We start from the raw sequence: 57,671 nt of genomic DNA, 5'->3' as shown, positions 1-57,671 counted from the left end.
GATAACTGGACATTCCCAGTCGCCATTGGAGCGCCAGTACATGGTAGCCAATTCGGTAAATAATAAGTTATACGCCGGCGGCATAAAATCAGCAAACTGAATAAAGGCAACAGGGCGCCTGCCAGTTAATGCCATACCAATCGACACACCCATAATGGTTGCTTCAGCTAAAGGACTATTGACAACACGTCCTGGGAATTGGGTTGATAAGCCTTTAGTCACACCAAAGACATCACCTTTATCATCTTCGATATCTTCACCTAATAGGCACACTCTATCATCATTTAATAAACGTTGGCGAAATACCTCGCGCATGGCAGCGCCCATGCCAAGGCGTGTTTCTTGTGAGAAGTCACCACGATACTCAGCTGCCGTTGGTAATAAATGATGAGGTAAGGGTGCTTCAGCATCAAAAGAAGCTTTAGGTGTCGTGCCTTTCAAGGCAATCTCCATTGCTTCTTTTACAGCCTGTGATGTTTTTGCTTCAATGTCTTGTAGGAAGCTTTCTTTGACACCTGCATTTAATAAAAACTGACGGCTTAATAAAACAGGGTCATTATGTGCAATGTTGGTTAACTCATCACTACTGCGATAAATTCTATGATCATCTGCATTACTATGACTATTTAAGCGCTCCACTTTAAAGACAATAATATGTGGTGCACGATTTTGACGCATATCACTAATGATTTTGCCAACTTTTTCATGCGAAGCAAATGGATTGGTGCCATCAATATAAGTGATTGGAATATCATAAAACTCATTAGGTTGTGAGTGATCAGGTAATGAGAAAAAGGTGTTACCCTTGGTTTGTGTGGAAATCGCATAATCATTATCTTGCACAACAAATAGCACAGGTAACGTGCGGCGTTTCGCTTCAGCAAAGGCTTCTAATACTTCACCTTGTTGTGTCGTACCATCGCCCATGCCACAATATACAATTGGGTTATCTACATCATCTTTAACACTTTGTGCGATGCCAACAGCAGGTAAAGCTTGATTGCCGACAGGCGTAATAATGCTGACAATGTTGAGCTTGCGTTCACTGACACCAATCACCATTTGGCGACCATTGGAAGCGCCTTCTGCTTTACACAAAGAGCTATAGAAAAACATTTTTGCTTCCATTCCTCGGGCATGCATTAAAGGCTTGTCACGATAATGGCAATGTAACCAATCTTGAGGCTTTAAGTATTCCGCAAAAATAGCCGCTCCCTCATGCCCCTTGGATGAGGCTAGAAAGTTGGCAGTGCCACTATTAACCATTTCGGCTTCGGTATTATCAATTTGACGAATGCTATACATTTTTTGATAGCAGTTTATTAACATATCTAAGTTCGCAGCTGTTGCGTTCATTAAATTCGGTTCCTTAAAAAAAGTATCCACAATATTGATGATCTGGATTTTAGTGTGATAAATATTGGTAAAGTTCGCCCTTAATGTCAAACACAAATCACGCAAATCAAGCAAATATGAAAAAAGCAGCGAGAAATAGGGCTATGACCATAACCACTATAAACTATATTCTTTTAAAAGTGCTTGCATTACCTCTTTACAAACCTGACGCACCCAACGATTTTTTTTGTCATGCTTTAAGCGCTCAGGGTAAGATAGTTTAAACGGAAGCCCTGGTAAATCAAAAGGTAAAGGTAAATACTTTTTATTAAATATACGTGCCAATACCGTTGAAGCGGTCATGACATATTTATCTTGCAAGAGCTCAGTGGCTGCGCGCAAACTGCTGATTTGTAAACATAGATTGCGTGGGTCAGGGTGCCCTAAAATATCTAGTAGCAATTGATTGCTACTACCTTGAGAAAAAACGATATGAGGTAATTGCAGATATTCATCGTAAGAAATGGATTTTTTAGAATCATCAAAGAACGTATCAAACATCAAAACACCTGTCTCATAGCTATAAATTTCATCATTAAACCCTTCAATGTGTGTAGGGATACCAATAACTGCATCAGTGTTTTTTAATGTTTGATCATGTGCTTGAAGTGATATGTAAGATAATGTGGTAATACTAATTTTGTGTTGCTCATTATATTTTAAAAAAGCATCTATAAGTGCTTTGGTGCTTGTTTCAGAAACAGCTTCAGTAATCTGTAATTGGATATGTGTCGGTGTCGTGTAGGGGTCAAAATCGTGAGCTGGCATTAAACTTAGCATTTCATCGGTGATTCTAATGATTGGATTCACCATGTCTTCAGCTTTTGGTGTTAGTTTCATCTTGTTACCATCACGTATCAAAATATCATCTTTAAACATGCCTCTTAATTTGCCCAAACGCATCGTAATAGCCGGCTGCGAGACATTCATTAATTTAGCAGTTACACTGATATTCTTTTCAATAAGAAGGTGTCGCAAAATCATTAAATCACTGCTGTCCATAGATTATCACCTTAAATATGTTTGATATACACTTTATGATTCATAAATAAACAATAGCAAATATTCTCCATAAGTCCATTTTATAACCTGTTTATTAGTGTAATTAAAGAACACAAAATGTATCACGATACAGATATTAAAAAAAAAGGTGCTAGCATATACAAGAAAATTCAAAAGATATCAAAATTATATTGAGCATATAAACAATCTACTCTAAGCTTGAACCCCAAGGAATTGAGCACTAAAAAAGGTTGAAAGGTAAAAGATGTCTGAATATAAGCCAGCTAAATTTGCAATGTTGTTTGCACCAATTCTGAGTATGTGTATTTTAACCATCGGTAATACTTTTTATACGACCTATACCACGCTTGAGCTTGAGCGGATGGGGCAGAGTAATTTTATTGTCGGTTTAATTTCTGCAGCTTATTTCACAGGTATGGTGTTAGGGTCTTATTTTACTCAACGATTAATTTTGCGCATTGGTTATATTCGTGGGTATGCATTATTTGCAAGCTTAATGGCAGCAGGTGCGATGTCACAAGGGATTTTTTATGATGTTAGTGTTTGGGCAGTGGCGCGCCTTGTCTGTGGTTATGCATTAGCTGGGCTATTTATTGTTGTTGAAGCATGGTGTTTGGAAGGAGCAGGCAGTAAACACAAAGGCTTGGTGCTGTCAATTTATCTATTTGTCTATTATTTTGTACAAGCATCTGGACAGTTTTTGCTAAATATTCCTTTTGAAACAGTGCTCTTAGCGTTCTGTATCATTTCGATTTTGGCCACTTTATCGATTATTCCAGTTTGTCTGACACGATTTGAAGCACCAAGGCAAGAGCACGTTGAACTATTATCTCCTTTTGTTCTATTTAAAAAAGCGCCACTTGGTATCTGGACGGCAATGACTGCGGGTATGATTCTGGGGAGTATTTACACCATTTATCCATTGTTTCTGAAACAAACTAATGTACCTGTGCATATCATTTCCTATATGATGTTCGCTATTATTATCGGTGGCATGTTGCTACAACTACCCATTGGCAAAATATCAGATATTATTGATCGTCGTCTCGTTTTATTAATCATGTTAATAGCGTCAGTAGTGGTATCAATTGTGATTTGTATATTACATGACAGCTTTTGGCAATTAGCTATTTTGTCGTTTGTATTGGGTGGATTGACCTTTACCTTTTATCCATTATCTATCAGTCATTCCAGTGATTATTTGGATGCAGATCAATTGGTGGGGATTGTCGGTATTTTAGCACTATCTTATGGTGTTGGCTCAATGGTGGGGCCGTTGTTAACAACATGGCTTATGTCTATTTTTGGTCCTTATGGGTTCTTTACTTTTGTCGGATTTGTTTGCTTCTTATTAGCAGTCTATACGCTATGGCGCTTACGTGCGCGTGAGGCACCTAAAGAAGATGAAAAGGTTGCTTTCCAAACGGTCGCTGCCGAAGCATCCATTGCCACAGAAGCAGTGGTCGAACAACAGTTGATTGATGAAAAAGAGAGTAATGATCAGAAATAATGTGGTTAAGCTGCTATAAAAAAGCACGTATCTCTAGTTAGTTACAAATTGTCTGTTACAATGCTGAACTATCTATAATAAGCAATCGAGTTTACAATGAGTTATACAAAATCGTTGTCTTTGGTTAATGTCAATAAGATATACAAAGGTGGCTTTCATGCAGTAAAAGATGTCAGTTTTGACGTATATCCGGGGGATTTTTTTGCCTTATTAGGGCCTAATGGTGCAGGCAAGTCAACTACACTGGGGATGATCTCAGCACTTGTCAACAAAACCAGTGGCAGCATTGAAGTTTGTGGCTATGATACGCTGAAGTCACCCTTTATGGCGCGCAAGCATTTGGGGGTTATGCCACAAGAGGTGAATTTAAATATCTTTGAAACACCGATGCAAATTTTATTAACACAAGCAGGCTACTTTGGGCTTAATCGCAAGATAACCAAACCTTATGCCGAAAAACTCTTAAAAGATATGGCATTGTGGGATAAAAAGGATGAGCAAGTACGCTTCTTATCCGGTGGTATGAAACGCCGTTTGATGGTGGCGCGTGCACTTATTCATAAGCCTAAAGTATTGATCTTGGATGAGCCAACGGCAGGGGTTGATGTCGAGTTACGTCAATCGCTATGGGAGCAAATGCGTGCATTAAACAAAGAAGGATTAACGATTATCTTAACCACACATTATCTTGAAGAAGCCGAGAGCATGTGTAATCGCATTGCGTTGATTCATCAAGGTAAATTGCACACAAGCTCTGATATGAAAACACTGTTAAGATCAGTCGAAAAAGAGACATATATTTTTGATCTAAAAGAACCACTAACACAAGCTCAGATGCAATGCACCTATGGGCAATGTCAGTTAGTTGATTCAAATACTTTGGAAATTGAAGTGGATAAAAGTGTGACATTAAATCAATTATTTGCTGATTTAAGTCAACAGAATATTGATGTATTAAGTGTTAAGACAAAAACAAATAAACTGGAAAAGCTGTTTATTGATGTTGCAAGAAGTAGGGCATAGGTGGGGAAAATGACATTCAAAGAATACTGGGTTATTTATTACACAATACTAAGAAAAGAAGTGGTGCGTGTACTACGCATTTGGCCGCAAACCTTATTACCTTCGGCGATTACTATTAGTTTGTATTTTCTGATTTTTGGGAAAGTGGTTGGTGCACGCGTTGGCACGATGGATGGTTTTGGTTATATGCACTTTATCACACCTGGTCTTGTGATTATGGCAGTTATTAATAACTCTTACGCCAATGTCGTGGGCTCGTTTTATGGCGCGCGCTTTAATCACTCGATTCAAGAGCTTCTAGTATCTCCAGCAACCAATCATTTGATTATTCTGGGCTATGTCTCAGGTGGTGTTGCACGTGGCTTTTTTGTTGGGGTGATGGTGACAATTGTCGCGGGCTTGTTTGGCGGTATTTCAGTTGGATTTAATGGATTATTGTTAATTTTATTATCGTTTATTTTATGTGGCACTTTATTTTCGTTAGGTGGACTGTTAAATGGTATTTTCTCGCAAAGCTTTGATGATACGACGATTTTCCCGACCTTTGTACTAACTCCTTTAATTTATCTTGGTGGAGTTTTTTATGGGCTAAGCGCATTACCTCCTTTTTGGCAGCATATCGCGCAATATAATCCGTTATTCTATATTGTTGATTTTGTGCGTTACGCATTTATTGGCTACTCATCTGTCAATCCGGTTGTTGCTTTAGTTGCCATCGTGTTATTAATCGCTATTCTTTATAGCTTGGCATGGTATTTGCTATCACGCGGTATTCGCTTAAAGTCTTAAGGGAATAAAGGAAGTAAAAGGATATAAATGAAAATTTCAGTCGTTCAATTAAATTACACCATTGCTGATTTCACGCATAACTTTGAAAAAATCTCGCGCGCGATGCATGAGCATAAAGCAGCGGATTTAATCGTTTTCTCTGAGCTTTGTATTAGCGGTTATTATCCATATGATTTATTGACTTATGATGAAGTAATTAACAGACAAAATCAGATCATTGATGAGATTAAATCGCTTACAAAAACGCTTAATACAACGGTGATAATAGGTGCAGCAACGGCAATAGAAGGGCTTAAAAAATTTCATAACAGCGCACTTGTCATTGCCGAAGGTCAGATCATTCATTGTTATCACAAACAGCTTATTCCAAGCTATGGTGTCTTTGATGAGACAAGGCATTTTATTGCCGGACAAAATAAAAAGCTCGATTTCAATTTTAAAGGTCAACGCTTAGCAATTTTGATCTGTGAAGATATTTGGTATGACAATCATCAAGGGTATTTAACAAACCCTATTGATGACTTACCTCTAAACCTGGATGCTTTGATTGTATTAAATGCTTCTCCTTCGATGTGTGGTAAGTTTGGGCAGCGTTTACAGATTGCGAAAAATATCACCAGAAAAATCAAAGCGCCAGTGATCTATAGCTCACAAGTCGGTGGTTATGATGAGCTGATATATGATGGCGCGAGTTTTGCCTGCAATGCCAACTCAGCGCTAATTGCGTTAGCAGAGAGCTTTAAAGAGGGGAGTTTTAGCATTGATCTTAAGCACTTGCCACAAGCAATACTTAAAGCACCATATCAAGACAACCCGCAGGCATTTGTTTTACAACAATTAATATGTGGATTAAAGGATTATGTGCATAAATGTGGATTTAAGGGTGTGGTTGTTGGTTCATCTGGTGGCATTGATAGCGCATTGACTTTGGCTATTGCTACTTTGAGTTTAGGTAAAGATAATGTTAAAGCAATTACAATGCCTTCGGTGTATTCCACTCAAGGTTCGGTGAGCGATTCCGTTGAATTATGTCAAAACTTGAGCGTTGAACTTTTCACACGTGAAATCAAAGAGGAGTTTTTACTCACCTGCAGGAACTTTAGCAAAACGTTTGGAACTGAGCCTAAAAAATTGACCAAAGAGAATATGCAAGCACGTATTCGTGGGCGAATTGTCATGGAATACTCAAATGACACAGGACTTTTAATGCTGACAACGGGGAATAAAAGTGAGCTTGCCGTGGGTTATGCGACACTTTATGGTGACATGTGTGGTGCGCTTAACTGTATTGGTGATTTATATAAGAATGACGTTTATGCTTTATCAAATTATATTAATCAAACATATGGTCAGTTGATCCCGCAAAGCATTATGGATAAAGCGCCATCAGCTGAATTATCAGAAGGGCAGAAAGATTCTGATAGCTTGCCGGATTATTATCACCTTGATGCGATGCTTAAGCTTTATCTTGAGCGTGATTTATTGGCAAATGATGAAATAAAGCGCTTGGAGCAAATTGTTTCTGAAGTAAATTTAACAGAACAGAAAAGAATTTATCGATTAGTTGAATTGGCTGAGTTCAAACGCAAACAAGCGCCACAGATTTTATGTATTCAACGCCGTCCGTTTGGTATTGGTCGACGCATGCCAACAACAGCTAAGTTTAATAAGTGCAGCTAAATGTTACACAGGCATATCTTTCAGATATAGAAAATCGTAGAAAAATGATCAGCCCTAAAAAGGCAGCAGAAATAGCTGATATACTTGGTCAGTCTCAGAAACAGTTTGTTAGGCTTGCCATTCAAGATTTACTTGATAGAGATGGATTACACTATGATGTTGATCTTCATGATGTTGCGTAATAACTGATTTTTATAAAATTCTCTCAGCAGCGAAGTCTTCAGCTTTAGGCGTTATCTTTAGTAGGATGACTAACCATCCATGGCAGCTCCGCATTGGATCCTCAAGCCATCTTGTTTATCAGGGATGATTGATTTAACATCTGTGGCTTCTAGATATTAATTTAACATAATATATATTATGCGAATCAAAGTTTATGCTTGTGTTCATCTTGTTAATTAATGTAAAACAACTATCATCTTTCATTATGAAAACTGATATGACCATTTATTATCATGGATAAATCCAAAGCGCTTATTGCAATTTTACTTTGTACACCAATATTTGGAATTGGCATTGATCTTTACACACCTTCATTGCCGCATATGAATGCTTACTTTAATAGCACCGCAGCAGCAACTAAGTTAAGCATTAGTTTGTTTATGCTTGGTGCATTTATTGGTATGATTGTTTTTGGTACGATTGCTGATGCTTTGGGACGGCGCAAAATTGTCTTATGGAGTTTGGCGCTTAATATCGTATTTAATATCGCTATTGCATTATCACCTTCCATGTCATGGGTTATTTTTTTCCGTTTTATCACGGGTATTTGTGCAGGAAGTGTGTCATCGATGAATCGCGCGCAAGCCACAGATATCTTTAGCGCACAAGAGATGAAAAAAGTCTCCTCATCGATGACGATTGCTTGGGGGCTTGGACCGATTTTAGCTCCCTTTATCGGCGGCTTGCTACAAGAGTATATTTCATGGAAAGCAAGCTTTGTGTTTCTCGCTTTTTATTCCTTTATTCTCATGGCATTTGTTTATCGTTATGTGCCCGAAACCCACATACATAAACATAAATTAAGCTTATCCAAGGTGTTTGCTAATTATAGGTTAGTGCTAAGCTGCCAACAATTTCTAGGTGCTATTTTACAAAGTGGCGTGCTGTATATGTTGCTGCTTTATTTTGGGATTATTGGCAGCTTTTATATTCAAGAGATATTACATTACTCTGCCGCAAGTTTTGGTTATATTTCGTTATTTATCGGTATCGCTTATTTTGTCGGGACGATCGTCAGACGCGTATTGAGTTTTGTTGATGATAAAATTCTAATGAATATATCATTTGCCATTTTGCTTATGAGTAATTTTGTATTCCTTGTCATGAGTTTTGTCTTTAGCCAAAGTCTTAGCATATTACTTATTAATATCTTTATTGCCTGCTTTCTTACCGGTATTTTATATCCTATTTACTTGAGTAAAACATTAAGCCTATTTCCTCAATTAGGTGGAACAGCAGGTGCCATTACCGGTGCTTCAGTAATGCTTATAATTAGTGTAATGACATCCATTGCCAGTCTTTTTCGTATCCATACGTTAACAGAGTTTGTTGTGCTTTATCTTGTGACGGTTATCATTGTGATTATTATTCAAATGCTAACAACCACAAAAAAAGCTTAAAAATGCCGTTGGTGTCGTTTCAAAAAAACCATTGCCAACAATAATGTAAATAATTATTTAAGATATATCATATTTTGTGTTTTGATTTTAAATAGATGAGCTTTTGCGCAATTTTACTTTCAAGTCCCCTATCCGTTGGATAGTAATATTGGTGAGTTACACCTTCCGGTAGATAACGCTGATTAACATATCCATCTGGAAAATCATGTGGGTATTTATAGCTTTGCCCTGTTGTCTCTCCGGCAGGTTTTACATTGCGTAAATGCATTGGCACACTGACATCTGAATGATTTTTTAAATCACTAAAAACATTCTTATATGCCATGTATGAGGCATTACTTTTAGGCGCTGAAGCTAAATATATCGCTGCTTGAATTAATGGCAAACGCCCTTCTGGCAAACCCAGTCGCTCATACGATTGCCATGCATCTAATGCAATATTAAGCGCACGTGGATCGGCATTACCAATATCTTCTGAGGCAATACACAGCATTCGCCTTGCAATCACCAAAGGGTCAGCACCACTTTCAATCATATTGGCAAGCCAGAAAATTGCAGCATCTGGATCAGAGCCGCGCACTGACTTATGAAATGCCGATAACTGGTCGTAGAAATAATCACCTTGCTTATCGAGCTTATGCGCGTTTTCACCCAGTGCAATGTTTAGCAATTCATCATTTAATTCAATCGGTTTTTCTTGACTGGTATCTGCCATTAAAAAGAGCATTTCAAGAACATTAAGTGCTTGCCTACAATCTCCTTTGGCATAATGATATATTTTATCAATGACTGTATCGGGTAATGTTAGTTCGTGTGCTGATAGTGTTTCATCGTAGATAAGCACATATTGCAAAAGCTCACTGATATCTTCAAGAGACAATGGCTTTAAGCGCAGTACAGTCAAACGAGATAATAATGCATTATTAACTGAAAAAAATGGATTCTCCGTGGTCGCACCAATTAAAATTAAATCACCACTTTCAACATGAGGTAATAATGCATCTTGCTGCGATTTATTAAATCGATGAATCTCATCTAAAAATAAAATAGTTGCCTGTTTATGCTCAGCAAAATGCATTTTTGCGGATTCCACGGCAAGCTTAATATCTTTAACTCCTGCACTTACCGCCGATAATTCTATAAATTGATAGGAAAGCTCATGAGCTAAGACTTTGGCCAAAGTGGTTTTGCCAACGCCAGGATCACCATAGAAGATCATTGATACGATATGTGACTTATCAAGCATCCGTGTTAGTATCTTTTGCTCACTTAACAAATGTCGCTGCCCTACATAGTCCTTGATGTTTTTAGGGCGCATTCGATAGGCTAATGGTGCTTGAACATAAGACATAGCTAATCCTTATTGTTTTGATAATTATTGACGATTTCGTATAACATTCCTTCACGCAATGCGCCATCTGATTTCAACATGTTTTTAATCGATAAACGATTAAACAGCGCATAGAGCACGCAAAACCCACCCGCTAAGATGTTTTCGCGATCTGCCCTTAGACCATTGAAGTGAATATTAGCAACAACCTTCTTTTGTAATAACTCAGCAGCTAAATTTTCTAGCACTTCACGCGTAATACTGCCATCTGACCAGTTATTTGCTAATGCCAAATCTGCAATCGAGCGAATAGTACCAGAGGATCCCAACACAACTTCCCAACCCTTTTGAATATATTCTGTGGCAATTGGTTCAATCAACGTGTGTGCATAGGTAATCGCCTGCGTCATATTGGAGAGACTTAGTAAACCATCATTAAAAAATTGATTTTGCATGCTGACACAACCCATTTCAAGACTAACTAACGCCTTTAGATTCTGCCCTTTACCAATGACTAGTTCTGTTGAACCACCACCAATATCGATTATCAAAGCCTGCTTCTTTTTGGCTTGAGTGACAGATGAAGCGCCAACATAGACAAGACGCGCTTCCTCCTCACCTGAGATAACTTCAATTTTGGTTTTTAATATGTTCTCAGCTTCTGTTAAAAAGTCTTGAATATTATTTTTTGCCTTACGCAATGTATATGTGCCAACTACTTTTACCTCATCTACTTGATAATGGTCAATCGATAAGCCAAAGTTTTGCAGGCATTCCAAAGCACGTGCTTTGGCTTCATCAGTAAGCCCCATGTCATCGGTAAGTCCTGCCCTTAATTGCACTTTGCTTTTACCACGATATAGCTCTTTGATATCACCCTCAGTCGTCACCTCAGAGATAAGCATATGAAAACTATTAGAACCCAAATCGATTGTCGCCACTTTTTTACTCGACATAATGTATTATTTTTCCTAATTTTTTCTATCCATTGGCATCATAGCATAGGCTAAGCCAATGCCAAAGGCATTCATTTATTGACTCAACAACTCCCAAGCTTGTTCTTTGTATGAACAAGCTGCTGATCTAGGATTATTTGCTCCGTAGATCCCTCTGCCCACAATAATAATATCTGCTTTCTTCTGCATGATGACATGTTCTGGCGTATTATAGTTTTGTCCTAGATTATCTCCTTTAGATTCAAAGTTAACCCCTGGTGTCATCGTGATTAAATCATTATCTTGACTTAATTTTTCTTGCGCGATAAATCCCATCACAAAATCTTTATTTTGTTCTGCTTCAACAACCGTTTGTTGTGTGTATTCATCACTAAATAAATTACCTTTACTACTCATTTGTGCCAAAAGGAGCAAACCAATATCATGCCCTTTACACCCTTCTTTTAACCCATCAATAATGCCAACACCAGGCAAAAGGTGGGCATTGATAATATCTGCCCATTGGGCAATATGATAAATCCCATCACGCACTTGGTGACAAACAGTGTTACCAATATCGGCAAATTTACGATCTTCAAAGATAAGAAAACCTGCTTCATCTGCAATTTGGCGTAATTCTTTTGTTAATTGTGGTGTGAAGTCAGACACAATATCAATATGGGTTTTCAAAATAGCAATATGATCCGCTGTTTGCTCAACAAGCTTTAAAAGTGATTTACTATCAGTAACATCAGCTGAAAGTGCTAAATTAGTTTTTTTGTTTTGTACAATTTTGTGTAATTTTTGTGTGACCGGATGCGTTGATTGAGCATAAGGAACTAGCATATATTTCAAACCTAACTGGATAAGTGATTTGAGCGCAAACTATAACATAGGCACCCTTAAGCGTCTATGAATGACATTGAATATTTTAATGATTTTAATTATTTAATTGACTGCATCAAAAGGAGGCTAATAAGAGTGCTTCAATAAATCGGTCATAGTAATTTTAAAATAGACTTGTTTCATAAGTGGTATAGATTGATTGAAATGAAAATCAAGTATGCGCTAGAGTGTATTAGAAAAACTAAAGTTCCATTTAGTATATATTAATTGAATGTAATTATTTTACATGCAAATATATTCTTGAGCTCCGAGTTTAATTAAGGCAATTTAGACTAAGAGCTGGTTACACTTGATTATAAAGCAGGATCGTTTATGACTCCACGTAGTAATTAATACTTTAAAGGCAAAGAAAGGTTCAATATATAGTGCATTTACCTTGTATACACAGGGTATACCTTTGGAAAGTTTTATTAACAAATATCAACTATCGTGGCCTGATATTAGCAAATCAGAAGTTCTGGAGATTCTAAAATATATAACAAACAATCATTTTAAACAAACTACTCAAATAATAAATCAAGCATATGAATGCTCTGACGGTTGCCTAAGAAACGTTTTATTTTCAATCTTACAGCCGGAGACTGATATTAAAATGCATGTCAATTACAATCCACATATGTATAGAGCTTATCTTGGTCTTGACATTCCAGAGGGCGATATTGCAATGAAGATATGTGGTGATGTTTATAAGTGGCATAATGGAAAAATATTACTGTTAGATCACTCATTCCCGCATTGTCCTCATAACAGAACAGAGCAACCGAGAGTTGCTCTTGTTATTGATTTTTTGAAACCAGATAAAGATAGAAAAGAAATGTTAAGTTTAGAGAAAAACCTCATTGCTAAACGAATGAAAGATAACCCTCTTGGTTTAGGAATATTTACAACAGAAGATAAAGTAAGTGATGAAGTTTTTAAAAAATATGATTTAGAATATCAGCTTAATTGGCAAGGGGAAAATATGGTTTAAAGACTCATGAGACTCCAGCGTTATAAGCCGAAAAACGTAAAGAAAATTATTTGATCTAACTTATTTGGTCGACTTACTGTCCCAAATTGAGGGAGTACATCAAAAAATCAAATCATCAATAGCTAGTAATTCATAGGCTAATAGCACGTTGCACTAAAGCAAGCCCCATTAGACGACTCAGTATTTGTATTAGTTGTTTACAATACTACCTTATGAGTTGATGTATTATTCACTTTCAGCTGACAGATGTTTGTCAACACTATGGGTAACGGTGCATCCGGCAACTACTGCAGTAAAAGCTGTTGCTAACCAGAATATATAAAAGCTTTCAAATACATAGGACAACACCAAAGCGGCAATGCCTATAATCCATAAAATTAATTTCATTTTAAGAACTCCTTAGTCTTCTTAATATAACTCATGTGAGCGTTGTTCCACTTCTTGTGCGGTCATTTTGGCATCTCTGCCCCACATTTTCTTGTAAACAAAGGTCGTATAGATAAAAATGATTGGCAACATGATCACTGCCACAACCAATATGCCAATTAATGAAGTCAATGAACTACTTGAGTTCCAAAGCACCATACTTTGAGCTGGTGCAATGCTTGATGGCATGATGAATGGAAATAAACTAAATCCTAGTGTGAACACGGCACCAAAACATGCAATGACACTGCCTGAAAACGCAAGTAATGGCTTAGATTTTTTGGCAAAGCTTAACACCATAATTGCACCAACGAAGCCAAGAATAGGCGCGATTAGCATCCAAATATGATTGCCATAATTACTCCACCAGCCACCTTGTGTTACCGTTACAACGCCACCTGTTAATGGATGATTGATAGCCTGTGAATAGGTGTTTAAGTCACTCGCTAGCTGCCAGTGAAAGCCAGGAATAAAGATAAGCCAAATACCACCAATAGCAAATAGGATGATAAAAAGCCATGCAGTCACTTTCTGAATTTTGACAAAACGCTCTAATAACACGCCACTGGTACGCATTGCACAATAGGATGCGCCATGCATAATCGACATAATCACAGCAAAGATGCCAATTAATAATGCAAAGGGTCTTAATAAACCAATCAGTGAAATAAAGGCAGGTTCTTGCACGAGTGCCTTAGTTTCACCATAGTAAAAACGCAAAGAATGTGGGTCAAATTGAAATGGTAAGCCTAAGAATAAATTGCCAATAGCCACACCAATAATCAAGATGGGAATCAAGCTACCTAAGCATAGCATCCAATCCCAGAAACCTGCCCATTTAGTATTTTCAATTTTATGGCGATACTCAAAGGCAACAGGACGTAAAAACAAGCCCCAAAGCACAACCAAAACACCTAAATACATGCCTGAGAATGATCCGGCATAGACACGTGGCCAAATGGCAAATAACCCAGCACCTGCGGTGATTAACCAGACTTGGTTGCCATCCCATGTTGGTGCAACAATATTGATAATGGCACGTTTTTCATTGTCATTTTTACCAACAAAACGCGCAAGAATGCCCGCACCAAAGTCAAAGCACATCGTTGCGGCCGTCAAGAACATGATAAGACCAACCGCTAACCAGCTTAATAACTGAATAACACTATATAAATCCATCATTATTGTTTCTCCTTCGTGATTGCTGGTGCTTTATTAAGGACTTTGCTTGGCCCCAAACGTGCAAACTTAAACATCAAATACATTTCAACAGCAAACAATAAGGCATAGAACAAGCAGAATATTACTAGCGTAAACAAAATATCCCAGCCATTAATCATTGATGAGCTTACGGTTGTTGGCAATATATCATACACTGTCCATGGCTGGCGTCCGTGTTCGGTAACGATCCAGCCACATAAGCAAGCAATCCAAGGTAATGGAATCATATAGAGCATCGTTCGTAAAACCCAACGCTTCTCCCATAAAGTTTTTCTAAAGAGCAAGATCAAACCACCAACCATAACTAAGAACATAAAGACACCAATGCCAACCATAATTCTGAATGTCCAGAATATGGTTGAAACATTTGGGACTGTATCTAAGGCTGCAGCACGAATTTGTTGAGAAGTCGCTTGAGTTAATGGTTCACCGACTGGTAAATAACGTAACAGCAACATGCCATAACCCAGATCTTGGTGATACTCATTATAAGTAGCGTAGTCACTTTTTGCTGCCGAGCCATCGCGCATTTTCATCATTGCCTCATATGCTTTCGCGCCATTGGCAATGCGTGTGGTAACTGCTGGAATCTCTTTGCCGGTTATCACATCAGTGTAGCCATCAAACAATATGGTGTTGACGCCATAAATCTTCTGATCAAATGAATGCGTTGCTAATAGACCTAATAATTTAGGTACTTGAATTGAGAAATCATTCTTGCGTTCAGATTGGTTAGGGAATGCGATAACATTAAAATTCGCAGGAGGCGTTTGCGTGCCCCATTCTGCTTCAATCGCCGCCAGCTTCATAGGCTGATATTTATACGCCAAAATACCCTGCTCATCACCCATCACCATCACCATTAATGAAGCGATTAAACCAAAGCCTAGACCAACACCCATGGAGCGCTTAGCAAAGGCAATATCACTTTTACTTTTCTTGCGGAGCAAGTAAAAAGCGCTAATACCAATGACAAAAACAGACGATGTTATGTAACCAGCAATTACCGTATGAGCAAAGCCAATTTGAGCTATTGGATTAATAAACAAATCCCATAAATGCGTTGTTTCCATACGCATCGTTTGCCAAACAAACTCGCCACCGGCAGGGACTTGCATAAAGCCGTTAGCAACCAGAATTAAAAGCGCAGATAAGTTTGACCCAATTGCTAAACAGAACGTCACACATAGATGTTGTTTCTTAGAAAGTTTGTTCCAACCTAAGAAGAACATACCAACAAAGGTTGACTCAAGCATAAAGGCAACTAAGCCTTCGATTGCCAATGGCGTTCCGAAAATATCACCAACAAATTGTGAATAATATGCCCAGTTTAAACCGAATGAAAACTCCATCGTTAAACCTGACAAAACGCCTACAGCAAAGTTGATTCCAAGGAGTTTACCCCAGAACTTGGTCATGTCTTTATAGACTTGTTTGCCAGTAATGACATACATAAGCTCCATCGTGAAAATAATCCACGTAAGCCCTAGTGTCAATGGTACAAAAATAAAGTGAAAGCAGGCGACAAAGGCAAATTGCCAACGCGCAAGCTCCACCGATAATAGACTTGGTATCATTTATACTACCCTTCATTATGATTGAACGTTTTTATCGACACCATGCCTATAGCAAAGCATCTTAGTGCCATTGTAGTTTGAGTTATCACTGAGCTAAACTATCAAAGATAAATCAATGAAGTAAGCTTGCTGTTTATTGACATAAATCAAGTTTTTGGCACAATGATTGATATCTCTTCTTAGAATAAGAAACAAATTCATGGTGATACGCCCAATACATAAATCAACTGATCGCCCTAAAACTTGTCATTTTTGTGATTGCCGTGATTTATGTAGTGCTCTTAGTATCAACCCGTTTGATGATGACAAAACACTAACTAAGGTGAAGTCTATTGTGGTTAATGTCAAAAAAGGTGATGCACTATATACAATCAATCGTAATCTAACTGCCTTTTATAGTGTGCGCGCTGGTAGCTTTAAACTGGTGAATGCTCATGAACATATCGTTGATTTTTGTCTACAAGGTGATGCGTTTGGATTTGATGGTATTGAGGCGAGTACGCATCAATTAAATGCAATTGCCTTAGAGGATAGTACGGTATGTGGTTTTGATTACCCTAGTTTTGTACAAGCCATTTCAAATGATACGCTATCTAATTTAGATTTTTTGCAATTAATGAGTAAAAAATTTAATGCTGCCATCCATCTTGTTGATGCTACCTGTGAGGCGCATATTAAATTAGCACAGTTTATTTATCGATTAAGCGCCCATCAAAAACGCTGTGGTTACTCCAACACATTCTTTACTTTACCGATGAAGCACTTAGAAATTGCCAATCATCTCAACCTAAGTATTGAGACAATTTCGCGCGCCTTTAAAACACTTGCCAAAGATGGTATCGTTCAAGCTAAGCACAAGGATATTACGATATTAGATAAGGTAAAACTTAAAGCACTCGTATCATAAACTTTTCACACTTAATTCAAACTAGACGAATTGTCGCAACCAATACGCTATGCTACACTACGCGTCATTATGCATAGTTAGCTAGAGTGTTTATTTATGTCTAAAGATATTCAAACCGTTAAAGTGTTCAGTGGACAAAGAATCTGTTGCCCTATTCCTGAACACGCTTCTTGGAACCAACATCCACGCGTATATATAGACCTACATGACCAAAACAAAGGCGTCTGTCCCTACTGCAGTACGCGCTTTGTTGTCGTTGATAATGACCAAACTGTCTCTGATGCGTAAATATCTCATTATCGCACCCAGTTGGGTTGGTGATATGGTGATGTCGCAATCGCTTTATCGCTTTATCAAATCACAAGACCCCAATTGTATTATTGATATTGCAGCGCCCAAGCATTGTTGTGACCTAGCACAGTTTATGCCTGAAATTAATGAAGCCTTTGAGCTTGAATTTAAGCATGGTCAATTTAGCTTTAATGCGCGCAAACAAAAAGCCCTTGAATTTAAAGGCGAAGGTTATAGTGATGCCATTGTATTACCCAATTCATGGAAATCGGCACTCATTCCTTTTTTTGCCCACATTAAAAAACGCACAGGTTGGCATGGTGAAATGCGTTTTGTGCTGTTAAATGACCGCCGTAAACTCAATAAAACAAAATATCCCTTAATGATTGAGCGTTTTTGCGCATTAGGCATTGCTAAAAAAGAACACTTACCCACAAAGCTGCCCTACCCTAAGTTTAATGTTGATAGTAACCTCGTTGAAACGACACTGGCTAAGTATCGTTTAAGCAAAGATAAAGCGATTATCGCGCTGTGCCCGGGGGCTGAGTTTGGTCCTGCTAAAAAATGGCCAAGTGCTTATTATACTGAGCTTGCGCAATATCTTTTAGATCAGAATTATCAAGTGCTTTTATTAGGTGGGACTAAAGATCAGCAAACCACATCAGATATTAGCAAAGGCTGCAATCATCACGCCCATTTATTTAATTTAGCAGGAAAAACCACTCTATCAGAAGCCGTTTATCTGTTAGCAAGTTGCCAAAGGGTCATCAGTAATGATTCAGGGTTAATGCATATCGCTTGTGCGCTTAATATTCCAACCTTAGTTATTTATGGCTCAACGTCTGATAAGTTCACACCACCATTAAATACATTGGCGAAAAGTGTTTATCTTGAGGACCTTGACTGTCGTCCTTGTTTTAAACGTGAATGCCCATTAGAGCACATGGATTGTATGAATAAATTGCTCCCACAAAAGATTATTGCTGAGCTTGAGAAATTGCCACTAAGCTTGCCAACATCATATTCACATAATCCGGACTACTAGGTACCCCTTGAACTTTATTCATTGCTTGTTTAAATGCTTTTGAACTTATTGCTAATGAGCAGCGCTTAAGCGATGGCAATGCCTCTTTAATCGCAGGATAAAGTGATTTATCAACACTACTTATCGTCGCTCTTAATTTCGTTAGATCTAAATCTTTATGATCAAAGCTTTTAGGATAAGAGATCCATTTGTCTAGCCAATATTGTTCAATAAACTTTGACATATCCATTTGTAATTGACTAAACATTAAGGTTGGATAAAGTGGTAAACCCTCCTTCTTAGCAATTGCTTGAACGTTTTGTAACACCTTTATCTCACGCGCTGGTGCGTAAATATTTGTTTTAGCTGAGTATTTATCAGCAGCGACTAATTGCATCACTTCAGCCCGTTTTGCAATTAAATTAAATGCATTGGTGAGTTTGCTGCTATCACAATCAGAGGCATGCGCCACACTGGTTAATACTGCTGCCATAAAACATACCTTTGTTACTTTATTGATTATTTTTAACATTATTTCCTTCTCATGATAAAGCCGTAAAATCAATAATATTAAGCTATATCAAATCGTTAGTTTCAATGCTTTTATGCAAAAAACATTAATTTATCCAAGTCTTTGCCATTTCATGCGCCACTTCTCGCACCAATTTAGGAACAAGATAGCCTGAGGTTAATGATTTAAGCCTAGTATGTATTTCTTTGGCTGTTATCTCATCAACATCAAAGTGCGCTGCTCCTTTGACTTTATCCAACACATGTAAATAATATGGCATAACCCCAACGGCAAAAAGTGCTTCAGATAAATCCTTTAATGTATGCGCATTATCATTAACGCCTTTAAGTAACGTTGATTGATTGAGTAAAGTAAACTGTGACTGATTCTTAAGTGCTGCCAAAGCAACGGTGACATCATCATTAATCTCATTGGCATGATTGGCGTGAATGACTATAATTTTTTGTAATTGCGTTTCTTTAAACACATCAATCAACTCAGGGGTGATTCGCTCAGGCAATACTATAGGTATTCTTGTATGAATGCGCAAACGTTTGATATGTGGAATATCCTCTATTTGCGCCAAAAACCATTTCAATAACAGATCATTATGCATAAGTGGATCGCCGCCGGATAAAATGACTTCGTCAAGCTCTATGTTTTTGTGAATATACTCAAAAGCATCAAGCCACAATGCTTTTGATTGTGTTTGCGCTTGATAATCATACTCTCGACGAAAGCAATAACGACAATGGACGGCACACGCTGGATGAAGTATTAATAATGCGCGATTTTTATATTTATGCAAAACGCCTTTTGTCGGATTAAAATCCGCTTCTTGTAAGGGGTCATCAACATATTCATTAACCGACTCAAGCTCTTTTACTGAAGGTAAGACTTGCAATAATAATGGGTCATTGATGTTACCCTTTTGCATACGTGATGCGAAGCTTAATGGAATACGCATTGGAAATGATTGAAGTGCCGGAATATCATAAGACACCGGATCAATTTCCAAAAATTGCGCCAAAGCTTGCCAATGTGCAAAACCTGTTGCCAATGCATGCTTCCAATCTGCATTTTTGCTATGCGCTTTATTCTGTTGCTTAACGTGTTTTTCGTGTATCATGTTCGACGTTTTGAAATAAAGTAGCGCTAATATACTAAAGAGGAAAAAGATGGCAAGTTTTAGTACAAACGAATTCAAAAATGGTTTGAAGCTTTTACTCGATGGCAATCCAATGGTTATCGTTGAAAACGAGTTTGTGAAGCCAGGTAAAGGTCAAGCATTTAATCGTGTCAAGTTACGTAATCTAAAAAATGGGCGCGTGATTGAGAAGACATTTAAATCAGGTGAATCCGTTGATGCAGCAGATGTTCTAGAAGTAGCAGCAAGCTATTCATACTTTGATGGTGAGTTTTATGTTTTCATGCATGATGAAACATTTGAGCAATACAATGTTACTGAAATAGCATTAGCTGATAGTAAAAAATGGATCAAAGAGCAAGATCAATGTGCTATCACTTTGTTCAATGGCGAACCCATTAGTGTGACACCGCCAAATTTTGTGCAACTTAAAATTGTTGAAACAGACCCAGGATTAAAGGGAGATACCGCGGGCACAGGTGGTAAACCGGCAACACTTGAAACAGGTGCTGTGGTTAAAGTGCCTTTATTTGTTCAAATTGACGAGATCGTCAAAGTTGATACACGTACCGGTGAGTACGTTTCACGCGCTAAGGACTAAGGTTGTGAGCGACGTGGCACAAACAAAAAGCAACCTTATTTGGCTTGACCTTGAGATGACAGGTCTTGATATAGACACTTGTCATATTATTGAAATCGCTGCGATTATCACTGATCCAGATTTGAATATCTTGGCTGAATCGCCTGCTATTGCCATTCATCAAAATGAAAACGTGTTAAAAAATATGAATTCATGGTGTGTTAAAACGCATGGTCAATCAGGCTTAACGGAACGTGTCAGACAAAGTGACATTGGTTTAAACGAAGCAGAACAATTGATTTTGGATTTCATTAAGCCGTATGTCAAAAAAGGTCAATCCCCCTTATGTGGTAACTCTGTTTGGCAAGATCGCAAATTTTTAGCAAAATATATGCCCACTTTAGAGGACTATTTCCATTACCGCCTGTTTGATGTAAGTTCTTTTAAAATTGCAGCCTCCTTCTGGCGACCAGAGTTATTGCAGCAATTCAATAAAGAAAGCACCCATTTGGCTTTAGATGATATTAAAGAGTCCATAGATGAGATGAAGTTTTATCAGACAAACTTATTAAATCTAGATGCATAGCCAACTTATATTCACTTTGGGGGGTATTATAGTCTTGTAGAGTGGCTTACTTTCGATCAAAAATTTTGTAGACCTCATCATCGTTTCTTTTTCCAACCACAGTTATATAAAGTATTTCACTATCTGTTTTATAGATTATTCGGTACTCACCTATATCTTTACGAAAAAAGTCATCAGACCCTTTTAGTTTTATAATGTCTTGTTGTTCAGGGTTTTTAGCTAGTCTAAAAAGTTCTTTTACAATTTGTTTAAATTGTTTTGGTGGTAACTTATCAAGAAATTTATCAGATTGTTTACTTAGATTGATCAAGAGCATTTTTTAGCTTACCCATACTTTGCTCAACACCAATATACCCATCTTTTTCAGATTGTAATGCTTGATTAAGCCAATATAAATCTTCAATAGATTGCAATCTATCATATTCCTTTTTACTAATAAGGACGGCTTCATTTGATCGACGTTTTACAAAAACAGCTTTGTGCATTGCTTCTGTTAAATACTCACCTAAATGTGTTTTAAACTCTGTACTGGTTATCATGATTAAATAAACCCATTTGATTAATTTAATCAAATTATAGGATGAATCACTCGATAGATCAAGATGTAAAATTTTCCCCCATTTTTCTTTGCCATATAGCACCCTAATTGACCCAGCTAAATCATTAGCTAGCGATTGCTTACTAGATATTTCCTTTTTAAAACAACTTTTTCTTTAAGATATAAACTCAATTCAAAGACATCATTTAGTTTAACCTCACCAACACCTTCGGGTGTGCCTGTCATGACAATATCATGATCATTCAAGCTGAAATACGTCTGAATGTATTGAACTAAAGACTCTGGTTTATAAAGCATATGCTCATACAAGCCATGCTGTTTAACACCGCCATTGATCATTAATTTAAATGATAAATCAGCTAAATCCTTGATATTCTCTAAGGGAATAAATTCACTAAACACCGCCGCGCCATCAAATGATTTGGCTTTTTCCCATGGCAGTCCTTTTTGTTTAAGTTCGCTTTGCAAATTACGATCAGTTAAGTCAAGCCCCAAGCCAACCCCTGCTATTTTTTGTGATTCTATCAGTAGACATAACTCTGTTTCATAGTGCAGTATATGCTTTGGGTCAATAGCTAACGTGTTACTGATTGCTGAATTAGGCTTTATAAAAAGCACAGGCTCTTCGGGCATCTCATTATTAAGCTCTTTGATGTGATTTAAGTAATTACGTCCAACACATACGATTTTTGAAGGGAAAACAATTTTATTATTAAAAGCAATGCTATGCATATAAGCTCTATCACTCTAACTTAAGTAAAACAAGGCTAACAGTTTTTAAATTTGCTGTAATGACTAATATAAGCAAAATCATAAAATTAACCGATTGAGCGTTTGCGTGAATTACAAATTTTTCTTATGATAGCCGCCGCTCTTAACCGATTAATGGAAGTTATAACAAATATGTTTAATAAAAGTCTTATGACAAATCTCATCGCGTTTATCATTAGTATTTTAGGTGTATTATTTGCTAATGCTCAACTCAAGGCTGTTGGTTTCTATGCCCTTTCTGGAGCACTCACCAATTGGTTGGCGATTGTAATGCTTTTTGACAAAATCCCCTTTGTCTATGGCTCAGGCGTTATTCCACGCCAATTTGAAGGTTTTAAACGCGCGATTAAAAATATGCTGTTAAAGCAGTTTTTCAAAACTGAATATCTTGAGCGCTTTCTGCTAAGTACTTTTGCTGATGAGAAAAATAGCTTTAAAGATACCATTGCCAAAAAGGTTGATTATGACTTGCTATTTGACAGTTTTGTTGAAGCAATCATGGAGAGTCAGTTTGGTAGCATGATCGAGTCTTTTCTTGGCGGAAAAGATGCCATTGAGCCGATGCGCGACTCTTTCAAAGCCAAGATGGAAAAATCAATTATAACGATGCTAAGTAACGCTGATGGCAATGGCAGTTTTCAATTTGATCAGTTAAATGCACACCATATTGCTGAAAAGCTTGAATCTATGATTGATGCGCGCCTAGAAGAACTCACACCTAAAATGGTGAAAAACATCATTCAAGAGATGATTAGAAAGCACCTTGGCTGGCTCGTGGTTTGGGGTGGCGTTTTTGGCGCTATTATTGGACTTGTTGCCAGTTTTTTCTGAATTAACCATCTAATATTCTCGGACTTGCTCAGAGAATTAAAAGAATAACTATGTTTGTATGACTACTTAATATGCTCTTGGCATAACTGCTCAGCAATTCCGATATAATTAGCAGGTGTCATTGCTTTTAGACTTTCCTTAACGTCATGTGGTAAAGCTAATCCATCGATAAAGACGGATAAATCATTGAGTGAAATACGTTTGCCACGTGTTAACTCTTTGAGTTTCTCATATGGCTTTTCAATACCATAACGACGCATCACGGTTTGCACGGCCTCACCTAAAACTTCGACATTATTTTTTAAATCTTCTAAAATAGGCTCGCGATTAAGCTCAAGTTTTTTCATACCCTTTAGCATCGCCTGGTAAGCAATCAAGCTATAGGCTAAGCCAACACCGATATTACGTAACACCGTTGAATCCGTCAGATCGCGCTGCCAACGTGAAATAGGCAATTTAGCCGATAAGTGATTCATTAACGCATTGGCAAGACCCAAGTTACCTTCAGCATTTTCAAAATCAATTGGGTTGACTTTGTGTGGCATGGTTGAAGAACCAATCTCACCAGCAATCGTTTTTTGTTTGAAGTAATTTAAAGAAATATAACCCCAAATATCACGATTAAAGTCGATACAAATCGTATTAATACGACATAAACAATCAAAACATTCAGCCACATAGTCATGTGGTTCGATCTGTGTTGTTAATGGGTTATAGCTTAACCCTAAGCTGCCGACAAATGACTTAGCCAATTTCTGCCAATCAATATCAGGGTATGCTGCAATATGTGCATTAAAGTTACCCACCGCACCATTGATTTTACCCAAATACTCAATTTGTGCTAACTGCTTGGTTTGACGTGATAAACGATAAGCAACATTAATAAGCTCTTTGCCAAGCGTTGTCGGTGACGCAGGCTGACCATGAGTGCGCGATAACATCGGTTGATCAGCAAAATCATTTGCTAATTTTTGAATAAAGTCTTGAACGTGTTTAACCTCGGGTAATACGACTTTTTCAATTGCATTTTTCAACATCAAAGCATAAGAGAGATTATTGATATCCTCAGAGGTACAGGCAAAATGAATAAACTCACTGATATTAGCAAGCTCTGCATGCTCTGCAATTTTATTTTTAATGAAGTACTCAACAGCTTTGACATCGTGATTGGTTGTTTTTTCAATCTCTTTAACTGCTAGCGCATCTTTTTCACTAAAGTTATTGATAATGCCATCTAAGACATTTAAAGCATCATGAGATAACTTTGGCACTTCATTAATTTCAGGCGTATTAGCAAGATGCTTTAGCCATTTGATTTCAACTAGCGCGCGATAATAAATCAGACCATACTCACTTAAGAAGGGACGTAATTCAGATGCTTTATCAGCATAACGACCATCAACAGGTGATAAACACAATACGGAATCCATAAGACTAAGACTCAACATTCAAAAACAAAGGTAGCCCGATTGTAACAAAAACTATTTAGTAGCCTCAAACGCTATTTATAAGTTTTAATGAATTATTTGTTTTTACTGTCAACAAATATCTTTAGAGATCAATCACAAATGATAGTTATCAAGATCCATCAGATTTTGATGCTGTTTACTGAGATGATTAACTTCATATTCAAAAATGTTATTAAGCGTATCGTTATCATTTGCTTTGTCTACGCGATCTGTAATTATAGAGATAACTCCTTTAAGATTGCTCCTTTTTGGAAAGTTTTTGGCTAAATAGTCTCCTACATACGTTAGCTCTTGATCTGTATCTAATAATTCATTTAAGTATTTATCCTCCAATTTAGCTAGTTCAAGCATGTTTTCTATGGTCAAAGGACGTTCTTGTGCAAGTTTCATTTCTTCGGTTGGATTATCTACAATGCTGTTCATAATGGATGAACCCAATCCACATTTGTTAAAAGAATACTGCACAGCCTTTTGCATGTGTAAACACGTTAGGTCTTTTTTTTGCGTTTCAAACAATCCTAAACCTGGTGTTTCGATGTCTTTGAAAAGCATATTTCTGTAAGCATTGTAAGCAACATAGGCAACCATAACCTTTTTGGCTGTTTTCATTTATTAACTGAACTTTCCCTAATTTTGTAAGAATTTGCTATGATGAGCTGCAAACCAGAGTTTATCCCTATATCTTAGGGTTGCTAAAAAAACAGGAGCAACTCATCGATGGATACCTTACAACCTTTACTTAATCACTTGCAAGCACTTTTTAAAAGAAGCACTCAAAAAGGACAACTTTTTAGTGCGGTGATTTTGGCAATGATTGTGCCTATTGGTTCTGGCATTAGTAGTCAAATTTATCGTAAACTCGTTCAGATAATCGGTTACTCACTTAGCAAAACACGTTTTTATCGATTTATGGCGAGTAAATGCTTTCACTGGGATGCAATTTGGCAAGCTATATTTAAACTGATTCCATTACCATTGACTGATGGACGCCTTATCATAGCGTTAGATGATTCCACCACGCCTAAAAGCGGTAAGGAAATATTTGGTTGTGAGCATTTCTTTGATCATGCAGCCAAGCACAATCAAAGTAAATACCCTTGGTCACAGTGCTTTGTTCAACTTGGACTCTTAAAGTTCATTCATACCCGTTGGGCATTTTTGCCATTGTTGACGCGATTTTATCATTCTAGCAACAAAGCCGCAGCTGACTGTTTTAACAGTAAAATTGCACTGGCCTGTCAAATGATTTTTAAGCTTAGCACTTGGACGAAATCCCCCATTCTTGTTGTGACTGATTCATGGTTTGGTAATGGCAAATTATACAATCCACTGAAAGATGAATTGAGTAATCGAGTCCATATCCTCACTATGTTACGCAAAAACAGTGTTTTATACAGTTCTCCTGAGGTTGTTGAGGGTAAAAAACGTGGGCGTCCTGCAAAATATGGTGTCAAAGCAGGTTCTGTTAGAGAGTTAGCAAATGAATACAAAGCCAAAGCCCAGAAAGTCACAAGCTTTGTTTATGGCAAGAAGCGTGAAATGCTCGTCTATGAGAAAACCTTTATGTCTAAAGCCTTTAAATGCTCGATAAAAGTTGTCTTTGCCTATTACAAAAATCATGTCGTTGCTTTAGCAACAACAGACTTGAGTTTAACCGTAACACAAATATTGGAATACTACAGCGCGCGATGGAAAATTGAGGCTGGCTTCAAAGAGCTTAAACATGACATTGGTAGCCAGAGAGCCCAGGTAAGATTGGAGCATTCTGTCACAAATCACTTGAATATGTGTATGCTTGCTATTACGATTGTTTGGATTGCTGTGATGAGTCTTTCGTGTGATGCAATCAATGAGCTAACGCATAATGGCAACAAGCCGCAATATCCTTTCTCTGCAGCACGAAAGTTATTGATAATGCGTCAGAATAAGCTTAGGGTTTGTCAAAATGATGAATTTGAGCTAAAAAATCATAAAAATTCATGGATTCAAATGATTATCGGGCTCGCGGCTTAACAAAACTTGGGAAAGTTCAGATTTATTAACCTTTCCTGTTTTATTGGTTTGTAACACTACCAATCATTTTGTACTTAAATGTAGTTGAGAATGAATGGCATAATTAGACTATCACTATAGTCAGTGTTTATATTCAGGGATTCAATAGCATATTTAAACTCTATTAAAATCTATTTTGATATATTTTTTGTTCATAATTGGATTTAACTATTCTCAATGTTGATTATTGATATTGTAATTAAAGAGAATTAATTACATTTTAAGGAATGCTTTACTTTGGGCATTAAATCCGCTATTTTCCTTAGCATTGTGACTAGGCTTTTATGTTGATTTTATGGCGTATTATATTTATGAAGAGTTTGAAATGATTCGCGTATTTGGCGCGGACTGCGTGAAGTTCTTACAAGGACAACTTACCAACGATATGACATTGCTTAATGCTAAGAACCCGATACAGCTAAATGCGCTATGCAATCAAAAGGGACGTATTATCGCCCTATTCTTTATGCGTTTTGTTGCTGAGAATGATTTGTTGTTAGCGTTACCTAGAAACTTGGCTGACCAAGTATTGCAAGCCCTTAGAAAATATGCGGTATTCTCTAAGATTAGCTTTGAGGCTTGTGATCAATATCAGCTGATTTATAGTCAAACAGAGAATGAAGAAGGCTTTTTGCTGCAACATGGCATTGTTGATGTTTCTCAACAGCTTGTTAGCTCATTAAATTTTGACGAAGTACAAAAAGAGAATATTTGCCAACAGTTACCGATGATTGATATTCATAATAGCGAATCCTTTTTACCGGCAGAGCTTAACCTTGATCGCCTAGATGTCGTTAGCTATCAAAAAGGCTGCTTTATGGGGCAAGAGATCATTGCACGCATGAAATATCGCGGTAATTTAAAGAAATCCTTGTTAAGCATTGAAACCGATAAGGCATTGCCGTTTGCCGAGAAACTGCAAAACGTTGAAGGAAAAAATATCGCTGACATTGTCAATCAAGTGAATATAAATGATAAAAGCTTTGTGCTTGCCGTGTTTAATCACGCCATTGAAAACGCACCGATTATCTTACAAGGCGATATTGATGCCAAAATTATTGCTTAAACTAAAATGCGTCAATTAAATCCAGAGCAACAACAAGCGGTTGAATATATCAGTGGTCCACTATTAGTACTTGCGGGTGCCGGAAGTGGTAAAACCAGTGTCATTACTGAGAAAATTGCCTATCTCATTCAAAAGTGTCATTACAAAGCGCATAGTATCTTAGCGGTTACTTTTACCAATAAAGCCGCCAAAGAGATGAAGTCACGTGTGCAATCTCGTCTTGAAGGCGAGAACACTAGAGGCTTGCGTATCTCAACTTTTCACAATCTTGGTTTAACCTTATTACGTAAGCATCATACTTTGCTTGGCTATAAAGCTAATTTCACTCTATTTGATGAGCAAGATGCCATTACCCTAATTCACGAGATTGCTTATAGTGCTTTTCAATCAACCAAACAAGCAGCGGCTGAATTTAAACAGCAGATTTCATTGTGGAAAAATGCGCTACTGACCCCAACTGAAGTAATTCTTACAGGCAATGATCATTTAAAGCAGGCGTATGAAGTGTATATTCAATATCAGAAATATCTTAAAGCCTATAATGCGGTAGACTTTGATGATTTGATTTTCATTCCAGTGCAATTATTGAAAAAACATCCTGAAGTTAAAGAGCATTGGCAACAACGCTTTCATTATGTATTAATTGATGAATATCAAGACACCAACGAAAGCCAATATAAATTAATGCAATTATTAGTTTCTCAGCGCCAACAATTTACCGTGGTCGGTGATGATGATCAGTCAATTTATGCTTGGCGTGGTGCGCGTCCTGAGAATTTATCTCTCTTGCAACAAGATTATCCAAAACTCAAAGTTGTCAAACTTGAGCAAAATTATCGCTCAAGTGGGCGTATTTTGCATGCGGCGAATACATTGATTGATAACAACCCTCACCTATTTACCAAGAAACTTTGGTCAGCTCATCATTATGGCGAACCGATTCGTGTACTTATAACCAAAAGTGAGGAAGATGAAGCGCAACGCATTGCCAGTGAAATCATGACGCACAAAGTCAATAATAATACGCATTTTAAAGACTATGCCGTGCTTATTCGTGGCAATCATCAATCTTTTTTGATCGAGCGCTATTTTCAGCTATATAAAATCCCCTATGCCATTAGTGGCGGCAGTTCATTTTTTGCTAAAACAGAAATCAAAGATGCGCTGGCTTATTTTAAGCTTTTGGTCAATAATCAAGATGACTGCGCATTTTTACGCGTGATCAATACCCCAAGGCGCGAAATCGGTCCATCAACACTTGAAAAGCTCGGTGAATATGCAACATCACGACATATCTCATTATTCGATGCCATCGATGAAATGGGGTTAACACAAGTATTAAAACCTATTGCGATTGAAAAGCTGAAAGTTTTTAAACAATTTATTTATGACTATCAGCGTAAAATTAAGGATGTACATCATTTAGCAATGCATCTGATCCATATGATGGAAGCAATCAATTACCATACTTGGCTGGTTGATAATGCGAATTCATTAGCGCAAGCGGAAAAACGCTATAAAAACGTACTGGATTTAATTGGTTGGATTTGTGAGAAAAAAGAAGATAACGATATAGCTGATGTAGAGAAAACAACAGAAGCGGAAAATACGGAAAATACGGAAAATGCAGAAAGCTCAAAAAACCAATCCGTAGCGATAAATTTTGCAGAAACGATCAATCGCATGCTGTTATTAGATATTATTGATCGAGAACAAGAGCAAAAAGAGGATGAAAAAGTGCAGATCCTCACAGTGCATGCCTCAAAAGGTCTAGAATATCCACATGTTTATGTAATGGGTGTTGAGGAAGGTTTATTACCACATCAGCAAAGCATTGATGATAATTTTGTCGAAGAAGAGCGCCGTTTGGCTTATGTAGCCATCACGCGTGCCAAACATACCTTAACCCTGACCTTGACAAAAATGCGTAAAAGATTTGGTGAAACAATCCCTTCAAAGCCCAGTCGTTTTATCGATGAGCTGCCACAAGATGACCTCACTTGGAGTGGCAAATCAGAAACCACTCAAGCCGAGAGAAAAACGCTTGCTAAGAGTAATTTAAGCTTATTAAAGGGTCGTTTTAGCTAGTTGTCGTAAACAAAAACGCATCTTCATAAGCTAAGTATTTGGCTTTGATTTTAAATGCTTCTCTAAACTTATCATCAAGTATTACTTTTTTAGGTTCATCCATTTTGAGTAGTTTACCACTATCAATTAATAACATTTGATCGCAAAATTGAGCTGCTAAATTTAAATCATGCATCACCATAATGACACCCAGATTATGATGCTGTAATAACACATCTAAAATTTCAAAAACCAGCGCTTGTTGATAAAGATCTAATCCAGCAGCATGCTCATCTAATAGCAGCCATTTTTCTTCATTATTCTCGCCAGTAATAATTTGCAATACAGCACGCGCTAAATGAACACGCTGTTTTTGTCCGCCTGAAAGCGTATGAAAAGGAATATTTTTTTGTTTAGTTATTCTTAACATTCCGCACACTTGATTGATTAGATTTTCTTTACGATTGGAATTTAAATCATATGGGTAAAACCCCATGCCAACAATGTCATTAACAGTGTAATTAAATAAAACCTGTGTATTTTGCGCAAGATAGGCAAATCTCTGAGCACGCTTCTTTGGACTGAATTCAGCGATGTTTTCACCGCCAAGCAAAATCTCTCCTTTGACATTTTTGCCAGAAAGTTTAGTTGATATCACATCTAGTAGCGATGTTTTTCCAGCACCATTGACGCCGATAATTGCGTATTTTTTACCAGGCTCAAATGATACGTTCACGTCAAAAATCCTAGCATCAATATTGATATTTCTTAACTCAAGCATGCGCCTTGCTCAACCCAACTAACAAAGGCATCACTATAAAGAAAAGCCCTTAACATCGCAATAAATAATCATTTGCATATTTATGTATTTTAATATTCAAATAACCGAACATTCATATATTTAAATATTCAGATATACAGATATTTGAAAAATCAGGTATTTATATATGCCTGTATGCATATATTGTTTGACTGCCCTGCCCTCATCGGTAAAAATAGATGTAATTTAAGATCATCAAGGGATATTTATATGTCGATATTAAAAAACTTAGGCTCAACTTATCAGACAGAACTGTGTTTAAAGGCATTTAAAGCACTGGCTAATCCCGATAGATTTAATATTGCCCTATGGTTATTAGAGCCTAAAAAAAATTTTTTCTCTGAGAAAATTGATATTGAAAAAGAAGGTGTCACCATTAATATGATTATGCAAAAATTAGACCTCTCTCAATCGGTCACCTCACAACACATTCAACAACTTCAAGAAGCGGGCATTATTAGTTGTGAACGCAAGGCGCAATTTAGAATGTGCAAATTAAATAAAACCTACACACGCCAAATGTTTGAATCCATTGCCGATATGTTTCAGTAACCTGCCCTTTTATTCATAGCGTATAAAATTTCTTTTTATTATCCCCAAGTTGGTAAATTTTTGATTATTAAGTATTCAAATCAAACTTTTTTTGCAATTTAACGCCCCTCAAACCCTCATTCCTACGTTGGGGCTCTCGTGCGATAAGAGATAATGTGTAAATATTTTATTTTGGCGAACTTTCTTGAATCTCTGTGGAGGCTGCTTTCTTAATGATTTGATTCCAGTTGAATCGTTTTGATCTGTTCTTGAAAGTGTAGTTGCCGTGAAGGTTAACGTGTGACCATGCAACGATCGATACTTTCTTAATTCTCTCTACTTCTTCTAGCTTGCCTTCTTTTTCTTTGGCAGTAAGCACACCTGATAGTATAGTAGCGTTATAGTAAATAATCACTTCGCAGAGCAGTCTAGCACAAGCGTCATTTATCGTCAAACACTCATCGTTTTTTCCGTTGAGCTTATCTGAGTTCACTGTGGCAACTGTTCGTTTGAGCTGATGATAGGCTTCTGTTCGATTAAGCGCTTTCCTTACTGATTTTCTTAATTGCTCATCATCAATATAGCGGTAAATGTATTCACTCCTGAGAATATCGTTATATGCCCATAGCGCTTCCTTGGTTTCATTCTTAAACTTATTATCGGTAAGCTTGCGTATTAGTATACTCTGATTACTTTTTTTAAGAACCAAAGAGGCAATAATTTGTTTGACGTTATCCCATTGGTTGATAATTTTGTCTTTACTGATCTTATGCTTTGGGCGAATAAGGTGCTCTTTGTAGGATGATGGTGAGTTAAATCCATAAAGCATATTCTCTTTATTATTAATTTGCTTGTAGCAAGGTGCAAATGCTCGATCAATAAAGTGCAATAAGGCGAAATTAACGTTATTACTACCATGACTGTCTGTTGAGATGATCTCAGGTTGCACTTCAGATTGATTGTTGTATACCAAGTCAAAAACAAAGCGACTCTCATGTTCATCAGCACCAAATACAGTGGCATTAGCAGGAATATGATTAACGACTAAGGTAGTCGATGAAATACCGGAGCCTAGATAAAAATACTTGGGCGAGTTTCTGGATTTAAACGTACGATGCTTTGTTGCATATTTTTGACCATCGATACCACCATGGACAACACCATTGATATTGTAGTGATTGAATATCGGTAGCTCATGGATCGCATCTGAAATGGCATCACAGGCATTATTAATTGACTCTAAGCTTAAATACGATTTACTGCATTGATATAGCTGATCATAACTGTAATCTGATAAAGTTGACATTTTATAAATGCCGTGATTAGTTGCTTTGGCAATAATCGTTGCTGACAATGTAGCCTTATCAAGGCTGCCTTTGACTTTTTTATCGATAATATGACGAAACTCTGATAAAAAATGTAGCTCCTGATCAACTACTGCAAATACATCAGCAATATCCAGTACGTCTATCATATCAAATACTTTATGATTGACCTCAACGGGATCTTTATTGTAGGGAAGTGTCCACTTGCGTTTGTCGTACGATTTAATATCAATTGCTGTGTTTGCACCTTCTTTAATATTGGTATTGGTGGTTTTAATTTGAGATTCTAATAAATCTTCTAATGCGCTAAGTTGTTCATTAATTGGCGTGTTAAGTAGTTCTAAATTGAGCTCTTTGTCATCTAAGGTTGAAAGATCAACCAACTCATCCTCATAAAAACCGTAACCAAAGCTGTCTTTAACAGCGATTTCACCACCATTGAGTCCTTGATTGATCTTATCATAAATAAAAAACTCGTATGCCTGATAATGCATTGATTTACCATTTTTGTCATCTTCACTTACAATAAATTCAAGCGTTGTATCAGGAATACATCCCACTGGGAAATCACTATAAGGGATGAGTTTCTTTTGTTCATCTGGTTTTTTTAAAAATTCTTTTAAAAATGTTGAGGCATTAGCTAAGCCATTATACTTGCCATAATCAATCTCCAGATGTGTGAATATTTTACGTAAATTTAATTTGAAATACTTCTCAGACTTTATGATGTGTTGCCATTTAAGCATTTGGTGATGTTTTTTGCTATTAGCCATATAGTCAACGGCTTGATCAAAATCATCGTCACCAATATTGTTTATTTGTGCATTCAAAGTGCTAATTGTTTTCTTCTGGTTTTTTGGATCTTTACAGTCACTTAAGATAGAGGCCAACTTAGGTCTTGTCTTAAAATACAGCTGTTTATCATCCTGAAGTTGCTCCTGAGCATAATCATTTGCTTTACTCCAGTATTTACTAATTTTATGTCTGAATGTCTCAATAAGATTATCGTTAATCCGCTTGCAACGGGTATGTAGGTAACAAAGAATATATAATGGCACCAACGGATCACTCATGCGTTTAAGTTTACCTTGACCATAATAATCCACAAGTGAAGCATAATACTTAATTGATTCTGGTGGCAAATCAATATCTTTCAGTAGTTTTGCAGCATACTCAAATAAGTCAGCAACTGAATTAAAGCGTTTGATTTCTTGCTGTATCTCCTCATTACTCATGGATACAGGCGCTTGCACCACATCACATAAGTTCATTGAGTCACTGGAAGTTTTATTATCAAGGAGCTGTTTGATTGCACGCTGATATTTTTCTGGCATTGCTAACACAAAGTCACCTAAGCGTGATTCTTCATGCTGGATGGCTTCACTGACAATCAATTGAAACTCACTGTATTTGGGCATCTCAATTTTTTGATCAATCAGGTGTTGCGTGAGTTCAGTAAAAATAAACATTGCCTTGCAGTCTCTTTTAGCAAGTTGCTTGGCATAATCCAACAGCACGTCACGGTAAGCAGCACTTTTATATTGTTTCCAACCAGTCAATGCCAACACATACTCTAAATGTCGTTGATGAATTGGGCGACTGACACTGATCTCATAATTAACTTTTTGATCATACAAGCCTGCAATATAGTGAATATCGTCATGATTAACAGACTCTGATTGTAAGTCAAACAAAATAGTTTTTGCCTTAAAGTATCCAAGCATCAAGATAAAATGAATGCGGCTTTTCAAGTTGCGAATACTTTCAGCTACCTTTTTTTCATCATTACTCAAATCAAAAAATAACTGACGATCATCATCTGAGAAGATTGGTAAACCAAAATAATAGTTGACTGATGAATCTGGTAGAAAATGTATTCTCTTTTTAACAATGGTTATTTTATGAGGCATACAATTACGCCTTCTCAGTTTTTGTACGTTGATTTGTAGCTGTTGTTTTATCTTGTGTCGATTGAAGCTTGTAGCTTCCGACTTCAACCCCGCGATGTCTAAGATAGGCATACAATGTATAACGGCATATTTTAAGCTGGCGACATATTTCATTGGTTGATAGCTTGCCTTCTTTATACAGCGTTTCAGCAGCACATGCTTTTTCTTTAGCGGCATCTGATAAACCTTTAGGTCTACCACCAAGACGACCTCTGGCGCGTGCTGATTTTAACCCCGCAAAAGTTCTCTCACGGATAAGGTCGCGTTCAAACTCAGCTAAGGAGCCAAAGATATTAAAAATCAAGCGACCATGTGATGTGGTCGTATCAATCGGATCATTTAAGCTGACAAAGCCAACTTTGCGATCCATAAGATCAGTAATGATTGTAATTAGGTCTTTTAAGTTGCGACCTAATCGATCAAGCTTCCAAACCACTAAAACATCACCTTCATGTAAACCATCTAATAATGTTTTGAGTTTAGGTCGCTCTGGTCGAGTACCTCCAATGACTTCATCAATAATTTTGTCACAACCTTGCGTTAAGAGGTCATCAATCTGCAAGGTGATATTTTGATCTTTGGTTGAAACGCGCGCATATCCATATTTCATTCTGCTTTACTTAACTAAAAATGCTTACACAAACATAATAAAATCATACAAGTTTAGCATTTAATGTAAAGCCGCATTGTTGCGTTAAGGTGAGAAATTTATATATTGTTTGTTAAAACCTTCGTTTTTTCAGACTCATAACCTGTACTATAGTTTTGAAAAACAAATTCCATCCTACGATTTAGAGAGCCATTAGAATTAAGTTCTTGAAGTTCTTTGCGAAAATTCTTAAGATTATCTAAATATGTTTTATCATCAGTTGTATTTTGATTGGTTTGTAAAAACTCCCTTACTGCTTCTGTATGATGTTTATTTTTGAAGACACGATTTAAAAAACCAGAGCCTTCATTCACGTAATCTTGTAAAATATTTTGCACCTTATTTTTAACTGCACTCTCATTGTTAGCTAGAGACTCATATTTTTTAATTTTTGAATAGTCATTGTTGGATATGGCTTTAATTTTATCTTCTATTAATGTTTTGGCTTTATCATAACTGCTAGTTTTTTTATATTCCGTATCATAGTAATCATAGTCATTTACACGCCTTTGACAAATCATACTGAAGCTATTAGAAACACTGCCATTACTAGCAGTCTCCAGGTCCGCCCTTAATTTAGACAAAGTTGGTAAGCTGCAATAAGGCAATACTTTTTTCTCTATGTCTTTAAGGAACTTATCTTTTTTTCTACCAAATGACTCATAGGCATCAGAAGCTATCTGCCTACGCCGACACCCAAAAGGGTCAGATCCTTGACCTAATCCATCATCATTATCTAGCATCCTTGATTTCCCTTGAGTTGGGTCTTCTATGTATGATAAATATTTTTTGACAACTTCATACTGTAGATCTTTGGGTAATTTTTGAATAATTTGAGGAACTTCATCAATAATTGGTTTTGTAAGAAAATCATTTCTTCTTATCCGATAAAACCCTTGGTCTAAATTATTGCTTACCTTGGTATCAGCAAAAATAATGTCTTCTAAATTGCTAAGCTTAGAGTTATCATCATTACACTCTTTGGCACGGTGAAACTTTAAGAAAACCTTTGTGATATTGTCACTTAGAAGATCTTTTCTATCGAAATTATGAATTCCAAGTAATTTTGTATACTCATCACTAACACGGCTGTCTTGAAGCAAGAAGGTATGTCGGTCAAATGAGGTGAAGAGAGAGTCTAACCCTTTTTTGTTCAAATCATGCCCATTCAAAAAGGATAAGATATTTGAACCTAAAGGCTGTTTAAGTTTACCTCGACCTAGCTTAGACGCTTGCTCTTTTTTTCCACCCATAATATAATCCGAATTTAAAAATTTTTTTTACTTAAAGAAAGTATCTTAATTTGCCTTAGTTCTAAACACAGTAGAAATACGCTAAAATCTTCTAGTAAGAAAATATTTACATATTATCTCTTATCACACGATAACCCCTTATTGATGGTTTCTATTTTAATCCAACTAAAATCATATTGACAAAATGACATGTATCCCTCGTAAAGATAGCTCTTGCTAGTTTATAATATCAATCTACTTTTCATAAAGAGACAGATAAAATATGCAACATTTTGATTTGATTTGTATTGGTGGTGGCAGTGGCGGCATTGCCGCAGGTGTTCAGGCTGCACGCTTGGGGAAAAAAGTCGCTATTGTTGAAGCCAAAGACCTAGGTGGCACTTGTGTTAATCGCGGATGCGTCCCTAAAAAAGCCATGTGGTACGCAGCTAATCTTGGCTCTCGTTTAAAACATGATTATCAAGGTTATGGCTTTGATTTGGATGTCAAAGGCTTTGATTGGCAAACACTTAAAAATAAACGTGACACCTATATTTCTAACATTCACCAGTTTTATAATAAGCTATTTGATAGCCAAAAAATCACCCACTTTAAGGGATGGGGAAAATTCAAAGATAGCAATACTATCATCATTGATAATGAAAATAACACTACCGAAATAAGTGCTGATTATATCTATGTTTGTCCAGGAGCCTACCCTTTGATTCCAGAGAATATTCTTGGTGCTGAGCATGGTATTACATCGGATGATTTTTTTGAGCTTGACACACAACCGCAAAAATCAGTCATTGTCGGTGGTGGTTATATTGGTGTTGAAATTGCCGGTGTTTTTCATGAGTTGGGTACTGAGACACACCTTCTTATTCGTCGTGATAAACCACTTAAAGAATTTGATGAGATGTTAAGTAATGAATTACTTAATAGCATGCAAATGCTAAAGATGGATGTAAGAACCAATACCACTATTACTAAAGTGGTTAAAAAATCCAATGACCTACTTGATATTCATTTAAATAATGGTGATGCGCTTTATGATGTTGATTGTCTCGTTTGGGCAACTGGACGCGCGCCACTCACCGCTAATTTGGGATTGGAAAATACAGACATTAAACTCAATGCCAATGGCACGATTATTGTTGATGAATATCAAACGACAACGGTTTCTCATATTTTCGCCATTGGTGATGCTACGGGGGCTGCACAACTAACTCCAGTTGCAATTGCCGCCGGCAGACGTTTATCCAGACGGTTATTCAATGATGAAACTAAACTTAAATTAGACGCACATTTGATTCCTACGGTTGTCTTCTCGCATCCTGCAATCGGTACTGTTGGTTTATCAGAAAAAGAAGCCAATGATCAGTATGGCAAAGATAATATCAAAGTTTATCAAAGTAAATTCACTCCACTTTTTGCTGCGATCTCAGGCTTTAGATTGCCTACTGTGATGAAGCTTATTGTTTCAGGTGTTGATGAAAAAGTGGTAGGTTGCCACTTGATTGGTTTAGATGCCGATGAGATATTGCAAGGCTTTGCAGTTGCTATCCAAATGGGGGCGACAAAGCAAGATCTTGATAATACCATTGCTATTCATCCAACCAGTGCCGAAGAACTGGTTACGATGCGTTAATTTCTAAAAGGATTAATATATGGCAGATGATGTTCGTTTAGATAAGTGGCTGTGGGCAGCGCGTTTTTTTAAAACGCGGCAACTTGCCAAAGAAGCCATTGAAGGCGGTAAGGTGCACTATAATGGTGCGCGCTCCAAAGTCAGTAAAAAGGTTGAGATTGGTGCAAAACTTACCATTCGTCAAGGGTATGCTGAAAAAGTTGTTATCATTGTGGCTTTATCAGATAAACGCGGCGCGGCAAGCATTGCGCAAACGCTTTACAATGAAACCAATGATAGTATTGAGAAACGCGAGCACGAAACAATGCTTAGGAAACTAAATAAAGCCACCCTGCCCAATCCAACAAAACCAAATAAAAAAGAGCGTCGCCAGATTATCTCTTTTAAACATCAACAAGATAGTGGTGATTGAGAAGTTATAACCGCAATATTTTCTTTAACAATATCTTCATCGGTTACGTTATAACTTAGTGAACTTTTGCTAAAAACACTTTCACTTTTCACATTACTTTTGTTACTTGCCGCTGAGAAATGCACGGCATCGACGCCAGTTTCCTTAAATTGTGGAATATTATCTTTATTAACACCACCACCTGCCATAATTTCAATTTGACCATGATATCTTTGCACTATTTTGGCAATATCATCTAGCCCCATATATGCTTTACTTTTACCACCAGATGTTAAAATGCGATCAATACCTAGATCAATACATAGCTGCACACTGCCAAGATAATCAGGCACCATATCAATCGCACGATGAAAAGTCACTTCTAATTGATAAGACTTAGCAAGCTCTGTTAAATATTTTGTTGCTGCGATATTAATATGACTATGTTTGTCAAGCACACCGATAACAACACCATGCGCGCCTGACTCATACATAAGTTTAATCTCTTGCGCCATCATGTTAATTTCAGTCTCGTTATAACACAAATCCCCCGCGCGTGGACGGATCATCGTATGGCGTTTAGCTGTTGATTTCTCTTTAGCATATTGTACTAAATACGGTGAGGGGGTTAAACCATCTAAACTCAGTGCGTTACAGATCTCCAAACGAGTTATCTCGGGGAATTTTGCTACCACATCAATGGATTCAATATTATCCACGCAAATTTCAATATTCATGTTTAACTGTTTCCCCCCACTTTTTGCTTTTAATATCTGTTATAGACTTTCTTGATTTGCTATTTTCACTATTTTTTCATTTTTTCATTTTTTTTATCATGTGCTAAAAGACAAATCATGTCACAAGCAACATGTGCCGCAGCAATTGCCGTAATTTCAGCATGATCATAAGCCGGAGCCACTTCAACCACATCAGCACCAATTAAATTTAAACCGGTTAACCCACGCAAAATAGCTAAACCTTGCGCTGAGCTTAATCCTCCTGCTACAGGGGTGCCCGTACCTGGTGCAAATGCTGGATCCAAACAATCAATATCAAAGGTAATATACGTTGGTCTATCCCCTACAATGTGCTTTACGCGTTCAATTACTGTTTTAACACCATGTTCATGCACAAAAGGAGCATCTAATACATTCATGCCCATAAAGTCTTGATTCCATGTACGAATACCAATTTGTGCCGAATGCTTTGGATCGACAATGCCATTTTTAATCGCTTTATAAAACATTGTCCCGTGATTTAACGAATCTTCATCATCATCACGCCACGTATCACAATGCGCATCAAAATGAATGACTGATAAGCCTTTGCCATATTTTTGAGCCATCGCTTTTAAAATAGGATAAGTAATATAATGATCACCACCAAAGGTCAGTGGAAAAACGCTGTGATTAAGTAAATGCGCGATATGTGCTTGTATAGCATTTGGTGTCGTCAGCGGATTATGTGGATCTAAAAAACAATCACCATAATCAATTACTGCCAATTCATCAAAAGGGTTAAAGCCCCATGGAAACGTAGTAAGCTCTGCCAATTGCACTGATGCTGCGCGTATTGCCCTTGGACCTAAACGCGCGCCTGAGCGATAAGTAACTGCCAAATCAAAAGGCACACCGCTCACGGCAACATCAACATTGGTCAGATCTTTGGTGTAATTGCGACGCATAAAGCTTGTTACCCCACCATACGTCATCTCAAACTGTGATCCTTTTAGCGCTTTGCGCGCAATGGCTGCATCAACTAATTCACTCATTTATGATCATTCCTTTTATTGATTAATTTGTGTGTAAATACGATTAGCCCAAGGCAACATCTGCTCGTATTGAACAACCTCCGCATGATAGCGTGAAAACTGCAAACGATAGTAATCCAAACTGTTATCAATCACATGTAACTCGTCAAACAAAGCATGATGATTGATTAAATTAGTAACTGATTCATCATAACGTTTGATAATAAGATCTGTTTCAATATTGTGTCCACCCTTTTTAACTCGATCAGCAACACGCTCAATATTCAGCTCAACGCGCTCTAAGCCCATAAAATAACATACAGTGCGATAACCTTGCTGTTTAGCGCGCAAGATACGACTTAAAATACTTTTGCCTGAGAACGTGCTTTCCATACAAGTGTTTAAGCTATTATCAAGTGCGGTTTTATACAGAGCAATGGCTTGCTTTGATGCAAAGATCAACGGGTTGTCTTTATTTTTTAACGTCGCAATACGATTAAGCGCGTCAGGATCAATATTCGTTTGAATATTTGATAAGTCCAAATAGGCACGTAATGAGCTTTTGCCCGAACCATTTGCCCCTAATAAAAAAATAGCAACAGGCTCACTCTCAGAGCTAACCTGAATGGATTGCGTTACAAAATGATTAATCGTTGTATTCATCGCATTTTTCTTTTTTAGTGATTAGGTGTAATCCGTGTCTAATCGGCAATATTAAATTATCCACTTCTGGATGACCACAAATATATTGATTAAAATCATCTAAGGCCTTGGCGCGCTTATCCACAGGATCAAGCACCTCACCACGCCATAAAACATCATCAACAACAATCATCCCCTTTGCACTTAACTTCGGCAGCAGCAAGTCAAAATAGCGACGCGTTTGCATCTTATCGGCATCAATAAAAGCAAAGTCAATACCATCAGGAAGTGAATTAATTGCATCAATCCCTTCTTGAATAAGCATTTTAATTTTATAACCCACATCGCTTTCTTCAATATATTTACAAGCCAATTCATGACCGGATTGATGTTCTCGATCAATCGTATATATTAGCGTATCATCATCAGCTGCTTCCGCCATTGCTAGTGCTGACAATCCACTAAAGGTGCCTAAATCAACGCATATTTTAGGGTTTTGCATTTTGATAAAAAACTGCAAAAGTTTAGTAACAATGGTTTCTGATAACATTTGTGCGCCATGTACTGAACTTTCAGTGTCAGCCTTTAATGCTTGTAAAAGTAGAGAGTTTGGCTTGGTATGGTCAAGACAATACTGCCATATGTTTTGTTCTGTAAATTGGTTTTGTTTCATGTGATAATCTCCCAGTAACCACCTTTAGCTGAACCAATCCGCTTGATAACACCTTGCTTTTTAAGGCGGCTAATTATTTTCTCTACACCTGAGGTACTTAACCCTGTTTCTTCTGCAATAGCTACTATGCTTATATTATTGCTATATGAAATCAATGCCAAAACTTTGCTTTCATTTTCACCCCACTTTTCACCCCACTTTTCACCCCACTTTTTCACCGGCGTTTTCACGCTTTTGTCGAAATCTTTTTCTTCCAACGAGTCGAAATAATCACGATCGTAAGGAAAAGCAACCTCCATAAAATTTTCACTGAAATGAAAAACACGTTTTGAATAAGCTTGTAAAATACGATTCATGCCAGAGCCTAACTGCTCAACCAGATCAAGGTCTCGGTATACTTTGTAAATATCGCCACCTTCTGCAGAATTCAAAAAGGCAACCACTTCCTTTTCCAGCCTATCATTAAGCTCGCGCTTAAATTCCGTGGTTTCGTTTTCATATGGGTGGAAGGTGGTCATTTTTGCTGCTTCCTCAAACTGACAATTTTATTGTTAATAATTGGAGATTTAGACAATGTTTTTATCAAGATCATCATTTATTATCGAATGCAGCTTAAGTTTATGCGCATTATCACATGCTAAAGTAATTCCGACAACCTGATCGCTTATAGAAAAGCCACATGCGACAAAATCTTTACTATAATTTATTAGAAACATCAACAAGGACTGTGATATGAAACCAAAATTCAATTTAGAACAATGTGATTCGTTAAAAGCTTTATGTGAAAAAGAGCTTGGAAAGACACACCGAACGCCACCACAAAAATTTAGCCTAATGCTGCCATCTATCGAGGCTTTTTTGTATTTAGTTGGTATTATTTTTTCCATTTTTTTATTTTCGATGGCGCTTTTGGCAATACCATTTTTTCAAGAAATTAATGAACATATTCGTCCCACTTTCTTGATTACCCCTACCATATTTATTGGTCTTATTGCAGCGATCATTGCAATCTGTACTTTTGTGCTAGAATATACAAACTCAGATAAAAGAAACGGCAGAGCATTAGTTGCTAATAGCTATTTTTATGCTCTTTTTATTACCTATATGACAACCCTATTTTTCATATTGCTGTCTCATCTTTTAAACAATTATTTGTTTCCTATTTTTGGTTTTATAGCAATCTGTCTTTGGCTTATATTTGCTTTTCATAAAACTGTAATATTTATTATATTCTCAGCTAAAAGAAATCAATTGATTGACAAATTTTATATTTCACTATTTGATCAAGCTTATGCAGAAGCTTATATCTATGATGAAATAAAAAATTTTGCTGATCAACAACTTATATCACTAGATTTGCTTGATTATAAATTTTTTGATCAAAATAACCCAAACTATAAGTACATTCGAGCCAATCAAAATGGCTTTGTGTTAGACATATCTCTAAAAGCACTGATCCAATTTGCCAAACAATTAAACTCTCCCATATATCTATACCCTACCATATCCAGAAAAATAAAAATGGGGGATGCATTAATTGCCATTCCAAACACTGATAATTTAGATTTAGTTAAGTTTAATAGTCTTATCAACATATTTACCATCTCAGATCATTTATTATTTCTAAATGAATTTGATCAACTTGAGGTGAGCACAATTGAATCCATGAAAAATGAAAACAAAACTAATATCCAAAAAACTTCGATCTATACAAGAAATTGATTCTACATTTTTATAAGCTTGAAAAACCACTCGCTCAAAAACAAGCATACCGTGTGATGCAGAATAATATGCTTGATCCATTTATGTGCCTTGTTCCTTTTAGATCGTTAGAAAGGAGCATTTATCCATGGTGTTTTAAACAAATAGATACCTTAAATTTTCCTTTGCTATGGCAATTCCACAAAGACGTCCTCTTTTTAGCTATCCGCAATCAAGATTATTATTTCTTTAATATGCAAATTCAATATTTTCAAATATCATTTTATAGTGCAGTTAAAGATGCTACAGACCCAACTATACGCAAATCTGAAGCATGGAATTTTTTGCAGCGTATTTTTAGGCATGAGATCATTGATGTTATTCATAGCAATCCTGAGAGGTATAAAGAGTATGTCATATGTATACTACAAGCTTTTCAACAATTATTTAAACGAGCATTTGACGCTAATAAAGTTAATGATTTTTGTGAAATGTTGCAAAGCTGCTTAAATTTATTTGTTGATCAAGCGCATAGTTCTGAATCCGATCAAAATACTAAAGCGCTATTTGAATTTCGCCAGCAAGTTAGGGCATGTATATTATTTGAATTTATGGGCTATTTACTTTATATGGCGAACAGTAATCCAAAATTGCGCGAGCGCTGCAAAAGTATATTTGGCGTTTTTATGGAAAATAAGAAGGCTTTAATTTGGAAGTGTTTTTCATCGCTTAGTACAGTTTATCTTAAGACTGTTAATCTCAATAGATTTAATCCAAAGATTCAATCTTATTGGGTTCAGTGGTGTGTTTCTCCTTCCAAAGTTAATGTGACTGAGATTAAAAGAGATGAATCATTACGCAAGGTATATTTAGTGTTTTTGATAAAGCTCAACCCATCCTCATTACGAAGATCAATGTCTTGTACATTACTTGAAGACCTAAAGCAAGAGAAAACCCAATTAATTGAAGACTTGAAATCTATTGAAATGTGGGCAAGTTTTTTGGGTATGACCCAAACGCAAGCAGATGGGCTTATTCAAAAGATAGAAAGCAGCCCATTTTTTTAATCCATAAACCACATCATAAACTAGAGCAACCCTTCTCAATCTCCAGCAACTTCGCCTTATTATCCAATCCCCCACCAAAACCGGTTAAACTGCCATTGCTGCCGATGACTCGATGGCATGGCACAATAATTGAAATCGGGTTTAAGCCATTGGCAAGTCCAACGGCGCGTGCTTTGTTTTTATCACCCAAGCGTCTTGCTTGCTCGCCATAGCTTATCGTTTCGCCATATGGAATCTGACGTAGCTCTTGCCAGACACTTAACTGAAAATCTGTGCCATGCGGACATAATGGAATGTCAAATACTTGTCGTTTGCCTTCGAAGTATTCAGACAATTGAGTTTTTGCTTTAACAATTACCGGGTGATCAGCATCTTGCTTAAACGCTTGAATACTGATCTGAAAATCCTCTGATTGAGCTTCATGCTCCCAAAAGACATGATGAAGTCCTTTATCGGATGCAAATAAGATGAGCTCGCCAACAGGTGAACTCACCCTATCATAGACCGTTTGATCAGGTAAAAGTACTAAAAGCTTTTGAATTCTTTTCATGGTTTTCCCTTTCGTTTTACGATGTAATGAGCCAAGGATAAGTTGAGTTTTAATTTACCCCCTCACCCGTGCAGCTTAAGCTACACGACCTCTCCCACAAGGGGCGAGGTGAATACCCATCACAAATAAGTTATTTATACATTATTACTATCTCACAATTTTATCATTTTACAATTTCAAAATCAGGTAAATTCTCCAATAGTGCTTTACCATAAAACTTGGTTTTTAAGCGCTTATCTAGAATAATCACCTCTCCAATATCGGATTCAGTGCGCACTAGACGTCCAACCATTTGTGTTAATTTCAATGACGCTTGTGGCAGTGATATATCCATAAATGGTTTGCGCTTTATCGACTCTAACCACTCCGAGCGTGTTTTGTCAATCGGATTCGTTGGCACAGAAAATGGCAATTTATGAATAATCAATCGTGTTAAATAAGCGCCTGGCAAATCAACCCCTTCAGAGAAACTATCGACACCAAAAATAATCGAAGGTTTAAACTGATCCACGCGTTTTTTATGAATGGCAATCATCGCCTGCTTTGAGCGATCCCCCTGAATAAGCGTGATTTTTTTAAGGGCACTGTTTAAGCGCATATAGACCTTTTCCATCGCATGGATACTGGTAAAGAGCATTAAAGCGCCTTCATGCAAATCCTTGAAATAGACTTCATTGAGTAACTTAGCTGTTTCTTCAATATGTTTATCTTGTTGCGTCGGTTCATATTGCATATCAGCAATAATTAATTTTGATTTTGAATAATTTAGCGGCGATGACAACAGTAAAGTTTTAGCTTCTTTTTTAAGTGCCGTGGCATTTAAAAAACGATCAAACTTACCCAGTGAGCGCACTGTGGCTGAACACATCACCACGCCATGTTGGACATTTTGCCAAAAGACTTGCTTTAACAATGAAGCCGCTTCAATCGGTGAGGCATGAATATCATAATCTTGAAAATGAGTTGCCAACATATCCGTTTGCACTTCTTTTACTTCTTTTACTTCTTCCTGTTTAACTTTCTTTTCATGCGGAATAACCCATTTGGCAATTGGCGGCATCGTTGCTTGGTTGATCATCAATGACCACACGCTATAAAGATTTTTTGACCGCTCTAACAAAAAACCAATTTGCGTGAATTGCTTCTCTAAGCTACTGGCTGAATGAATTTGACTTTTTTCGGCAAAATCATCAAGTTTTGTTTTGAGCTTATCACACTGATTCATATAAAAGGCAGCACCCTCTTTGATGGACGTGGCAAGCGTCAACATCTCCTCATCAATGAGTGTCATACGCCAAACATTTTCTTCTTTTAATGCCTTATTATAGATTGGATCAATCAGTTGTTGCATTTGGGTTAGCTGCTGAATGAGATTTTTACGCACCTCTTTCCAGTTCTCACGCATTGAGCGATCAGCCAATTCAGAGGGTAAGGCATTTAACAGTTTATCAACATCATTAATCCATGTTTGTGAGCCTAATAGTGAGGCAAAACCAGAAAGTGACCTTAATGCCCGATCAGGTAAGTGATGACACTCATCGATAATATAAAGACTGTCTTCAAACTTAGGTAAAATTGCGCCATCTCCTAGATCAAGGTGTGACAGCAATAAACTGTGATTAACAACGATAATATCAACCTTACGCAAGCCTTGCCGTGCGTTAAAAAAAGGACATTCACGATAACACTCACAGCGGCTAAATGAACATGAACTGCTGGTGTTATAAATCTCACTCATTAATGCTTTAGAAACAGGCTTTTCCAATAGATCAAAATCACCATCCCAATCTTTGCTCAAACGCTGATCTAGCATTTCAGCTTCTTTTTGCAAGTCACTGTCATCACTGTCAAAGTGATGCAATTTACGTGGGCATAAATAGCGTGAACGCCCTTTTGCCAATTGATAACTAAACTCAATTTTATGGTGTTGCATAAGCTCATGAATAAATGGCAAATCTTTATCAATCAGCTGTTCTTGCAACGCCACCGTTGCTGTTGATACAACAATGGATAACTTCTCTTGCCCTTGTTTAGCGCGCACGTCATTTGCTAAAAGCGCACCCAAAAGATAAGCAAAACTTTTACCCGTTGCCGTTGGTGCTTCAATAACAATTTTTTCATTATTGATTAGTGTCTCTTTAACCGCTTCAATCATTTGTAATTGCGCATCACGTACATATAAACCGGCTTCTTCAAACAATTTTTTGATATTGAATTCTGTATGATTCATGCTTTGCTTTCTCATAGGACATGCTCTTTATTAACGGTTGCTCAAGTAGTGGTGCAGGTTTAACAAACTTCATGCTATATGATTATTTTTTAGGTAACGATGATTTATATATATTGGAAATGAGTTCATGATCAAATCTATAACTGTTAGTTAATGCTGAGGGGTTTCTAATAAAATTAGTATCTGACTGATTTTGATATTCATTAAGCATTTCTTCAACTAAACTACAAAAATCACCTTCACCACTTACTTTATAAATATCGTACCTTTCGTTGATAAATATAATGAACCTAGCAATAAACAGCTGGTTAGAACTTGAGTCATAACCCTGATTTCGATAATTGGTAATTTCATCATACATATTTCTAAATTGAATAATATCTCTACAAGAAATGTGATTTTGCGTAGACCATTCGCCAGTTAAAAATGTAACTGCATCTTTCTCCTTTAAAGAGCCTCCATTAAATAATGAACAAACAAATTCATGTCGTGCATCTTCATCCCACGTTAACGGAATTGTATGATGAAAAAATCTATCCAAGTATAAGTAGCCATTATAAGACTCTCCATACATGCCTTTAACAATATGAGATAACTCCTTTTTGTCACATAGAAATATAAAACTCACATTTATTTCAATGCTAAAAAAATGTTTTACTATTTCCAATAATGATAACGCATAGCTTGGTTTGCACCTATCAAGTTCGTCAAATATTAAAACCACTTCATCTAATCCATTAAAGGCTTCTGTAAATGTTTTCTTTACTTTTTCAAACCCACTGAACTCATCGAGGCTGCTCTCGATTCCCTGAAAACCAATATTTATTCCAGTATAAGGTATGCTTAGACTTATGTTTTTTCTTACGTATGAAATAATTTTTTTAAATGCTTCATCGCTTTTCGTTTGCTTTTGACTGCCTCCATTACTTTTATTATATATACCACTTAAGATATAAGTTATAGGGTCTGAAAAAACATCATACTCAAATGTATTTATATAAATAAAATTATAATCTTTAGCGATAGAGCTTTGCTCACGAAGGAAGTTGGCAAAAAAACTTTTCCCACTACCCCAAGGCGCGTCAATGCATAGTGTATTAACAGGTTCAGAAAAGCCTAACTTAATAAAGCTAGATTTTTTAGTTAAAAATCTCTTTATTTTTTCTATAGTCTGGTTAAATCCTTTAACATTTTGACTATCCTTATTTAAATTATTCATTCTCTGCTAACCTCTCCTTCAACCCTAAAACGCAAAAGCCGCTAAAGTGTGCTTGAATCAGAGGCATAGCGGCTATGTTGCTCCTGAGTGTATTCATTAGAATCCCAAAACGCAAGTTATTCATCTCTATATCGCTTAATTATTTAGATTGAATCGCTGATAAATAAACAATTTTAAGACTAACATAAGTATTGCCATTAAAATGCTCTTTAGATAAACGGTACGCCACTTGAACTTCATTACCGACTTTAAGGTCTGTGTGATTTAAATATTCATCGGCAAAAAACCAGATACTTTTAAGTGTTTTACCATAAATGGTGAGCATTAATTGTAAATGTTGGCTTTCTTTACCCACCCATTTGAAGCTATGGACACTTGCCTTATTACAAAATATAGGCGCTTCAAACTCGCGACCATAAGGCTCAAGCAAAGCAAATTTTTCAACATGTTTAAGCGTGAACTCCTCAGCAGTTAACTCACCATCACAATAAATAATTGGCGTGGCAGCAATATTGTTTTTAAGAATCGCTTTTTGACAATAATCATTAAATACTCGAGAAAATTCTACAAACTTTTCTTTATAAATAGTTAATCCAGCAGCTCCTGTATGTCCACCGTATTTGATCAGAATATCTGTTGTATTGTGATAAATAAGATCTAAAACGGCTTTGATATTTAAACCATCAATGCTGCGCGCCGATCCTGTGATAATATCATTCTCACCTTGCTTGGGTGAAAATAAAATCGTCGGCAAGCCAAAACTATCTTTAATGCGACTAGCAGAAATCCCATGCACACCAGCATGCCCATCGTCAAGATAGACACAAATACTTGATGTGCCTTTTGCATATTGCTTTGAGGCTTCCATCATCGCTTTGGCAGTCATTTCTTTTTGAATTGCCTTGCGATGATTGTTTTGTTGTTGTAAGAACTCAACCCATTGTTTGGTTTTTTGATGATCATCATTTAATAAGAAACTTACCGAGCTTAATGCATCGGACATTCGTCCATCGCTATTTAATAATGGTGCAATTACAAATCCCAAAAATTCACTATCGACCTTATGGTGAAAATAATCACTAAAGCTACTCCAACAGCTGCGTGTTAACTGTGAAATCTTGCGCATCCCATAAAAAGCCACAACGCGATTATTAATACTCTTTGCCATAGACACACAGTCAGCGACGGTACCTACCGCAACGAAGTCCAATAAATCCGTTAACTGATAGTCATTATTGATCGGTTTTCCTTCAAGCAATAGTAGCCTTCTGACTTCAGCCACCAATAACCAAGCAACCATACATCCGGCAATAAAGGGATCATTATACTCACAGCCCTTTTGTGTGGGGTTCAACACCGCATAAGCGCTTTGCGGCACACCTTCTTCAGGAATCGCGTGATGATCAGTAACAATCACATCAATGTCTTGTGATTTTAATAACGCAATACGCGCTTCATCAGTAGAGCCATTATCAGCGGTGATTACAAGATTAGGGCGTATGTCATCATCTAAAATACGTTGCGCAAGTTTATCAGATAAACCATAACCTTCCTCCATTCTATGCCCGATATAAGATCGGACTTTATCTAGTGGATGGTTAAAAATCTTGGTTAGAGCAACATGTAAAATCGCGTGCGATGTTTGCCCATCACAATCATGATCGGTTTCAAGCCCAATAATTTCGCCGGCTTCTAGTGCTTGAATAATACGTTTTGCAGCTTTGGTCGCATCTTTTAATAAATGTGGAGAAGTTAAAAATTTAAGCTTTAAGTTGACAAACTTCAAGGCGTGCTCTGGATCATCAATGCGTCGCGCGATAATGCTTGCGATAAAACTATCGACCTTATTTTCAAGCAACACTTGGTGTACTTTACGATGAAATGGACGCAGTTTAATGATGATCTCTGGACGTTTTAATTTTGGTGCAGCAATTGTTTCAGCCATTAGGCTTCCTTTGGTTTTTTGTTATTAATATTGCGTCGTGTCCACATTTTCACACCTGAGTTTATGAGTGCTGCCAATGGAATCGCAAAGAACAAACCCCAAAAGCCCCATATACCACCAAAGATAAGCACTGCGGCAATGACTGCTACCGGATGAAGACTCAGTGCCTCAGAGTATAATAGTGGCACCAATAGATTGCCATCCAAACCTTGAATGATCAAATAAACCAAAAGCATATAGAAAAGCTCGGAGCTAAAGCCAAACTGACTAATGCCAATAAGCACAACGGGGATCGTAACAATCACCATCCCAATATAAGGGATAAATACTGAAAGCCCGACACAAATTGCCAATAGTAACGAGTAATTTAAGCCAAAAACGATAAAGCCAATATAAGTAACGACGGTAACAATTAAACATTCAATGGTTTTACCTTTGACATAGTTACCCAATTGTGGGCGCACATCTGCCCACACTTCCTCTAATGCGCCACGCTCTTTAGGTAGCATACTAACAAACCACTTACCAATACGTTCTTTGTCTTTTAAAAAGAAAAATGCTAATAATGGCACAATAAATAAATAGACCAACCAAGTAAATAGACTTGATAACGAGGCAAGCGAAAACTTCAATAAATACTGACCAATACCTGCAATTTTATCCATTTTAATATTTGAGATGGTGCTAATCGCGTCCTTAATCTGCTCAGGTGTGATAACTGTTGGGTATTTCTTCGACAACTCCAATAAACTTGCATGGAGATTATTCATTTGCTGAGGAATACTTTGCACAAACTGCCCTGCTTGGTGCATCAGTGCAGGTAGCACAAATAGCAATAACATAATTACTAACGCAATAAAAATTAAAAACACAATGTAAACCGCTATGTTACGATTAAGCTTTAATACTTTAGATAGAAAAGAAACAACTGCTTCCAATAAATAAGCAATGATCACACCCGCTAAAATCGGTGCTAAAAGGTCACCAAAAAAGTTAATAATCAGTACCGCAACAACGGTTACAACAATAAAGACGGCAGGCTCATTGCTATCAAATTTTTTCTGATACCACTGCCTTAAATACTTAATCAAAGGAATTACCTATTTGTAAGATTCAATGACAAATGATTGTATACAAATTATTATGTTTTTTATAGTGTTTCATGATCGCAAATTGCGCGGAGTTTTTGAGTGTTAGAGTGTAATTGACTGGTAACAACCTAAGTTCTTCAAAAACGACGTTTTCTTTAAAATCGCTAATAAGGCAGCTTGCACATTATGCTCTTCTTCATGCCCTTCAAAATCCACAAAAAAGCTATAATCCCAAGCACGCGAGCGTGATGGTCTAGATTCAATCTTACACATATTGATATTGTGCTCTGACAAACAAGCAAGGACTTGTACTAATGCATTAGGTTTATGCAATGTTGTAAAGATAATTGATGATTTATACAATTGATCTTTTTCATAGGGTATATTTAGCTCATCACGTCCCAATAAGAAAAATCGTGTGAAGTTAAATGGCTCATCTTCAAAATGCTCTTTAATGATTTTTAGCGAATAGGTTTCTGCTGCTAACTTACTGGCAATTGCCGCCTGCGTTAAAATCTCTTTTTCAGCGATGTATTTGGCAGCACCCGCGGTATCAACAAAGCTCTTAGGGGATAAACCCATGCGCTCAATATTGTTCTGGCACTGTGCCAAAGCTTGTGGATGTGAACGCACTAGCTCAATGTTATCGATATTTGCATCAGGGTGAATCATCAAACAATGCTCAACCTTTAAAATAACCTCATGCTGAATACGCAGATTGTATTTAATCAACTCATCATAGGCAGGAATGACACTACCAGCAATCGAGTTTTCCACTGGAATCATCGCAAAATCGACTTTTTTTTCAGCAACCATCTCAAGCGCTTCGGCAAATGATGCACATGCTAAGGTTTCAATTTGATCTTGCCTATTTTGCTTATTTTGCGCTTGATAAAACTTATGAATCGCCTGTTCTGAATAAGCACCTTTTTCCCCTTGAAACGATATGACTAAAAGCAAATTAACCCCCTTTTTTACTATCTTTTACTATATAGAAACAGCTTCAATGATTAACAACAATAACGACTTGAGGTTTCAAATCGAAAATTCTTGGCAACATAATCTGACACTCATGTGTTATTTAATAAATCTAGCGGATAAACTATTATCAATTAACTGTTGGATTTCTGCAGTACCTAACTGTAAACCTTCAATCAGTTCAATATAGTTTTGATTAACATAACCACCAAAATACGCCGGATCATCGGAGTTAATCGTCACTTTGATGCCTTTGTCTAACAAAATTCGCGCCGGATGATCGATCAAGTTTGGGACTACTTTTAAAGCTTTATTTGATAATGGGCACATCGTGAGCGCGATATTATCTTTGGCAATACGTTTCATCAATACATCATCAGTTAAGATTGCATTACCATGATCAATACGTTCAACCCCTAGAATATCCAACGCCTGCCAAACATACTTGTCAGGCCCCTCTTCACCAGCATGTGCAACGAGATGTAAGTTTTCCTTGCGTGCTAATTCAAAGAGGTTTTTAAATTTCTCTGGCGGATTGCCAAGCTCAGAGCTATCCAAACCAATGCCAATAAAGTTATCGCGATAATCCATTAATTGATCAAAGGTGTTTAAAGCATCTTTTTCTGATAAATGACGTAAGAAACACATAATTAATTGTGTATCTATGTTTAGTTCAGCTTGCGCTTGTTTAACCGCACGATTGACACCATCAAAAAGTGTATAAAGTGAAATGCCACGTGATAAATGCGCTTGTGGATCGATAAAAATCTCAGTATGTGTTACATGATCTTGTTGTGATTTGAGTAGATAAGCATAAGTTAAATCATAAAAATCATCCGCAGTTTGAAGCACTGACATGCCTTGATAATATAAATCTAAAAACTCTTGCAGATTGTTAAAGTTATAGGCTTTTTTAACCTCTGCTAAATTTTTGTACTTTAGTTTGACGCCATTTTTTTGCGCCAAGTTCAGCATCATCTCAGGCTCAAGACTGCCTTCAAGATGTATATGTAATTCAGCTTTAGGTTGTTGCAATAAGGTTTTGATATTGTATGACATGGTTTTGTTTTCACCTATTTTTTGTGTTTTTTCTTTTATTTATTTACCAAAAACCTGCTTAAGCATGCGCGTACTATGTGTTTGTAGGTTAGGGTATTTTGTAAGTTGTTCTTTTAACTGGCTTTGCCAAGGGGTGTGCGCAATATTGGCAACGACAGAATATACAATATGATCCAACAAACTGGGAGAATCATCAAAGAAATAGTTGTTGTGACCCAAAAAGTTAGATAATGCACATAAGTCTTCATCTGCTTTTTGATAAATTTGTGCTTTACTCAAGCGCCCTAATCCTTGTTCATATGTTTGCTTTGTCGCATTTTTTGTCATGACTTTAAAGATCATACCAAACAATAACTTAGGCAACTTAGTGCCCTCTTGAACTACCTTGCGCCAGTTATTATCAGCGGAAACATCAACCCAACGACTATAGACCAACGCCCAATACAAATGCTCCTCACATAATCTCTGATAAGCCAAGGTTTGTGATTTTTCTAAATCAGTTAAGTTTTGCTGCATTGGTTTAACACATTCTTTCTCAAGCAAATCAATAATTAAACTACTGTCGCTATAAAACTTATCTTGTTTCTTAATATATGGCATTTTGCCCGTTGGTGAGCGACGTAAATCCGCACTATAAAAATTTTGATATGGTATTTTCTGTGCAAGCAAATAGCTTTCTAATTTCATGCAAAAAGGACTGGAATTTGGCACATTACCTAATTTAGGAAATTGATGTAATTCAATCATCAGCTCACTACTCCTTGTCATTATCTTTATTGGGCGGTTTTTTATCTTCTGTGCGATAAGCACTTAAGTCGATAATATTATTTGTGTATGTCTGTTTATTATAAGTTGTGTTTTCGCCTTGTATCTCTTTGAAGTCTATCTTTTGATCATTCGATATAACCTGCAAAAATTGATTACCATTAAACTGCAACAAAGCCTTATAACGATCAATACCATCATAGCTATACTCAAATGCATATTCGCGAAATAAGCACATGCTCCCGATATTGCTTTGGCGCGATAAGCGCATTTTGGTCAAACACACCGTATCATCTAATAGCTGAACATCCCATTGCTTTGCTGTTTTAACTGCCATATAAACCGCATGCTCTCTTGCTTTCATTGAGCTGCGCCAGATCAAGATCGCGATAACGATAATAATGATGGCACTTACTACGCCAATACTCATGCTAACAACCTACTTATTGTTTAAGTTATTTAAAATGACCGTTGCTCTTTGTCCGGTATTTGGCACAGTCACCAAACCATTTTTGGTGTCATAAAGTACCTTATCTCCAGAGAAGCGATTACCTGCGCGATCAACATAAGCTTTATCTTGTATGGTCAACGTGCTATTGAGCAAATTAAAGTTCATCTGTCTGCCTTCAGCATACATAGTTTGTTGATCTGAGTCAGGCTCTTTCTGTTTAGATTGTTTTGGAAACGGCAAAGAATAAAATTTAGCAATATATGGTGTTGTAGAAGTCAAAACCACATCTTTGACTTGTTTATTTTGATCATCAAATAAAACCGTTAGCATTTGCCCCGTTAAAAAACGGCAGCCATTTTGTTTTTTACAAACGTTCTTGGCATAATCTAATGCCGCTTGTTGAACTTTGGTATAGTCCACTTTGTCATCGGCTTCTTTTGGGTCAGGGAATTGATATACGGGCCAGTTACTATTTTCATTAGGCACACTATAACCGCCACATTGAATATTGGCATCTTTGGTTTGCATCACAAGCACATTGCCCTGATAAATCATCTTATGCGCATCCTGACTATAAGATAAACTGTCACTACAAATGGTAATTTGTCCATCACTGCTGGCATTTTTACCAAACATGCCAGCAGCATCCATTGAACCACCTTGTTCAGCGGCGAAAGCATGCTGTAACATAAACAAAGAAGCTGCGCCAAATAATGCATACTTTAGCAATCTATGTTTTATTTCATGTTCATTTTTTTTACTTTTTTTACTTTGTTTGCTTCTTTTGTCTCTTTTACTGTCCTGCATAATAACTTCTTACATCCTTCAATAACTTAAAATCACCTTTTTTAGGTGATCCATTCATGCCTGTACCAATCGTATTATTTAGTGTACCTGGTTGACTTATCGTAACTTTTTTATCTGTATCCATATAGTCTTTGTCATCATCGTAATTGACCGAATCAGTCGCAATTTTAATCGCAGGTGAGTTTTTGCCATTGGCATGACGCAACATCACCACATTGCCATATAAATGCATATTATTGTTGTTATTGGTAATATCGGCATAATGTGCACTGATATTCCAAGGTTTATCTTTTTTGTCTTTTGAATATAGCGTAGCGTTAACCGTTGTAAGCTTTGAATCTTGATTATAAAAACGTGTTGCATCAACTGCGGTTGCTGTATATTCTAGCCAACCTTTGGTGTTATACCTTTCATAGGTAATAGCCTTTGCGGTGTTCTCAACAAAATGCGCTGGCAGGTCACCATGACTAATTTGCTCTTGCGCTGATTTAACCACCAACCAACCGCTAGTACCAATCACAACGACAAGTCCAACGGTTGTGAAGAAAACGCGCTTACTAAAAAACATTAAACTTTAACCTCACCAACAGTGATATAATCATCAACGATTTTATCTAATAACCCTTTACTTTCTAATATCAGATCACAGACTTCGCGCACTGCACCGCAGCCGCCTTGTTGTGATGTTACGTAATCAACACGCATTTTAACAGCACTTAAGGCGTCAGCTGGTGCAAAGGATACTGCTGATTTCAGCATCAAAGTCAAATCAGGTAAATCATCTCCCATATAGGCGACATTTCTCTCGCTTATTTGATGTTTTGTTAATAAATCTTCGTAAGCTTGAATTTTATTTTTTTGTCCTTGGTAGATGTCATTAACACCCAAAGCAGTTAATCGATCATGAACAATTTGTGAACTTTTTCCTGTAATAACAGCCAGTTTAATGCCAAATTTTTGCAGTAAAAGGATCCCTAAACCATCTTTTACATCAAAGAGTTTAGTTTCATTACCATCATTGCTTAAAATAATTTTACCATCACTTAAAACCCCGTCTACATCCAGTATCAATAACTGAATATTTGCCATTTTCTCTTTTAAACTTTTGTTAATCATTATGTGATATAAACTCTATTTAGAAACTTGGCTTAGTATATACCGCTCGCAAATCATTTTACAGTGTTTCTCTAGCTATAATCAACGCGATTTAAAAACTTCAACTCTCTGCATGACATTTAAATTATGGCGTATTAGTATGCTTAAGCTTATTAATAAATAGTAATAAAAAAGGAAACTAAATGTTAAGTTACAAGGACATGCCCAAAGGTGTCTTAAATATTAATTTAATTCAAATCTTTTCAACCGTTGGCTATGCGGTGCTCATGGGACTCTTAAATTTCTATCTTAGTCGTCAAGCAGGCATGAGCAAGATCGAAGCAAATACCCTGACTGCTAGCTTTTTTGCACTAAACTTCTTGTTTCACTTTCTAGGAGGGGCTGTCGGTGGGCGTTATGTAAGCTTTAGAGGCCTATTCTGTGCAAGTTTAGTGTTACAGTTTATGGGATTATTTCTTATTGCCGTACATGTACATATGATTATTTTAATCGGCATGGCAATTTTTATCACGGGTTCTGGCCTTAATGTTAGTTGTATTAATATGATGCTCACGCAATTATTTAATCAAGATGATAAACGCCGCCGCATCGCATTTTCAATTAACTATAGCTGCATGAACATAGGCTTTGTTTTAAGCTTCTTTGTGGCTGGAATTTTGCAAGGAAATAACCTTTACAGTGCTGCTTTTATCTTTGCCGCAGTGTGTTTATTTATCGCATTTGTACTTCATCTTCTGAAGTTTAGAGTTTCAGATTAATTTTTTATTGTGTCTGGCTATTTTTAATCGACTTATGGCATTGTGATTGGCAG

Annotated in this window: 57 protein-coding genes and 1 pseudogene (1 of these 58 running past the window's edge); 22 read left to right on the top strand and 36 right to left on the bottom strand. The window is 36.9% G+C overall.

The features are described from left to right. Positions 1-1,356: the 5' end (the start) of a beta-ketoacyl-ACP synthase 3 gene (locus ACTS4L_RS01610; protein ID WP_440617000.1), read on the bottom strand. 1,980 nt of this gene lie to the left of the window's left edge; the window shows 1,356 of its 3,336 coding nt (coding positions 1-1,356); it begins with the start codon at positions 1,354-1,356; its stop codon lies off the left edge, out of view. A 156-nt stretch (positions 1,357-1,512) separates the two neighbouring features. Then, on the bottom strand, positions 1,513-2,397 hold the full coding sequence (locus ACTS4L_RS01605) for a LysR family transcriptional regulator (protein WP_440617001.1): 885 nt from the start codon (positions 2,395-2,397) through the stop codon (positions 1,513-1,515). A 265-nt stretch (positions 2,398-2,662) separates the two neighbouring features. Between ACTS4L_RS01605 and ACTS4L_RS01600 the strand changes: the two genes are divergently transcribed. The 6 genes from ACTS4L_RS01600 to ACTS4L_RS01575 all read left to right on the top strand — a co-directional run bounded on the left by ACTS4L_RS01600 (position 2,663) and on the right by ACTS4L_RS01575 (position 9,042). Further along, entirely contained in the window at positions 2,663-3,928 is a 1,266-nt protein-coding gene (locus ACTS4L_RS01600) for an MFS transporter (protein WP_440617002.1), read from the top strand. A 96-nt stretch (positions 3,929-4,024) separates the two neighbouring features. Next, a complete protein-coding gene (locus ACTS4L_RS01595; RefSeq protein ID WP_440617003.1) occupies positions 4,025-4,951 on the top strand; it encodes an ABC transporter ATP-binding protein in 927 nt (308 codons plus the stop codon). Positions 4,952-4,960: 9 nt separating this feature from the next. Beyond that, the gene (locus ACTS4L_RS01590) at positions 4,961-5,740 is read left to right on the top strand and encodes an ABC transporter permease (protein ID WP_440617004.1); all 780 of its coding nucleotides are present in this window, start codon (positions 4,961-4,963) and stop codon (positions 5,738-5,740) included. 27 nt (positions 5,741-5,767) lie between these two features. After that, positions 5,768-7,420 (top strand): NAD+ synthase, encoded by a 1,653-nt coding sequence (locus ACTS4L_RS01585; protein WP_440617005.1) that lies wholly within the window; start codon positions 5,768-5,770, stop codon positions 7,418-7,420. After that, positions 7,411-7,602, top strand: a complete 192-nt coding sequence (locus ACTS4L_RS01580; RefSeq protein ID WP_440617006.1) for a helix-turn-helix domain-containing protein — start codon at positions 7,411-7,413, stop codon at positions 7,600-7,602. Before ACTS4L_RS01585 ends, ACTS4L_RS01580 begins: the two co-directional genes overlap by 10 nt. Positions 7,603-7,875: 273 nt before the next feature. After that, entirely contained in the window at positions 7,876-9,042 is a 1,167-nt protein-coding gene (locus ACTS4L_RS01575; RefSeq protein ID WP_440651640.1) for an MFS transporter, read from the top strand. A gap of 67 nt (positions 9,043-9,109) precedes the next feature. On the opposite strand, the gene ACTS4L_RS01570 is transcribed toward ACTS4L_RS01575, so the two are convergent. From ACTS4L_RS01570 to pyrF, 3 genes are all read right to left on the bottom strand, one after another. Then, positions 9,110-10,393 carry a replication-associated recombination protein A gene (locus ACTS4L_RS01570; protein ID WP_440617007.1) on the bottom strand — a complete coding sequence of 428 codons (1,284 nt, stop codon included), beginning with the start codon at positions 10,391-10,393 and terminating at the stop codon, positions 9,110-9,112. A 2-nt stretch (positions 10,394-10,395) separates the two neighbouring features. Further along, positions 10,396-11,328: a Ppx/GppA phosphatase family protein gene (locus tag ACTS4L_RS01565; RefSeq protein WP_440617008.1), complete on the bottom strand. Its 933-nt coding sequence runs from the start codon at positions 11,326-11,328 to the stop codon at positions 10,396-10,398. Between the two features lie 75 nt (positions 11,329-11,403). Then, positions 11,404-12,153, bottom strand: a complete 750-nt coding sequence (gene pyrF / locus ACTS4L_RS01560) for an orotidine-5'-phosphate decarboxylase (protein ID WP_440617009.1) — start codon at positions 12,151-12,153, stop codon at positions 11,404-11,406. Positions 12,154-12,610: 457 nt separating this feature from the next. On the opposite strand from pyrF, the gene ACTS4L_RS01555 reads away from it, so the two are divergent. Further along, complete coding sequence (locus ACTS4L_RS01555; RefSeq protein ID WP_440617010.1) at positions 12,611-13,183, top strand: aspartyl/asparaginyl beta-hydroxylase domain-containing protein; 573 nt, start codon at positions 12,611-12,613, stop codon at positions 13,181-13,183. Between the two features lie 225 nt (positions 13,184-13,408). Here ACTS4L_RS01555 and ACTS4L_RS01550 read toward each other — a convergent pair whose 3' ends face one another. Genes ACTS4L_RS01550 through ACTS4L_RS01540 form a run of 3 tightly spaced genes read right to left on the bottom strand, consistent with a single transcriptional unit; the run spans position 13,409 to position 16,407 of the window. After that, the gene (locus tag ACTS4L_RS01550) at positions 13,409-13,570 is read right to left on the bottom strand and encodes a hypothetical protein (RefSeq protein ID WP_440617011.1); all 162 of its coding nucleotides are present in this window, start codon (positions 13,568-13,570) and stop codon (positions 13,409-13,411) included. A 21-nt stretch (positions 13,571-13,591) separates the two neighbouring features. After that, positions 13,592-14,791 carry a cytochrome d ubiquinol oxidase subunit II gene (gene cydB, locus ACTS4L_RS01545; protein ID WP_440617012.1) on the bottom strand — a complete coding sequence of 400 codons (1,200 nt, stop codon included), beginning with the start codon at positions 14,789-14,791 and terminating at the stop codon, positions 13,592-13,594. After that, positions 14,791-16,407, bottom strand: coding sequence for a cytochrome ubiquinol oxidase subunit I (locus ACTS4L_RS01540; protein WP_440617013.1), 1,617 nt, complete (start codon positions 16,405-16,407; stop codon positions 14,791-14,793). Before ACTS4L_RS01540 ends, cydB begins: the two co-directional genes overlap by 1 nt. 199 nt (positions 16,408-16,606) lie before the next feature. Here ACTS4L_RS01540 and ACTS4L_RS01535 point away from each other — a divergent pair, with 199 nt between their 5' ends. From ACTS4L_RS01535 to waaF, 3 genes are all read left to right on the top strand, one after another. Further along, complete coding sequence (locus tag ACTS4L_RS01535) at positions 16,607-17,314, top strand: Crp/Fnr family transcriptional regulator (RefSeq protein ID WP_440651638.1); 708 nt, start codon at positions 16,607-16,609, stop codon at positions 17,312-17,314. Between the two features lie 96 nt (positions 17,315-17,410). Beyond that, a complete protein-coding gene (locus ACTS4L_RS01530) occupies positions 17,411-17,602 on the top strand; it encodes a zinc-finger domain-containing protein (RefSeq protein WP_440617015.1) in 192 nt (63 codons plus the stop codon). Beyond that, complete coding sequence (gene waaF, locus ACTS4L_RS01525; RefSeq protein WP_440617016.1) at positions 17,520-18,650, top strand: lipopolysaccharide heptosyltransferase II; 1,131 nt, start codon at positions 17,520-17,522, stop codon at positions 18,648-18,650. Before ACTS4L_RS01530 ends, waaF begins: the two co-directional genes overlap by 83 nt. Here the strand turns inward: waaF and ACTS4L_RS01520 are convergent. Both ACTS4L_RS01520 and epmB read right to left on the bottom strand, forming a co-directional pair. Beyond that, on the bottom strand, positions 18,583-19,122 hold the full coding sequence (locus ACTS4L_RS01520; protein ID WP_440617017.1) for a chorismate mutase: 540 nt from the start codon (positions 19,120-19,122) through the stop codon (positions 18,583-18,585). The two genes, waaF and ACTS4L_RS01520, sit on opposite strands and share 68 nt — an antisense overlap. Before the next feature lie 124 nt (positions 19,123-19,246). Further along, positions 19,247-20,269 carry an EF-P beta-lysylation protein EpmB gene (epmB, locus tag ACTS4L_RS01515; protein WP_440617018.1) on the bottom strand — a complete coding sequence of 341 codons (1,023 nt, stop codon included), beginning with the start codon at positions 20,267-20,269 and terminating at the stop codon, positions 19,247-19,249. 49 nt (positions 20,270-20,318) lie between these two features. On the opposite strand from epmB, the gene efp reads away from it, so the two are divergent. Both efp and orn read left to right on the top strand, forming a co-directional pair. Then, positions 20,319-20,888, top strand: coding sequence for an elongation factor P (gene efp, locus ACTS4L_RS01510; protein WP_440617019.1), 570 nt, complete (start codon positions 20,319-20,321; stop codon positions 20,886-20,888). A 13-nt stretch (positions 20,889-20,901) separates the two neighbouring features. Then, complete coding sequence (orn, locus tag ACTS4L_RS01505) at positions 20,902-21,453, top strand: oligoribonuclease (protein WP_440617020.1); 552 nt, start codon at positions 20,902-20,904, stop codon at positions 21,451-21,453. Positions 21,454-21,499: 46 nt separating this feature from the next. On the opposite strand, the gene ACTS4L_RS01500 is transcribed toward orn, so the two are convergent. From ACTS4L_RS01500 to ACTS4L_RS01490, 3 genes are all read right to left on the bottom strand, one after another. Further along, the gene (locus tag ACTS4L_RS01500) at positions 21,500-21,763 is read right to left on the bottom strand and encodes a type II toxin-antitoxin system RelE family toxin (protein WP_440651636.1); all 264 of its coding nucleotides are present in this window, start codon (positions 21,761-21,763) and stop codon (positions 21,500-21,502) included. Beyond that, entirely contained in the window at positions 21,747-21,992 is a 246-nt protein-coding gene (locus ACTS4L_RS01495; RefSeq protein ID WP_440617022.1) for a type II toxin-antitoxin system prevent-host-death family antitoxin, read from the bottom strand. Before ACTS4L_RS01495 ends, ACTS4L_RS01500 begins: the two co-directional genes overlap by 17 nt. Before the next feature lie 128 nt (positions 21,993-22,120). Next, positions 22,121-22,744, bottom strand: coding sequence for a fumarylacetoacetate hydrolase family protein (locus ACTS4L_RS01490; protein WP_440617023.1), 624 nt, complete (start codon positions 22,742-22,744; stop codon positions 22,121-22,123). A gap of 189 nt (positions 22,745-22,933) precedes the next feature. Here ACTS4L_RS01490 and ACTS4L_RS01485 point away from each other — a divergent pair, with 189 nt between their 5' ends. Next, on the top strand, positions 22,934-23,614 hold the full coding sequence (locus ACTS4L_RS01485) for a DUF445 domain-containing protein (RefSeq protein WP_440651634.1): 681 nt from the start codon (positions 22,934-22,936) through the stop codon (positions 23,612-23,614). A gap of 62 nt (positions 23,615-23,676) precedes the next feature. Here ACTS4L_RS01485 and purB read toward each other — a convergent pair whose 3' ends face one another. Continuing rightward, entirely contained in the window at positions 23,677-25,044 is a 1,368-nt protein-coding gene (gene purB / locus ACTS4L_RS01480; RefSeq protein WP_440617025.1) for an adenylosuccinate lyase, read from the bottom strand. Positions 25,045-25,176: 132 nt separating this feature from the next. Continuing rightward, complete coding sequence (locus ACTS4L_RS01475) at positions 25,177-25,692, bottom strand: hypothetical protein (RefSeq protein WP_440617026.1); 516 nt, start codon at positions 25,690-25,692, stop codon at positions 25,177-25,179. Positions 25,693-25,800: 108 nt separating this feature from the next. Between ACTS4L_RS01475 and ACTS4L_RS01470 the strand changes: the two genes are divergently transcribed. The 3 genes from ACTS4L_RS01470 to ACTS4L_RS01460 all read left to right on the top strand — a co-directional run bounded on the left by ACTS4L_RS01470 (position 25,801) and on the right by ACTS4L_RS01460 (position 30,289). Further along, on the top strand, positions 25,801-27,096 hold the full coding sequence (locus ACTS4L_RS01470; protein WP_440651632.1) for an IS701 family transposase: 1,296 nt from the start codon (positions 25,801-25,803) through the stop codon (positions 27,094-27,096). 334 nt (positions 27,097-27,430) lie between these two features. Further along, the gene (gene ygfZ, locus ACTS4L_RS01465; protein ID WP_440651630.1) at positions 27,431-28,201 is read left to right on the top strand and encodes a CAF17-like 4Fe-4S cluster assembly/insertion protein YgfZ; all 771 of its coding nucleotides are present in this window, start codon (positions 27,431-27,433) and stop codon (positions 28,199-28,201) included. 6 nt (positions 28,202-28,207) lie between these two features. After that, positions 28,208-30,289, top strand: coding sequence for a UvrD-helicase domain-containing protein (locus ACTS4L_RS01460; RefSeq protein WP_440617933.1), 2,082 nt, complete (start codon positions 28,208-28,210; stop codon positions 30,287-30,289). Here the strand turns inward: ACTS4L_RS01460 and ACTS4L_RS01455 are convergent. Then, positions 30,282-31,049, bottom strand: coding sequence for an ABC transporter ATP-binding protein (locus ACTS4L_RS01455; RefSeq protein ID WP_440617932.1), 768 nt, complete (start codon positions 31,047-31,049; stop codon positions 30,282-30,284). The two genes, ACTS4L_RS01460 and ACTS4L_RS01455, sit on opposite strands and share 8 nt — an antisense overlap. Positions 31,050-31,298: 249 nt before the next feature. Here ACTS4L_RS01455 and ACTS4L_RS01450 point away from each other — a divergent pair, with 249 nt between their 5' ends. Further along, on the top strand, positions 31,299-31,640 hold the full coding sequence (locus ACTS4L_RS01450; protein ID WP_440617931.1) for an ArsR/SmtB family transcription factor: 342 nt from the start codon (positions 31,299-31,301) through the stop codon (positions 31,638-31,640). A gap of 166 nt (positions 31,641-31,806) precedes the next feature. Here ACTS4L_RS01450 and ACTS4L_RS01445 read toward each other — a convergent pair whose 3' ends face one another. From ACTS4L_RS01445 to ACTS4L_RS01435, 3 genes are all read right to left on the bottom strand, one after another. Beyond that, positions 31,807-34,854, bottom strand: coding sequence for a Tn3 family transposase (locus ACTS4L_RS01445; RefSeq protein WP_440617953.1), 3,048 nt, complete (start codon positions 34,852-34,854; stop codon positions 31,807-31,809). A 4-nt stretch (positions 34,855-34,858) separates the two neighbouring features. Further along, positions 34,859-35,503, bottom strand: coding sequence for a recombinase family protein (locus ACTS4L_RS01440; RefSeq protein ID WP_440617954.1), 645 nt, complete (start codon positions 35,501-35,503; stop codon positions 34,859-34,861). A 98-nt stretch (positions 35,504-35,601) separates the two neighbouring features. After that, complete coding sequence (locus ACTS4L_RS01435; RefSeq protein ID WP_440651628.1) at positions 35,602-36,795, bottom strand: DUF5617 domain-containing protein; 1,194 nt, start codon at positions 36,793-36,795, stop codon at positions 35,602-35,604. A 262-nt stretch (positions 36,796-37,057) separates the two neighbouring features. On the opposite strand from ACTS4L_RS01435, the gene gorA reads away from it, so the two are divergent. Both gorA and hslR read left to right on the top strand, forming a co-directional pair. Continuing rightward, complete coding sequence (gene gorA / locus ACTS4L_RS01430) at positions 37,058-38,425, top strand: glutathione-disulfide reductase (protein ID WP_440617582.1); 1,368 nt, start codon at positions 37,058-37,060, stop codon at positions 38,423-38,425. A gap of 19 nt (positions 38,426-38,444) precedes the next feature. Further along, positions 38,445-38,837, top strand: a complete 393-nt coding sequence (hslR, locus tag ACTS4L_RS01425) for a ribosome-associated heat shock protein Hsp15 (RefSeq protein ID WP_440617583.1) — start codon at positions 38,445-38,447, stop codon at positions 38,835-38,837. On the opposite strand, the gene ACTS4L_RS01420 is transcribed toward hslR, so the two are convergent. The 5 genes from ACTS4L_RS01420 to ACTS4L_RS01400 all read right to left on the bottom strand — a co-directional run bounded on the left by ACTS4L_RS01420 (position 38,816) and on the right by ACTS4L_RS01400 (position 42,399). Continuing rightward, complete coding sequence (locus tag ACTS4L_RS01420) at positions 38,816-39,553, bottom strand: copper homeostasis protein CutC (RefSeq protein ID WP_440617584.1); 738 nt, start codon at positions 39,551-39,553, stop codon at positions 38,816-38,818. The genes hslR and ACTS4L_RS01420 overlap by 22 nt on opposite strands. Before the next feature lie 68 nt (positions 39,554-39,621). Next, a complete protein-coding gene (speB, locus tag ACTS4L_RS01415; protein ID WP_440617585.1) occupies positions 39,622-40,587 on the bottom strand; it encodes an agmatinase in 966 nt (321 codons plus the stop codon). Positions 40,588-40,602: 15 nt separating this feature from the next. Beyond that, entirely contained in the window at positions 40,603-41,229 is a 627-nt protein-coding gene (locus ACTS4L_RS01410; protein ID WP_440617586.1) for a zeta toxin family protein, read from the bottom strand. Beyond that, positions 41,213-41,881 (bottom strand): O-methyltransferase, encoded by a 669-nt coding sequence (locus ACTS4L_RS01405; RefSeq protein ID WP_440617587.1) that lies wholly within the window; start codon positions 41,879-41,881, stop codon positions 41,213-41,215. The genes ACTS4L_RS01410 and ACTS4L_RS01405 overlap by 17 nt, the downstream gene beginning before the upstream one ends. After that, positions 41,878-42,399, bottom strand: a complete 522-nt coding sequence (locus ACTS4L_RS01400; RefSeq protein WP_440617588.1) for a winged helix-turn-helix transcriptional regulator — start codon at positions 42,397-42,399, stop codon at positions 41,878-41,880. The genes ACTS4L_RS01405 and ACTS4L_RS01400 overlap by 4 nt, the downstream gene beginning before the upstream one ends. A 214-nt stretch (positions 42,400-42,613) precedes the next feature. Here ACTS4L_RS01400 and ACTS4L_RS01395 point away from each other — a divergent pair, with 214 nt between their 5' ends. Continuing rightward, positions 42,614-43,603, top strand: coding sequence for a hypothetical protein (locus ACTS4L_RS01395; protein ID WP_440617589.1), 990 nt, complete (start codon positions 42,614-42,616; stop codon positions 43,601-43,603). Positions 43,604-43,656: 53 nt separating this feature from the next. Continuing rightward, a complete protein-coding gene (locus tag ACTS4L_RS01390; RefSeq protein WP_440651626.1) occupies positions 43,657-44,649 on the top strand; it encodes a hypothetical protein in 993 nt (330 codons plus the stop codon). A gap of 13 nt (positions 44,650-44,662) precedes the next feature. Here the strand turns inward: ACTS4L_RS01390 and ACTS4L_RS01385 are convergent, their stop codons facing one another. The 12 genes from ACTS4L_RS01385 to ACTS4L_RS01330 form a co-directional block, all read right to left on the bottom strand. Continuing rightward, complete coding sequence (locus ACTS4L_RS01385) at positions 44,663-45,199, bottom strand: methylated-DNA--[protein]-cysteine S-methyltransferase (protein WP_440617591.1); 537 nt, start codon at positions 45,197-45,199, stop codon at positions 44,663-44,665. 163 nt (positions 45,200-45,362) lie between these two features. Further along, entirely contained in the window at positions 45,363-47,444 is a 2,082-nt protein-coding gene (gene dinG, locus ACTS4L_RS01380) for an ATP-dependent DNA helicase DinG (protein ID WP_440617592.1), read from the bottom strand. Positions 47,445-47,511: 67 nt separating this feature from the next. Then, complete coding sequence (locus ACTS4L_RS01375; RefSeq protein ID WP_440617593.1) at positions 47,512-48,648, bottom strand: KAP family P-loop NTPase fold protein; 1,137 nt, start codon at positions 48,646-48,648, stop codon at positions 47,512-47,514. Between the two features lie 139 nt (positions 48,649-48,787). Then, entirely contained in the window at positions 48,788-50,551 is a 1,764-nt protein-coding gene (gene recJ / locus ACTS4L_RS01370; RefSeq protein WP_440617601.1) for a single-stranded-DNA-specific exonuclease RecJ, read from the bottom strand. A gap of 41 nt (positions 50,552-50,592) precedes the next feature. Continuing rightward, positions 50,593-51,684, bottom strand: coding sequence for an AI-2E family transporter (locus ACTS4L_RS01365; RefSeq protein ID WP_440617594.1), 1,092 nt, complete (start codon positions 51,682-51,684; stop codon positions 50,593-50,595). Positions 51,685-51,786: 102 nt separating this feature from the next. Further along, positions 51,787-52,644, bottom strand: coding sequence for a prephenate dehydratase (pheA, locus tag ACTS4L_RS01360; RefSeq protein WP_440617595.1), 858 nt, complete (start codon positions 52,642-52,644; stop codon positions 51,787-51,789). Between the two features lie 117 nt (positions 52,645-52,761). After that, positions 52,762-53,721 carry an adenosine deaminase gene (locus ACTS4L_RS01355; protein ID WP_440617596.1) on the bottom strand — a complete coding sequence of 320 codons (960 nt, stop codon included), beginning with the start codon at positions 53,719-53,721 and terminating at the stop codon, positions 52,762-52,764. A 39-nt stretch (positions 53,722-53,760) separates the two neighbouring features. Then, on the bottom strand, positions 53,761-54,468 hold the full coding sequence (locus ACTS4L_RS01350; RefSeq protein ID WP_440617597.1) for a glutathione S-transferase family protein: 708 nt from the start codon (positions 54,466-54,468) through the stop codon (positions 53,761-53,763). A 7-nt stretch (positions 54,469-54,475) separates the two neighbouring features. Beyond that, positions 54,476-54,916 (bottom strand): DUF3301 domain-containing protein, encoded by a 441-nt coding sequence (locus ACTS4L_RS01345; protein ID WP_440617598.1) that lies wholly within the window; start codon positions 54,914-54,916, stop codon positions 54,476-54,478. A 9-nt stretch (positions 54,917-54,925) separates the two neighbouring features. Then, positions 54,926-55,744, bottom strand: a complete 819-nt coding sequence (locus ACTS4L_RS01340; RefSeq protein ID WP_440617599.1) for an LptA/OstA family protein — start codon at positions 55,742-55,744, stop codon at positions 54,926-54,928. Beyond that, positions 55,731-56,312, bottom strand: a complete 582-nt coding sequence (lptC, locus tag ACTS4L_RS01335) for an LPS export ABC transporter periplasmic protein LptC (RefSeq protein ID WP_440617600.1) — start codon at positions 56,310-56,312, stop codon at positions 55,731-55,733. Before lptC ends, ACTS4L_RS01340 begins: the two co-directional genes overlap by 14 nt. After that, a complete protein-coding gene (locus ACTS4L_RS01330; protein ID WP_440617602.1) occupies positions 56,312-56,863 on the bottom strand; it encodes a KdsC family phosphatase in 552 nt (183 codons plus the stop codon). The genes lptC and ACTS4L_RS01330 overlap by 1 nt, the downstream gene beginning before the upstream one ends. A 179-nt stretch (positions 56,864-57,042) precedes the next feature. Here ACTS4L_RS01330 and ACTS4L_RS01325 point away from each other — a divergent pair. Continuing rightward, positions 57,043-57,606 (top strand): annotated as a pseudogene (locus ACTS4L_RS01325) (MFS transporter); the annotation flags it as partial. Positions 57,607-57,671: the final 65 nt, after the last annotated feature.

Origin of the sequence: Cysteiniphilum sp. 19S12-1, from assembly GCF_052030685.1 — a bacterium.
Classification (GTDB): domain Bacteria; phylum Pseudomonadota; class Gammaproteobacteria; order Francisellales; family Francisellaceae; genus Caedibacter.
The sequence above is the reverse complement of the archived record's forward strand: the minus strand, read 5'-3'. Positions and strand labels throughout refer to the sequence as shown.

Bases quoted from the DNA above. Each gene is read 5' to 3' on its own strand.
- ACTS4L_RS01605 (WP_440617001.1), bottom strand. From the start codon at position 2,397: ATGGACAGCAGTGATTTAATGATTTTGCGACACCTTCTTATTGAAAAG.
- ACTS4L_RS01600 (WP_440617002.1), top strand. From the start codon at position 2,663: ATGTCTGAATATAAGCCAGCTAAATTTGCAATGTTGTTTGCACCAATT.
- ACTS4L_RS01595 (WP_440617003.1), top strand. From the start codon at position 4,025: ATGAGTTATACAAAATCGTTGTCTTTGGTTAATGTCAATAAGATATAC.
- ACTS4L_RS01590 (WP_440617004.1), top strand. From the start codon at position 4,961: ATGACATTCAAAGAATACTGGGTTATTTATTACACAATACTAAGAAAA.
- ACTS4L_RS01585 (WP_440617005.1), top strand. From the start codon at position 5,768: ATGAAAATTTCAGTCGTTCAATTAAATTACACCATTGCTGATTTCACG.
- ACTS4L_RS01575 (WP_440651640.1), top strand. From the start codon at position 7,876: ATGGATAAATCCAAAGCGCTTATTGCAATTTTACTTTGTACACCAATA.
- ACTS4L_RS01570 (WP_440617007.1), bottom strand. From the start codon at position 10,393: ATGTCTTATGTTCAAGCACCATTAGCCTATCGAATGCGCCCTAAAAAC.
- ACTS4L_RS01565 (WP_440617008.1), bottom strand. From the start codon at position 11,328: ATGTCGAGTAAAAAAGTGGCGACAATCGATTTGGGTTCTAATAGTTTT.
- pyrF (WP_440617009.1), bottom strand. From the start codon at position 12,153: ATGCTAGTTCCTTATGCTCAATCAACGCATCCGGTCACACAAAAATTA.
- ACTS4L_RS01550 (WP_440617011.1), bottom strand. From the start codon at position 13,570: ATGAAATTAATTTTATGGATTATAGGCATTGCCGCTTTGGTGTTGTCC.
- cydB (WP_440617012.1), bottom strand. From the start codon at position 14,791: ATGATGGATTTATATAGTGTTATTCAGTTATTAAGCTGGTTAGCGGTT.
- ACTS4L_RS01540 (WP_440617013.1), bottom strand. From the start codon at position 16,407: ATGATACCAAGTCTATTATCGGTGGAGCTTGCGCGTTGGCAATTTGCC.
- ACTS4L_RS01535 (WP_440651638.1), top strand. From the start codon at position 16,607: ATGGTGATACGCCCAATACATAAATCAACTGATCGCCCTAAAACTTGT.
- ACTS4L_RS01530 (WP_440617015.1), top strand. From the start codon at position 17,411: ATGTCTAAAGATATTCAAACCGTTAAAGTGTTCAGTGGACAAAGAATC.
- waaF (WP_440617016.1), top strand. From the start codon at position 17,520: ATGACCAAAACAAAGGCGTCTGTCCCTACTGCAGTACGCGCTTTGTTG.
- ACTS4L_RS01520 (WP_440617017.1), bottom strand. From the start codon at position 19,122: ATGGCAGCAGTATTAACCAGTGTGGCGCATGCCTCTGATTGTGATAGC.
- epmB (WP_440617018.1), bottom strand. From the start codon at position 20,269: ATGATACACGAAAAACACGTTAAGCAACAGAATAAAGCGCATAGCAAA.
- efp (WP_440617019.1), top strand. From the start codon at position 20,319: ATGGCAAGTTTTAGTACAAACGAATTCAAAAATGGTTTGAAGCTTTTA.
- ACTS4L_RS01495 (WP_440617022.1), bottom strand. From the start codon at position 21,992: ATGATAACCAGTACAGAGTTTAAAACACATTTAGGTGAGTATTTAACA.
- ACTS4L_RS01490 (WP_440617023.1), bottom strand. From the start codon at position 22,744: ATGCATAGCATTGCTTTTAATAATAAAATTGTTTTCCCTTCAAAAATC.
- ACTS4L_RS01485 (WP_440651634.1), top strand. From the start codon at position 22,934: ATGACAAATCTCATCGCGTTTATCATTAGTATTTTAGGTGTATTATTT.
- purB (WP_440617025.1), bottom strand. From the start codon at position 25,044: ATGGATTCCGTATTGTGTTTATCACCTGTTGATGGTCGTTATGCTGAT.
- ACTS4L_RS01475 (WP_440617026.1), bottom strand. From the start codon at position 25,692: ATGAAAACAGCCAAAAAGGTTATGGTTGCCTATGTTGCTTACAATGCT.
- ACTS4L_RS01470 (WP_440651632.1), top strand. From the start codon at position 25,801: ATGGATACCTTACAACCTTTACTTAATCACTTGCAAGCACTTTTTAAA.
- ygfZ (WP_440651630.1), top strand. From the start codon at position 27,431: ATGGCGTATTATATTTATGAAGAGTTTGAAATGATTCGCGTATTTGGC.
- ACTS4L_RS01460 (WP_440617933.1), top strand. From the start codon at position 28,208: ATGCGTCAATTAAATCCAGAGCAACAACAAGCGGTTGAATATATCAGT.
- ACTS4L_RS01455 (WP_440617932.1), bottom strand. From the start codon at position 31,049: ATGCTTGAGTTAAGAAATATCAATATTGATGCTAGGATTTTTGACGTG.
- ACTS4L_RS01450 (WP_440617931.1), top strand. From the start codon at position 31,299: ATGTCGATATTAAAAAACTTAGGCTCAACTTATCAGACAGAACTGTGT.
- ACTS4L_RS01445 (WP_440617953.1), bottom strand. From the start codon at position 34,854: ATGCCTCATAAAATAACCATTGTTAAAAAGAGAATACATTTTCTACCA.
- ACTS4L_RS01440 (WP_440617954.1), bottom strand. From the start codon at position 35,503: ATGAAATATGGATATGCGCGCGTTTCAACCAAAGATCAAAATATCACC.
- ACTS4L_RS01435 (WP_440651628.1), bottom strand. From the start codon at position 36,795: ATGGGTGGAAAAAAAGAGCAAGCGTCTAAGCTAGGTCGAGGTAAACTT.
- gorA (WP_440617582.1), top strand. From the start codon at position 37,058: ATGCAACATTTTGATTTGATTTGTATTGGTGGTGGCAGTGGCGGCATT.
- hslR (WP_440617583.1), top strand. From the start codon at position 38,445: ATGGCAGATGATGTTCGTTTAGATAAGTGGCTGTGGGCAGCGCGTTTT.
- ACTS4L_RS01420 (WP_440617584.1), bottom strand. From the start codon at position 39,553: ATGAATATTGAAATTTGCGTGGATAATATTGAATCCATTGATGTGGTA.
- speB (WP_440617585.1), bottom strand. From the start codon at position 40,587: ATGAGTGAATTAGTTGATGCAGCCATTGCGCGCAAAGCGCTAAAAGGA.
- ACTS4L_RS01410 (WP_440617586.1), bottom strand. From the start codon at position 41,229: ATGAATACAACGATTAATCATTTTGTAACGCAATCCATTCAGGTTAGC.
- ACTS4L_RS01405 (WP_440617587.1), bottom strand. From the start codon at position 41,881: ATGAAACAAAACCAATTTACAGAACAAAACATATGGCAGTATTGTCTT.
- ACTS4L_RS01400 (WP_440617588.1), bottom strand. From the start codon at position 42,399: ATGACCACCTTCCACCCATATGAAAACGAAACCACGGAATTTAAGCGC.
- ACTS4L_RS01395 (WP_440617589.1), top strand. From the start codon at position 42,614: ATGAAACCAAAATTCAATTTAGAACAATGTGATTCGTTAAAAGCTTTA.
- ACTS4L_RS01385 (WP_440617591.1), bottom strand. From the start codon at position 45,199: ATGAAAAGAATTCAAAAGCTTTTAGTACTTTTACCTGATCAAACGGTC.
- dinG (WP_440617592.1), bottom strand. From the start codon at position 47,444: ATGAGAAAGCAAAGCATGAATCATACAGAATTCAATATCAAAAAATTG.
- ACTS4L_RS01375 (WP_440617593.1), bottom strand. From the start codon at position 48,648: ATGAATAATTTAAATAAGGATAGTCAAAATGTTAAAGGATTTAACCAG.
- ACTS4L_RS01355 (WP_440617596.1), bottom strand. From the start codon at position 53,721: ATGTCATACAATATCAAAACCTTATTGCAACAACCTAAAGCTGAATTA.
- ACTS4L_RS01350 (WP_440617597.1), bottom strand. From the start codon at position 54,468: ATGATTGAATTACATCAATTTCCTAAATTAGGTAATGTGCCAAATTCC.
- ACTS4L_RS01345 (WP_440617598.1), bottom strand. From the start codon at position 54,916: ATGAGTATTGGCGTAGTAAGTGCCATCATTATTATCGTTATCGCGATC.
- ACTS4L_RS01340 (WP_440617599.1), bottom strand. From the start codon at position 55,744: ATGCAGGACAGTAAAAGAGACAAAAGAAGCAAACAAAGTAAAAAAAGT.
- lptC (WP_440617600.1), bottom strand. From the start codon at position 56,312: ATGTTTTTTAGTAAGCGCGTTTTCTTCACAACCGTTGGACTTGTCGTT.